Raw genomic sequence first — 57,151 nt, 5'->3', positions numbered from 1 at the left:
CGTGCCAAATCTCTCCGTAGGTCTTGAGATCCTCCTCGGGACCGCGGCACTTGCCGACCACGGTGAAGTAGATCGAGCACCCCTCCGGATAGGCGTGTGAAAAGTGCGCCAATACCAAGACCCGCCGCATGAGGGCCTCGCGCATGCCGTCGTAGAGGGCCTGAAGGTTGTCCCAGGTCGTCGCCGTCTCGATCGTGTCCACGTAGCACCCGTTGGCGAAGAGCCGCGGCATCTTGAACGAAACGCTGTAACGGTGGTCGTGCCAGTGCTGGCCCGGCTCGGGGCCCAGGTCCTTGGCGCGCAGGGTCGCGGCGTGGCGCAGCGCCTGGCGTTCCATCTCGCGCGCCAATTCGGCGTCCCCCTCGAACCCCAGAATGAGAAGGGCCTCGGACGACGCGCGTTCAACGAGTTTTTGGACGAGGGACGGCCGGCTGAGGAGGAGGGGATAGTGCCAGTCGGCGCGCCCGCCGGTCTTTGAACGGGATCGGGACCGGTTCTTTTTTTTATACCCGTGTTTCAGGAGGAGCGAATCAACAGGATCGTAGAGGCGGACGACGGCGGGACGAAGGCCGCTTTGCATGATCTGGCGGACGGCGGTCAGGGCGTCCTCCACGCGCCGGAAACTCAAGCCCCGGTAAAGGGTCGCGGGGGGGAGCGGAAAGACTCGGAATCGCGCTCGCGTAAAGACGCCCAGGCAGCCTTCGCTGCCGATGAAGACGTCTTCGGGTCTGAGGCCCGGAAATTTTTTCAGGCGCCCGCCGAAGGGAACGACCTCGCCGGAGGCCAGCACGACCTCGACGGCGTCCGTCATATCCTCGATCTTGCCGTACTTGGAGGAGAGCTGTCCGGCCGAGCGGCAGGCGAGATACCCTCCGACGGTCGCGCAAAGGATGGAGGACGGAAAGTGTCCGAGCGTGAAGCCGCGGGCGTTCAGGTCGCGCTCCAGGTGCTGGCCCAGGATCCCGCTTTCGGCGGTCACGTAAAACCGGCCGCCCCTCTCCTCGATCGGTCCCAGCCGGGTGAAACTTTTCAAGTCGAGCATGATGCCGCCGCGGACGGGATTCGTCCCCCCCGACACGCCCGACCCGGCGCCGAAGGGAACGACGGGAACGCCGTGGCGGCGGGCGACGGCCAGGATCCCGCGGATGTGGGAGACGGATGCCGGCCGGCAAACGGCTTGTGGGAGGTGTGGCTCATGCCGCGCCTTCTCCTCCAAAAGACCTCCAGACATCATGTCGCGCGCGTAGAGAAGCCGGCTGGCGGGGTCGACCGCCACGCGCTCCTTGCCCAGAGCGGATTCAAGGGCCTTGGCCCAGCGAGGATTCATTTGAGTTTTGAGGGTTTTGTGACATAAAGCGGCCTCGCATGAAAGAATTTTCCTTCCGCACGCGCAAAGAGGCGTTTCGAAGATTTCAGGACGAGGTTTTCGACTTGCTCATTATCGGAGGGGGCATCACGGGGGCCGGAACGGCGCGGGATGCCGCCTCGCGAGGCTTGAAGGTCGCTTTGGTCGAGGCGCGCGACTTCGCGTGGGGGACGTCGTCGCGCAGCTCCAAGCTGATCCACGGGGGGCTCCGGTACCTTCAAAACATGGAGTTCGGTCTCGTCTTCGAGGCCCTGTCCGAGCGCTCGCACCTCCTGAAGACCGTCCCGCACATGGTGCGTCCGCTGCCGTTCTTCATGCCGGTCTACCGGGGCGACAAACCGGGCAAGTTTCTCTTGAACGTCGGCCTGTGGCTTTACGACCTCCTGGCCTTGGGGCGCGCCCCGGGGTTTCACCGGACGTTCTCCAAGAAAAAATTTCTGGAGCAGGTCCCGTTCCTGAAGGAGGAGGGGCTCAAGGGCGGCTTCCGTTACTTCGACGCCAGCATGTGGGACGACGTCCTCGCCGTGGAGACCCTGCGCGCGGCCCAGGAGGCGGGCGCGGCCGTCGCCAACTACGCGGAGGCCGTGGCGGCACTTTGGGAGAATGAGCAGGTCAAGGGCTTCGAGGTCCGCGATCTCGAGTCCGCCTCCGCCGGGACGATCCCGCTCCGCGCCAAGCGCACCGTCGTCTGCGCGGGGCCCTGGACGGACCAGGTCGGCATCAAGATCTCCTCCCATTGGAGGCGGTGGCTCAATCCCAGCAAGGGCGTGCATCTCATCTTTGACCTGAAGAGGATTCCGGTCCCCGGCGCGATCGTCATGAGCCATCCGGAGGACGGCCGGATCTCGTTCGTCATTCCGCGTCCCGACTACGGCGCGGGCGTCGTCATCGTCGGGACGACCGACGGACCGACGCCGCTCGAGCCCGAAAAGGCGGCGATCGAGCCCGCAGACGTGAATTATCTCATGGACCTTCTGAACCGCTATTTTCCAGCCCTCCATCTCAAACCCTCCGACATCCTGAGCGCGTACGTCGGCGTCCGTCCCCTCATGGGGGCCCAGGCGAGCACGGCGGGGAGCGAGGGCACGGCGCCCCGGGCGACCGCCGCGGACCTGCAGAAGGTCAGCCGCGAGCATTACATCGGCCCCGGCCCCGGAGGCGTGATCCTCGTGGCGGGTGGAAAGTACACGACGCACCGCCTGATGGCGCGGGAGATCGTCGACGTCGCGCTCGCCCGCTGGCGCGAGGATGCCGCGCAGGGCAGGGCGGAGGCCCTGCCCGGGACGATCGGCGCCTCCCATACCGAGGGGCCGGTCAATCCCATGGCGGCTCGCGAGGCCGTCTCCGAAAGCCGCCGCACGGCCGCCGAGCGCGGGTGGGACGTGCCCGAGGCGCTCTGGAACCGGTTCGGGGCCGAGGCCCTGGAGATCTTCGCCCTCCACCGGGCCCAGCCGGACGAGGTCCCCGAATTGGAGGGATTTCCCTTCCTGGGGGCCCAGCTCCGGTATGAGATGAGGAACGGGATGGTCGTCCGGCTCGAGGACTTCTATCTGCGCCGGTCCGGTCTCTATCCCACGCGCAAAGACCACGGTTTGCCCGCAGCCTCCGCCCTGGCGCGCATTTGGGCGGAGGAAAGGGGCCTCCCCCCGTCGGCCGCTGCCGGGGAGGTCCTTCGACTCCAAGGCGAAGTGCAAGACCGCAACCGGTGGCAACAGAAATTGTCCTAATTTGACACAACATTTCGCGGATCCCGTCGATCAAACGTCACTTAGAAACAAGGGGTAAGACGTGACGGGATCGATCTTGGCACCAAACATTTTATCCAATATTTTCAGCCAGATAGAGCGTGGGCATCTCATGCCCACGGTTCAGTACGCCACCTTGAGCTGTCTCTCCCAGATCCTGGATTCCGTCCCCGAGGGCCGCGACGTCGCCCAGCGGGTGAACGCCGAGCTGAGGGCCGCGGTCTCCCAGGGGCAAGAGGCCGCCAGGCGAGAACGCGAGCGGCTGGGTCCGCATTTTGACGACCGGGGGATTCCCAGGACCACGCTTGAAAGGATTGACGTCGTCCCGCCCGAGCTTCTTCGGGCCCTCCGGGAGGCCCAGCCGGTCTTGGAGGCGGCGGCCCAGGCCACGGAGGCCGAGCGTCCCGTCCGAGAGGCCTGCGCAAAGCTTCGGAGGATCTCCGCCCTGTCGGGCAGCTCCCAGACCATCCACGCCGTCCTCGACCCCTCGACCTTGGACCGGGCCCGGGACATGGCGCGGCCGCGGGTGGAAAGCCCGGCTCTCCGCTTCCTGGAGCGCATGATCCGCTTGGACGGAGACGACGGGCGGACCACGAGGGTCTTCAGCCTTGACGAGTCCGTCGTCCATCGAGGCGCTTGGCCGGGCGTCCTCCGTGTCCTGAGCGATCATTTCGGATCGGAGGTGACACAGGAATCCTTAAGCGAGCTCTTTCGCATCCCCCACAAGGACTACCGGATCGGCAGTGTGATGATCCGGCGCGATGATCGAGGAAACTTGAGGTTCGCCGGGGAGATCCGCCGCCGGAGGGATCGCGTCGGTTTCTTCGACATGCTGGTTCCCCCCGCGCCGCCGCGCGGCAGGGCCTGGTCGGTCAAGGTCGAAGCGATTTCCCTGATTCACACGCGTTTGGGAATCGGGAGCCAGCTCCTCGCGCGCGTTGCGCGCTTCCTCCACGGCCGCGGCGTGCACGCGATGACCGCGGACGCCATGGAGAACGCGGGCCTTTTTTGCGTTTTCAACGGCTTCCGGCTGGGCAAGGCCCTCTACGAGGAGATCGTCGGCGAGTTCGTGCAGGACGCGTCCCGGCGGGGCGTCGAGATCCCTCAGGAACAGATCCGCCGACTTCTGGACCGGGAGGCCAATCTCGCGGAGTTGGCGGCCTTCGAATGGCGGGGCGAGAGGATCGGCCGTGACTTTCTGCAGGGATTGTTCATGCGAAAATATCTTCCGGTGAAATTCGAGCTCAGCGCCGACAAGCAGTCGTGGCTCAGGCTCTTGAGCAATTTACACAGGAGCCAGCCGGACAAGCTCGTTCTCCCCTTGGAGTGGGAGAGCTTGAGCGATGCGACCCGCCGAATGCTCTTGGACGGGGTCGGTCTCGTCGGCGGCAATGTCCCTCACTTGATGTCGTCGGATCGGGATCACGCGGTGCATCTCATGGAACGCCTGAACAATTGGGCCCAGCCGATTTCCATGGCCATGGGGTTCCCGCCGGACATGTTGAACCGCATGCCGGACGGAATGAGGGCGATCCTTCGGGAAAAGGCGGCCGCTATCGCGGATGTCTTTCGGATGCTCGCGGCCGACCCCACGTCGCCTTTGTTTTCGCAATTTCAGACCCTGATGAGCCCCGATTCCGGAGAGGTGGCCGTGGATTCCTCTGGAAACCGCGGATTTTTCATCGCCCGAACCTTCCTGGCCGCCGAAAAGGCGGACTTCATCAAACTTCCTGAGATCTTCCGCCGTTTTTTCGAGTCCATGTTGTCCCGAATGGACTAGAGAGGGCTAGAATTTCATCCTCTCGAATTATTTTTTTGACAACTTTGAACAGTCTATGGCGAATATTTATCCACTTTGGGCCCTCTTCCGCCAGTCACGGTCCCCTTGGTCCCTCTCACCTCGCTGATCGGACTTTACCCGGCGCTCTGCGCGAGCTCAACGCCCGTGGGGGGCGGTCCGGACCAGTTCCGGCCGGGCGGTGATTCCTCCGGGGGCGGTTTCAGGAGTGCGATCCCCCCGAAGCCGCGTCTGCTCTTGGCCGACGACGACGCCCTGATGCGGAAGGCCGTTTTTAGGGGCTTAAGCCGCTTGCTCAACCTCTCGGAACCGGACTTTGCTGCCGTCGACGGCCTCGAGTCCGCTCGTCGCGTCTTCGATCTCCATGCCGATGACCTTCAGGCCGTCGTGACGGACATGAACATGCCCCACCACGGCGACGGCCTCCGCTTGTACCGCCACGTGAGGGCCGCGAAGCCCTTCCTCCCCGTCGTCATTTTGAGCGGCGGGATGAGGGAGGCGGAAGAGCGGGCCTTGGACGGTATCTTGGCCTCCGACACGCGGAGCCGATTCTTCGATAAGCCCGTTGAGATCCGATTTATCGCGGATTGGATCCACAACCACTGGTCGTCCTCAAGTTCACGAAAAGACTCGTAACGGAAGCTAGCAACCTTCGCCGCGTCCGGCCGAAGAACCGTCCAAATGCTAACCATCGTCCAGGGCTTGGGCGGCCTCCTGCAGTTTCAAAACTTTACGCCGCTCGCGCCCGCCCTCGTCACCGAGAACCTGGGCCGCTTCTGGGACCTGGCCCCCGTGGCCCAGGTGGAGACCCTGGCGTCGGCCTACCAGCACCTGTCCCGGGTCGAGGAGGCGGACGTCCAGCTTTTGGAGAGCGTCGGGCAGTTGCTCCAGCGCATCGAGGCGCGGGCCGAACAGACGCCCTCGGACAGCTTCATCCTTTCGAGGGTCATCGGCAAATTGGCTCTCCTCAAGGCATCCTCTCCGCCCTCTTGCGAGCCGCCTGGACGCAGGACTTCCGATCCCGCGCCGGGAGCTCAACGCGATCCATCCTTGCGTTTCTATTCGGACGGCGAAGGGGGATTCTTTCCGCCGTCGTGGATTCATTTCTCGAAACCGATGAGGGACGCGCTCAAGGTGCTCGCCTACGGCCGGGAGGGGAAGATGAGCGATTTGACCTCCAGCGATGTGGCCCAAGCGGACTTTCTCATCGGCGCGCTCTCCGGCTGGATCAACGACATGAAGACGGCGCTCACCGAGACGGGAATGAAAGGGGCGGGTCAATCGGGGCTCGCCTCCGCGCCGTCCATCCGCGCGCCTTTGGATCTCGTCGCGGAGATGGCGGCCGTTCTGGGGGATGCCTCCCGCGTCGAGGCCTCGCTCGCCGCGAATTTTTGGCGTTCCTTCGGCTCCCACGCCGACCTGAGGATGTCCTTGAGCCGTCTCGTCACCATGCGCATGGCCCAATCCGTCCTGGAAGAGGCCGAGAGGCTCGCCCTGGAGGACACCCTGTGCGCCCTCGATGCGGCTTTTCTGAGGTTCCTGCTGGCGTTCCTCCCCGGGCGGTCTGTGGATTCTTTTGCGGATTCCTCCGAGAGGAATGAAACCTACGGGGATCTGCTCGCAAAAAGGCTGGGCGATGCGTTGTTGGGACTGCCCTTGTCCGACCGCGCCCAGTTCAACGGCGATCAGGCGGTCCAGCTGGCCACGGCCGGATCGGTCTTGAGGACCCTGGCCGGCGAAGTCCGCGCGGATCCTCCCTCCCCGGTCCTCCGGGGCTTTCTGAAAAAGATTCTTCCGAGCGAAATGCTGCGGCTGGGCCAGATCGTCGGGCTCCTTCAAGAGTTGGATTCGTAAATCAACCCGAACCTCAAGCCCCGGTCGCTCACCGTCACTTGAGTGACGTGGACGGCCTCCATCACCGCCTTGAGGATCAATGTGCCCGCCAGGATCGTGTCTTCCCGGCCTTTCACCATGCCGGGGATCTTCGATTTTTCGGCGGTCGTCGTTTTCCGGAAGAGGGCGATCATGTCGTCGATCTGAGGGAGTGTGAGGGTCGACCCTTGGACCTTGGCGCCGTCCCAGACAGTCAGCGCTTGTTGGATGGCGGAGAGGGTGGTCACGGAGCCCGCCAATCCCACGAACGTCGCTTTGGGGGCGACACCAAGAGGTGCTGCTAACGCTGACACAAGGTTCGCCCCTACAATGGCCCGATGAATCTCACGCTCCATCGCCGCGAGTTCATCGTCCGTCGGCGGATCGTGCGTCACGATCGACTCGCTTAAGACGACCGCGCCCAGGTCCATGCTGACGGCGGCGGATTTTGTGATCACTTCCGTGGAACCCCCGCCGATGTCCAGGACGTATAAATTTTCCGAATCCCCGAAATCATGGGCGGCCGAAAGGTAAGAAAGTCGCGCTTCCTCCTCGCCGCTGATGATCCGGATGTCGATGCCGGCCTCTTGCTTCACGCGTTGGACGAACGCATTTGCGTTCCCGGCTTTTCGAAACGCCGCCGTCCCCACCGCGAGGATCTTCGAGGCGCCGAGCGAATCCGCGATCTTCTTGTAATCCTTCAAGACGTCCAAGGCGCGTTCCTGGGCCTCGGGAAGAAAATTGGGATCGCGGTTCAGACCCTGCCCGAGGCGCGTGATGCGGGCCTCGTCCCGCAGGACGCGGGCGATCTTTCCGTCCCATTCGGCCACGGTGAGAAGGACGGTGTTGGTTCCGATGTCGATTGAAGCGATGATCATGCGCATGTAGGGGCAAGGCGTCGCCTTGCCCCTACCGAACCCAAGGTCCCCACGAGGGTTGGTGAGACCCGCCCGGTCCGACGGGCGTCACGTTCGATCCGTCCTCGCGCATGACCACGACCCTGCCCCCGCACGAGGCGGCGATGAACCGTCCGTTCGGCGCCCAGGTCGGGCTCTCGCAATTGCCCGTGGAGGTGAGCCGCTGGATCTGCGAACCGTCGGTGTTCATGAGGAAGATGTCCCAGCCCCCGGCCAGGCTCTGGAAGGCGATCTTGTCTCCCTTCGGGCTCCAGGCCGGATTGTCGTTCTGCGTCCCCACGAACGTGAGCCGCTCCACGCTTCCGCCGCCCGCGTCGGCCTTGAAGAGGTGCAGCTTGCCCGCGCGCTCGGAGGCGAAGACGAAGGCCGATCCATCGGGGGCCCAGGAGGGGTTCACGTCGATCCCGTAGCTCGGCGCGAGCTTCTTCGTCAGATCGCCTCCGGGACTCAGAAGATAAAGGTCCGTGTCCTCGCCGCCGGCGGAGGAGGCGATCGTCAGCGCCCCGCCCGGAGACCAGGCGGGGGAGAGGTTGATGTTTCCGTTCATCGTGAGCCGATTCGGGGGGCCGCCGCCGGCGCCCACGACCGCGACTTCCATGTTCTCGTTGCGGCTGAAGGTCGTGTAGGCGATCCGGCTCCCGTCCGGAGAGAAGGCCGGCGAGAGGTCGATCGTTCGATCCTTCGTGATCGACCGCGCGTTGCCGCCGTCCATGTCCATGACGCCGATCTCCTTCACCTTCTTGCCCGACTGGACATAAGCGATCTGGGTGGAGAAGACGCCTTGTTCTCCCGTGAGCTCGCGCATGACCTCGTCGGCGAAGTGGTGGGCGACGACGCTCATCTCGCCCGCCTTGGCCGTGTAGCTCCTTCCGATGATGTGCTGGCCCAGGAGCGGATCGTAGAGGTGGAGCTCCACCCTCACGCCCTCCTTGCCCTTCGTGTAGGAGCCGTTCACCAGGGCTTGGGCGCCGATGAGCGTCCACGGCGGAAACTGGATGCCGGCGGGATTCGTCTCCAGCGCCCCGCTGCTGGTCGGGAACTGGTCCTGGGGTATGAGGTCGAAGAGCCCCGTCATGCCGAGGTTCTTGCGGATCGTCTCGGCGACCTTGTGGCTCCAGTCGCGGCTTTCGGCGCCATCGCTGGCCACGAGATTGACGACGGCGATGGGGAACTTCTTCTCCGAGGGCTGATCGACCTGGATGTAGATGCGCGCCTCGGCCTGCCCCGCCGCCAGACACGCCGCCGCGATGGCGAGATTACGGAGTCGCCGCTTGAGCGGCCGTCGGCTTGAACTCGATGATGAACCCTTCATTGTATACCTCGTATTTGAGCCGTTCCGGGGGAATGTCGAGCGGGCTCGCCTTTTCCACCGCCCTCATGGCGGAGAGGTCGAACGACGGGTTGCCGGACTTCTGCTCCCACTCGGTCTCGACCACTTCGCCGCGCTCGTTCATATGGACGACGATCCGGCAAATCAACCCCATTCCTCCGTCCGCGTATTTCATCGGGAGGATCCACTGGTCCATGACCCGCTTGCGGATCTTCGCCTGGTACAGGACGTACTCGGGATCGTCCGGGGAAACGTAGGTTCCCGTGGGGCTTCCGAACGTGAATCCGCCCGGCTGGGTCTCGGGCACCTGCGCGGCCTCAGGCTGCGCCTGCTTCATGGCGACCTTTTTTTGCATGCGCGAGAGGGCGTCGTCGATTCGCGACTTGGGCTGGCCCTCGCGTTTGGGCACCGCCGCCGGAGTCTTTTCGGCGGTCTTTTGACTCTGGGGGGGCGTATAGGTCATCGAGGACTTTTTCTGGCCGGACCGCGCCGACTGCATGGCGTCCTTCTGCTCTTGGATCGTCGTCTTCGGAAGCCCCTCGGATTTCTTGAGCGGCGAGCCGATCGTGTCCGACGTTCCGAAAGGCACGTTCACCCAGACGACCTTTTCCTGTTGAAAGCGGTGCGATCTCCCGAAAAACGAGGGGGCGATTAGCAGGACGGCGGAAAGACCGACGTGAAGACCCAGGGACCAATAAAGGTAACGCTGTAACGGGAGAAGGACCACACTAAGAAGGCCTCTTCTTGCTGGGCGCCTTTCCGGGCGTCTTTTCCGGGGCGGGCGGCGGGGCTGCCGGCTTGGCCTCCTCCGTGATCATGCCGACGCGCTCGATGCCGGCCTCCTTGATGAGGGAGATCGCCTTGACGACCGTTCCGTAGGGGACGTCTTCATCCGCGCGGATCAGGATCTGCTTCTTCTCGCGCCGCTCGAAAATCGCCCCGATCTTTTCCTGAAGCTCCTCCAGACGGTAGGGCGTCTTTTCGTCCTGAAGGAAGATCTTTCCCGCCTTGTCGATCGTGAGCATCACGTCCTCCTCGCTCCGCTCGAGCGCGGGCGCCGAGGCCACCGGCAGCTGCACGTCCAGTCCCTGCGAGAGAAGGGGGGCCGTCACCATGAAGATGATGAGAAGCACGAGAATCACGTCCACCAAGGGCGTGATGTTGATCTCGGAGAGCGCCGTGTTGTGAACGCTTTTTTGGGTCGTGAGCGCCATGGTCTAGGCTCGGAGATAGTCCTTTTCGATCCGGTGCGCGAGATCCTCGCTGAAGCTGTTGATCTCGCGCGAGAAGGTCCGGGTCTTGTTGACGAAAAAGTTGTAGAAGACGACGGCCGGAATGGCCGCGGCGAGCCCGAAGGCGGTCGCGATCAGGGCCTCCGCGATGTAGGGGCCGACGACGGCCAAGCTGGATGATCCGGCGCGCCCGATCTGCCAGAAGGCCGCGAGAATGCCCCAGACGGTTCCGAAGAGTCCGATGAACGGGGCCGAGCTGCCGGTCGTGGCGAGAAAGGGCAGATAGCGCTCGATCCGCTCGATTTCCTCCTCCGTCGCCCGTTCGATCCGTCGGCGGAGCCCCTCGACGCTCGTGTCTCCCGCGCGGCGCGATTCGCCCGATCGGCTCGCATGGGTCTTTTGAAAGAGCTCGGAGACGGCCTCCCGGAAGATGTTGGCCAGGGGGCTCTCGGCGATCTGTTTCGTGAGCAACTCCTCAAGGCTCGTGACGCGCCAGAAGCTGTCGAAGAAACGGGCCGAGGCGGCCCGGAGTTTCTTCAGCTCCTTTTGTTTGTAGATGATGATCGCCCAGCACCCGACGGACATCGCGAAGAGGATCAGAAGGGTGAGTTTGACGATGGGGTCGGAACCCCAAAGAATCTGAAAGATGTGGCCTTTTTCCACGACGAAAACCTCCAAAGAATAAAAAATTGAGTCGTACCTTTTGGTGCGATGAAAACCTCCCGTAATCAAAGGCTGAATCGCACCCGAAGGGTGTAGAGCGACCCTAACGACGAAATGCGTCAAAGTCAACGGAACGGATCGGGTTTTACGGAGGTTTTACAGAGATGTCTCTTAGTTTCGTTGCTGTATGGCGAGCGTGGCGGAGCCGCCCACAACCAAAGAGATCGTGACGGTGAACGACTGATCGTTGAGATCGCGGCCGACTTGGAGTTGCGCGCCCCATAATTCCGTCAACGGGGAAACGGGATCCAGGACGTCCAATTCGATCCCTGCCTGAACTTCGTTATGACCATCGCCGAAGTCATGCAAAAAACCAGCTTTTGGCACGAACCAGGCTCCCAAGACTCCGGGGACGAGAGCAATCCCAAGATTGGCGCCCGCCTGGCAGTTCTTTCGGGAACAGTTGCCCTCGGCCTCCACGAAACCCGTGAGGGATCTCGCGGGCACAAGATCGTAACCGTTCCAGACTTCCTCCTCAAAGGAGGCGACGGCGGCGAGGCTGGCCTTGCCAACGGCCGAACCTTCGCCGTTCTCATGCTGATAGCCTCCGCCCACCCGGAATAAGTCAAAGACTTTCTCGACGCCCCAGCCCATAAGTCCTCCTTAGGTTTTCGTTTTCTGCAAACCCGATCGGCGAAAAAAGAAAAATGTTGCTATGTATTATCTACTTTAGAACGTTAATTATTATAAATTTCTCTGAACGCGCTCAAGGGGCGATGGCGGAGGCGAAGGCATCGAAATTTTCCCGACTCACGGCCGAAAAGACGACGCGGGCGGGGCCGACGGCGCCGAGGGGCCCCGGTCTTCTCCAGAAATCAAAAAGGCCGTCGAGGACCACGCGGGCCGTCCGGCGTCCGTCCAGGCGCCCGGAAACGCCGAAGGCGTCCAGATACATCAGGACGGATTCGAGTTGATCCCAGCGTGCGGCACCCAAGACGGCCGCGACCGATGCGGTCAGGTTGATCAGTTCACGATCGTGGGTTCCTTCGTCCAGGATCAGGGCGCGGTAGACAGACCGGGTCCTTCTGTTCCCGGGGCGATCGCTCGATAGATGGCCCCAGGGTGCGTTGTAGAGGGCGCGCGCCTGTTTTCTGATTTCATCGTGGGTTTCGGGGCTGTATGCGCCGTCGGTCCCCCAACCGGCGCGGAGGATCGCCTCGCTGGGTTCCGCCTCGGGTGAGAAAAAGGCCCGCCCGTCGGTTCGAAGCTTCGCGCGACCCCCCTCGAGCACTACGGCGACGGCCTGCCGGTCGGCCAGTGGGCCCGCGCCGACCCGGTAGGCGGCGAAGCCCGCGTTGACGATGGCGGCTTGCAGGAGGTTTGCGGCCAGGTTCATACCGTAAACCGATTATCGAACCGGAGTGTCAATTGTTGTGAACTATCTATAAAGTTAACAAATGTTATCTATTTCGGATCCGGGAATGATTCAGTTGTCTCCGAGGGCGAACGGGTCGGGCGGACCATAGGTTTCGAGGGTTTGACGCTTGTACCCGCCCACCAATGCCTCCGATTCCTCGTCGTCGATCCGATGCCGCTCGGCGATTTCGAGACCCAGGGCCCAGACGGGGTGGAGGGTGTCGGGGAGGTTCTGGCGGGCCCGGTCGTTGGGGAGGACCTCGAGGGTGAGGACTTCGATGTTGTCCCCATAAAGTTGGGAGGCTGCATCCAGCCCGCCGCAAATCAAGACTCGGTCCCCCCGGGCCGTCTGACCCTCGATTTCAATGTCGAGGGTGCCGGGCGATCCCATTTCCTTCATCAAGCCGGTCTGTATCTCCGGGGCAGGGATCAGTGCCGCCCGGTGGTAGAGGGCGAGCCCGGCCTCGACGAAGGTCGCCTCGGGCCCGAGACCGAGAAAGGCCTTCAGGCCGGTCATCCCGCAGGCCTCGAAACGGATCTGATAGGCGTGGGGGAGCCAGCGCATTTCGTGCTTCAAACTCATGGCCGCCGACATTTCGAGGGAGGCGAAGATTCCGCATTGCCGGAGGGCAATCGCGGCGCCGCTTCGATGCCCGGTCAGACGTTCGGTCAAATGGCCGCCCCGGTCGAAGATTAGTGCCCTGCCGAGCCGTGTGTTCTCCACCAGGAGGCGCTTGGGGCCGTTGTGGATGGCGGTCCAATCTCCCGGAAGGGGGGTGACGAGTCGTCCAGGAGAGAAACGCGCCGTGATCTCGGACAAGGCCAGACCCAAGGTGTTGGCAAAACCCGCGACGTTTCGCGGGGTCAGGGTCCTCTCCTCCACGGCGTCGCTTAGGGGATTCATTTGCACCGGCACGGTCATCCGGCCGGTTTCGGGGTAGGCCCGGAACGCGTGAAAGAAAAAGGGTGCGGCCGCAGGATTGATCAACGAGGGGGACATACGGGGTTTATCGGTCTCGGTCCGGCGGTGTTTCCCAAAAAACTTTGGGGGATCTACGCCTTGATCGTCGCGTCGACCATCGACTCGATCAGGATTCTTGCTACTTCCGGTCTGCTGAATTCTTCGGGAGGCAGCTCGCCCTTCGAGAGCATCTCGCGGACCTTGGTGCCGGAGAGCGTGATGCGGTCCTCGGGACCGTGGGGGCAGGTCTTGTTGGAGGCCATCTCCTCGCACTTTTTGCAGAAGAACGTGTGGTCGAAGAAGAGGGGCGTGATGCCGATTTCTTCTTCGGTGAAGTCGTCGAAGATGAAGTGGGCATCGAACGTGCCGTAATAGTTGCCGACGCCGGCGTGGTCGCGTCCGACGATGAAGTGCGTGCACCCGTAGTTCTTGCGGATGAGCGCGTGGAAGATCGCCTCGCGCGGGCCCGCGTAACGCATGGCCGCCGGGTTGACCGCCAAGACGACGCGTTCCTTCGGATAATAATTCTGGATCAACACTTCGTAGCATTTCATGCGGACGTCGGCCGGGATGTCGTCACCCTTCGTGTCGCCGACGATCGGGTGGATCAGGAGGCCGTCGCAGACTTCCAAGGCCGCCTTGGTGAGATACTCGTGCGCCCGGTGGATCGGATTGCGGGTCTGGAAGGCCACCACGCGTTTCCATTTTTTCTCCTCGAAGAGCTTGCGGAGCTGCGCCGGATCCCTTCGAAAATCCAAAAAAGAATCGTGGGAGACGCGATTGATGACATCGATCTTGCCGCCCAGGAGGACGACGCCTTCCTTGTAGATGGCGGCGACGCCCGGGTGCGCCTCTTCCGTCGTCTTGTAGACCTTTTCGGCCTCAAGTTTTCGCTGGGCCATGAATTTTTCGGCGACATGCAGGATGGCGAGCGGCGTCCCGTTCTCGTCGACGAGGGCGGCGGGCTTTCCGATCGCGATCGGGGTGGCCTCTTCCTTCGTAACCGCCAGCGTGACGGGAATGGTCCAGGGAAGACCGTTGGCGAGCCGCATGTCGTTGATCACGGCGAGGTAATCCGTTTCGCCCATGAAGCCTTCGAGGGGCGACAGGGCCCCGCAGGCGATCATGTCCAAATCGCTCTTCTGCCGGGAAGAGAGGGCGATCTTGGGAAGCGACGGGATCAGCCGCTGCAGCTTGTCGCGTTCAGCGCCTTCGACGACCCGGTTGATCAATTTGCCGCCGTGGGCGGGGATGGGGATTTTCATTAAGAGCTCCTGGAAAAACGAGGGCGTTTCTACAGGATTCCGGCGGAATTGCAACTTAAGATCCTAGCGGCCGTGTAATCCGTCGACGGGTAGGAACGGCGGATGGGACGGCGTGATACCTTGTGTCGGGAGCCAAGCCGGGATAACAAGGTGTTTATGCAGAGCCTCAAAGGGAAAAAGATCGTCCTCACGGGAGGGGCGGGCGGCATCGGCCGTTGCGCCGCCGAGAAATTCGCCGAGGCGGGGGCCGTCCTCATCCTCACCGACATCAACAAGCGCGTCCTGGACGAGACGGCCTCCGGGCTGCGGAAAAAGTACAAGGCGGCCGTCCACGTGAAAGCGGTCAACGTCGCCGACCGCCGCGAGGTGGAGGCCTTCGCGCGCTGGGCCGTCCGGAAATTCAAGGGCATCGACATCCTGATCAACAACGCCGGGATCGGGGCCTCGGGAGAGCTGATCGAGACCTCCCTGGAGACCTGGAAGAGGTTGATGGACATCAACTTTTGGGGCCCGTTGTACCACGTCTACGCGTTTCTTCCGGGGATGATCCGGCGGGGCCACGGACACATCGTCAACGTCGCCTCGGGCCAGGCCTTTTTCCGGCTGCCCACCTGGGGCGCCTACGCGACGGTCAAGCTGGCCATTGGCGCCTTTTCCGAGATCCTGCGCTACGAGGTCCGGAAACTGAACATCGACGTCACGACGCTCTATCCGTTCATGGTCAACACGGGGTTCTACAAGCGGATCGAGTCGGAGACGTTCCTGCAGAAGATATCGATGAGGATGCTGCCCTACTACTCGATGTCGCCGGAGAAGGTGGGCGAGATCCTCTTCGAGGCCGTGAGGACGAAGAAGGGGGTTGAGATGGTGAGCCTCTTGAACACGCTCGCGAAGGTCTCGCGCGTGATCCCGAAGATGACGGACGTGATCGGGCTGGCGGCGATCTCCCTGCTCGGAAAAAAGCCGTCCGATCTGCGGGCCGGCGTCCGAGGAAAAGAGAAGGGCGCGGGATCGAAGGCGCGGAGGAGGGCCGCATGACGCTCGCACGGCTGGGATTTCGGATCGTGGAAACGATGACCGGCAGCCACGAATTCGAGGAGGGCCGGGGCCCCAAGGGGTCGCATCCCTTTTCCTTCGAGGGGCGGTGGGGCACGTCCGACCTGAGCGAATGGCTCAAGCCTTCCAGCGGAAAATTCCTCGTCGCCGATCTGGAAGGGACGGTGACGGCCGGCGGCCTCTGCCGGAACGCGCCGATCAAGGGCCGGGTCGAGCTCAGGTACTTCAAGGACCGCAAGATTCGGTACGTCTTCGAGTTCCGCGTCAACGGCAAGGCGTACCGTTTCGTCGGCGAGAAGGTGAACATCCGCCCCTGGAACCTGCCGGTCTCCCACACGACCTGCTACGGGGTCCTGACGGAAAAGACGACGGGCAGACTGGTGTCGCGCTCCGTGACGCACTTCCGCCTGAGGACGATCCCCGCTTTTTTGGGGAGCCTTCGCTTCCACCGGGCGGCGTGATGGCTCCCTTCCTGCCGCGGTTTCACCGGGGCGCCTCCTAGATCCTGATCCCGAGAAGGGGCCACCAGAATTTCGCCGTGAGAAGGAGCGCCCCGTAGGAGACCGCCACCATGATCGCGGCCGGGACGACGACTTCCTTCAAGCGCAAATAACCCGAGGAGTAGGCGAGGGCCACCGACGGTGTGCTCATCGGCAGGGCGTAGGCGAGCCCCGAGGCCGTGCCGACGGCAAAAACGGTGACCTTGGGATCCAACCCGAACGACTTGGCCACCGACATTCCGATGGGGAGCAGGACCGCCACGACCGCCGAGTTGCTCATCGCTTCCGTGAGCAGGATGGTGGCCAACGACAGGACGGCGATCAGGATCCACGGCGAATGAAGGTGGGGGACCACGTAGGTATGGGCCAGCCACAATCCCGCTCCCGTCGAGTTGAGAATCGAGCTGATCCCGATGGCTCCGCCGTACATGAGGATGATGCCCCACTCGACGTTCTCCTGCAGGTCTTCCCACGACACGACGCGGAACATGAAGAGCAGGACCACGGCCAGGATCGAAATGGTCGCCATGCCGATTCGGTGGCCCAGGAACATCCAGCCAAGAACGGCGCCGACGAGCAAAAGCCCCAGAAAATGTTCCTCCAGGAGGGGACGCCCCAGTTTGGCGACTTGCTCCGCCAGCGTCTTGTCCGCCTCCTCCACGGAATCGACGTCGATGGGGTAGTACCGGGTCAGCAGGACGTAGCAAAAGGCGAAGAGGACAAGGACGATCGGAAAGACGGCGCGGCTCCACTCCAGAAACGTGATCGTGCCGAAGCCGGACTCCTGCAGGATGCCGACGGCCAAAGGTACGCGGCCTCCGCCGAGCATGGTGGCGATGCCGCCCACCACGCAACCCCAGGCCATCGCCAAAAAGAGGATGCGTCCGTAGGAACCGCCTTGCGGCTGGAATTGAAGAGCCTGGGTGATGATGACGACCAGCGGGAACATCATCGCGGCCACGGCGTGCTCGCTCATGATGAACGACAGCAGGGCCGAGGCGAACATGACTTGAAGGATGAGGCGCTTGGGCGACTTGGCCGAGCTTCTCAAGAGACGGAGGGCCAGGCGCGTGGAGAGACCCGACTTGAGAAGAGCGGCCGCCAGGATAAAGACGCCCAAAATGAAAAAGACGGGTTCGGAGCCGAAAAAGGTGAAGGCCTGCTTGACCGACATGACGCCCATGAGCGGTGGGGCGACGAGGGCGAAGAGTCCGGTGATCGGCAGGGGCAAGAGGTGAAAGACCCAGAGAATCAGGCAGGTCAGAAACACCATGAGGGCGCGGAATCCCTCGATGGTCAGCCCCGTGGGAGGCGTCAATCCATAGGAACGGTAGAGGAAGTACCCGAGGAGCACGTAGACGGGAAACCGCCACCAGCGCGAAAGAAGGACGATCCAAAGCGGACGGGTATCGATTTTGATTTTCATCCTCGGGGCACCTCCCGGACGCGGAGATGGCGGCGCAGGCCGGCCAAGCCGAAGCGCAGCGCCCGCCCGAAGCCCGTTTCGTAGAAGTGTTTGAGTTTCAAATGGTATCGAGCCGATTGTTCGGAGAAAAACCGGCCCTCCAAAGGCGTCAAGACGACGTCATACTGCTGAACCCATTGAGGATTGATGTGCGTCCTGACCAGCCGCTCATACAAGTGGGCGTAGAGGGGAACGATCGCCTCGGGAGTCGCCGTCCATCGGGCTCGCAGCGAGGATCCGTCATAGGGAGGGAAGTAGGTCAGCACGGGGACGACGCCGCGGTCGATCAGCAGATCGATGCTTTTTTTGGTCTCCTCCAGGGGTTCGAGGCCGACCACCAAGTGCGAAAGAACGGCGCCCGTCGGAAAAATCTTCCCCGCGTATTCCAACGCCTCGAGCTGGCGCGTCTTGTGTTTTTCAAAATCCTTCTTCGGTTCGTCGTTTGGATTGAAGAAATCGGTGTCGTAGTAAACGGCGTCGACCCCCATGGCGTAGGTCTGGTCGATCCAGTCGTTGCTCGCCGGAGGCACGAGGTCGAGGGAGATCAAGACATTCAGGTGCTTCCGGATCTCGGCCACCCACATGGCGAGCTTTTCGACGCCGCCGTCATCCGTATCCACGCGGCCCGACGAGAGGGCGACGAGGTCGCAACGTTTCTCCTTCAGCACGATCTGGACGGCTTCCACCAAGTCGCGCGGCGTGAACGGAGGATGTTGAGAGAGTTCCTTGGACGATCCGCAATAACGGCAGGAAAGACCCGATTGCCCGAAGCGGCAGGCGTGCGAGGGGTGAACGGCGATGAAGTCTCCGTGCACCGTCAGGATGTCGGCGACCGGCAGACCGGAGGACGTCTTTTTCTGATAACACGTGAGAGGCGGAGTCCACTTCACCGGGACGCATTCCCGGTCCGCGATGTCCAAGTGGAAGCGAGCGCCGTCCTTTTTCAGCGTGAAAGGGGACTCCCTGCCGTTGTCGTTGCGGTGAACGCTTACCGGCGTCTTATCGGGCAGCACCAAATGCACCAGCCCGAACGGGTTCGCGAGAGGAGAGGGGAGACCCTCGCCGGCGCGAATGCCGTAGTACAGCAACTGCAGTTTGAGGAGTCCTAGGTTTTCCATTGTTGTAGGGGCGATACCACGGGCACGGCTTCGCCGACCTTGTGTTCGCCCTTACGCGTTTCCACCGGCGATCGCGGGAACGATCGAGACCTCGTCGCCGTCCTTCACCGGGGTCGTCTCGCCGCTCATGAAGCGGATGTCCTCGTTGTTGACGTAGAAGTTCACGAACCGCCGGAGCGCGCCCTTCTCGTCATAGAGGCGCTCGCGGATCCCCGGGAACTGTTTCTCCAGGTCGGCGAGGACGTCCTTGACCGTCGCGCCCGAGGCGGCGACTTCACCCTGATTGCGGGTCAGTTTCTGCAGGGGGGTTGGGATTCTGACTTTGGCCATGATGGTCTCCTTCTCACGTTAATTTGCGTTGCACAAAATCGTTCTTGGCGTTGTCCCACGAAAATTCGTTGATCTCCTTCAACCGGCCGTCCCAGACGGAGACGACGATGTACGACACGCCCGGATAATTCGGTTCGCCCCAGGGAGCGGCGACCAACCGGTCCTCCTGCGAGAAATAGGCGTCGTGGTCGGTGTGAGAGTGGTAGATGGCCTTTACTTCCCGTCCGTCCCTGGCCGCGTCATCGAAGACCCTCCGATGCTCGCGCGGATCGATCAGGTAGGCGGTCTTGGCCGTGCGCGGGTAGGTCTCCGGGTACTTGGCGCGCATCTCATCGTAGACGTTCCGGACGGGGATGAATTCCGTCACGGAGTCCTGGCCCTTCTCGCCGATGAGAAAGCCGCAGGCCTCGTCGGAATAATGCGTCACCGCGTGGGCGGCGATTTGGTCCAAGATTTCTTGGCAGATGGTTAACACGCTAAATCCCCACGTCCTTGTACGGCAGGTCCTGAACGTCCCTTTCCCAGTCCAGCATCGTGAAATACCGGTCCCCGTGATCGCACAGGATCGTGACGATCACGCCTTCCCCGATCTTCTGGGCGATCTGCAGCGCCCCGACCACGGCGGCTCCCGCGGAGTGGCCGACGATCAACCCTTCCTCCCGCGCGAGCCTCTCGCACATGTCGTAGGCGGGCTCGGTGGGCATGGGGATCTTGCCGTCCAATTCCCGCTCCTTGTAGATGCCGGGCACGATCGAGCTCGCCATGTGCTTCAGGCCCTCCAAGCCGTGCAGGGCGTTGTCCGGCTCCACGGCGATGATCCGGACGTCCTTGTTGTAGTCCTTGAGCCTCCGCCCCGTGCCCATGATCGTCCCGCCGGTGCCGATGCCGGCCACGAAGTGGGTGACCCTTCCCTCCGTCTGCCGCCAGATCTCGACGCCCGTCGTGTCGTAATGGGACTTCGGGTTGAACTCGTTGTTGTACTGGTCGGGCATGAAATATCGTTCCGGGTTCTCGGCCTTCAGCTTGTGCGCCAGCCGGATCGCCCCGTCGGAGCCCTCCATCGGGGACGAGTAGGTGATCTTGGCCCCGAACGTGGTGACGATGTTCTTGCGTTGCTGGCTCACGTTCCCGGGCATCACGAGCTCGACTTGGAGGCCGAGGGCCGCCCCGATCATGGCATAGGCCACCCCGGTATTGCCGGACGTCGGGTCCATGATGACCTTGTCCTTGGTCAACCGGCCCGACTTGAGCCCCTCCTTGATCATCCGGAACGCCGGCCGGTCCTTGATCGAACCGCCGGGGTTGAAATACTCGACCTTGCCGTAGATCTTGACCTTTCCCGAGCGGACCTGGGGCAATTCCTTGCCGATCTCGCGGATGCGGACGAGGGGCGTGTTCCCGATTTTGTCTAGGATCGACGAAATCAGCATCAGCCCGCCATCACGTCCAATTCGATCGGCTCCACCTGCACCCCGCGCTTCTTGAAGTATTCGAGGGCCTTGTTCATGTCGTCCTCCGGGCCTTCGAGCTCCAGGGCGATCAAGCCGATCATGTCGTTGACCGAGGCGGAGCGCACGTTGAACCGCACCTTGTACTGGTCGTACATGTCGCAGATGATCGCCTCGCGGGTCTTGGCCGCCGGGAAGGTGAGATAGACCTTCCGGCGCACGATTTTCGATTTTTCCTTCACCATAAAGAGAGCCCCCTATTTTTTCTGCAGTTCGTCGAACTCGTCGATCTTTGCGTGTATGATCTTGGCCTTGCCCACGTGGCCCTGCACGGCCTCCTGGGTCTTGAGTCCGTTCCCGGTGATGCACAAGACGACCGACTCGTCCTTCTTGATCCGGCCCTGTTTCACGAGCTTCTTGGCGACCCCGAGCGTGACGCCGCCGGCCGTCTCCGTGAAGATGCCCTCGGTCTCGGCGAGCAGCTTGATCGCGTCGATGATCTCCTCGTCGGAGACGTCCTCCGCGGTGCCCCCCGTCTCCTTCATGGACGTCATGGCGTAGAAACCGTCCGCGGGATTGCCGATGGCGAGCGACTTGGCGATCGTGTCGGGCTTGACCGGCTTGAACAGGTCCCAGCCGCTCTTGAGGGCGGTTGAGATCGGCGAACAGCCGGTCGCCTGGGCGCCATGAACGCGGCACTTGTCCGAGGCGATGAAGCCGAGCTTGCAGAATTCCTTGATCGCCTTGTGGATCTTCGTGAGGAGGGAGCCGGAGGCCATCGGGACGACGATGTGGTCCGGCAGCTTCCAGCCCAGCTGCTCCATGATCTCGTAGCCCAACGTCTTGGAGCCCTCCGCGTAGTACGGGCGGACGTTGATGTTGACGAAGGCCCACTTGTACTTGGCCGCGACCTCGCTGCAGAGGCGGTTGACGTCGTCGTAGGTGCCGCGGATGCCGATGACGTGCGCGCCGAAGACGAGCGTTCCGAGAACCTTTCCGGCCTCCAGGTCGTGCGGGATGAAGACGTAGGCCTCCATGCCGGCCGCCGCGGCGTTCGCGGCGACGGAGTTGGCGAGGTTTCCGGTGGAGGCGCAGGCCGCCACCTTGAAGTCGAACTCCCGCGCCTTGGAGAGGGCGACGGAGACGACGCGGTCCTTGAACGAGAGGGTCGGGTAGCTGACGGCGTCGTTCTTGACCCACAGCTCCTTCAGCCCCAAGGCCTTCGCCAGATTCTTGGCGTGGATGAGCGGCGTGAAGCCGGCCTCGACGCCGACCGTCGGGTCATGGTCGATGGGAAGGAGCTCGCGGTAGCGCCACATCGTCTGCGGCCGCTTCTGGATCTTCTCCTTGGTCAGGGAGCGGGCGATCTCCTCGTAGTTGTAGTCGACCTCCAAGGGGCCGAAGCAGAATTCGCAGACGTGCGTCGGCATGACCGGAAGGTGGTGGCCGCATTCGCGGCATTTGAGTCCTTTGACGAACGACATATTATTTTTCCCTCTGAAAATATTTCCTCATGCTGAAATAGCGTTCCCCGCCGTCGGGGAAGACCGTCACGACCGTCTTCTCCGTTCCGAGCCTCCGCGCAACCCTGCGGGCCGCCACGAAGACCGCCCCGCACGAGATGCCCGCCAGGATGCCCTCCTTCCGGGCGATTTCCTGGGAGCCCTCGAAGGCCTCCTCGTCCGAGATGGTCACGATCTCGTCGATGACCGACCGGTCGAGGATCGTCGGCACGAAACCGGGCCCGATCCCCTGAATCTTGTGCGGGCCCGCGCGCCCCTCGGAAAGGAGGGGCGAGGAGGCCGGTTCCACGGCCACGATGCGGGCGCCCTGGCCTTTCATCACGCGGCCGACGCCCATGATCGTCCCGCTCGTCCCGACGCCCGCGACGAAGGCGTCGACGGGCAGCGAGAGGGCGTCCAGGATCTCCTTTGCCGTCGTCAACTCGTGCGCCGTCGCGGTTTCCGGGTCCTCGAATTGGGCGAAGAGAAAGGCGCCGGTCTCCTTGGCGATCTCCTTGGCCCGGCGGATGGCGCCCTTCATGCCTTCCTCCGCCGGGGTGAGCCGCACGTCCGCCCCGTAGCATTCCAAAATCCGCCGCCGCTCGAGGCTGAAGTTCTCCGGCATCGTCAGGATGACCTTGAGCTTCTTGACGTTCCCGATGTAGGCGAGCCCGATGCCGGAATTGCCCGTCGTGCCGGCCACGACCGTCCCGCCGGGTCTCAAAGTTCCCGCCTTTTCCGCCTCCGAAAGAATCCGGAGCACGATCCTGTCCTTGAGCGACCCGCCGGGATTGAAGCGCTCGAGCTTGGCGTAGACCTTCGCCGCGCCCGGCGGCACGGAGCGGGTGAGTTGGATCAAGGGCGTATGGCCGATGGATGCGAGGATCGTTTCCACAAATTAAAAAGCCCCTTCTGATAAGAAGGGGCGGTTTTAAGACTCCTTATCTCTCTGGAATTAGCACCTTCCTTTGAGGTTGCTGTGGTTTCGCAGGGCCAGTCCCTCCACCACTCTGGATAAGCCAGTTAAATTGTCAAAGACTTCGCTAACTTAGGGAATGACGGCCCCAGTGTCAAGCCCCAGTTCCCGGGCCATTTGAAGGAGATCGCGGTGGACCTGGATGTCGAGAAAATGACGACGGTAAACGGCGTCCGGGATGTTTTGGGCCTTCGCGATGAGGTCGCGGCAGGTGCGGCCGATCAGCGTCTCGACCTCGTCGTGACGCCCGAGCAGCAGGAGAAGTTCGGCGTGGATGAGGGGGATCTCGAACCCGAACGTCTCGACGCCCTTCAGTTTCTCCAGGATCTCCATGGCTTTCGCGCTTTCAAAGAGCGCCCCGCGCGGATCGCCGCGCTTGAGCTGGATCTGGGCCCGAACGACGCGCGCCGCCGCCTCGTTTTCCTGCAGGTCCTCAGGAGAGCTTTTTTTGGACAAGGCGATCCGCAGCGCCTCGTCGGCCTTCGCCTGGGCCAGGTCGATGTTGCCTTTGGCGAGGTGGGCCTGCGCGAGATAGGCGAGATTGAAGACCAGGAATCGGTGGTCCGGATGCTGGACCAGGTTCATTTCAAAGAAGGCTATGGCTTCGTCCAGGCTTCCCTTCAGGTACAAAACGCGGCCCATCGAGTCGTTGAGCGACTCCATCCCTTGCACCGGGCTGCGGAAGCGGGTCGTCAACCCCAATGCCTGTTGCAAGACGGCCTCGGCCTCGTCGTAGGCGCCGAGCATGGTGAGGTTCCATCCCACGTTCGTGACGGTGAAGACGTAGCGGTTGAAGTCGCCGATCTCGCGGAAGAGTTCCGAAGCCTCGCGCACGGCCGTGAAGGACCCGAAGGCGTTCCCCAGCCGGCTCTCGCGGAAGGAGAGGCTCCAGAGGGCGCGCCCGAGAACGAGCGGATCGTTAGTCGAGCGGCCGATTTCCGCGGCTTCGGTGTACATCGCCTCCGACTCGTCGAGTTTCCCGAGCGAGACGAGATTGATCGCGCGCTCCACCAGGATGTGGCCCTTGAGCCTGACGGTGACCGGGTCTTCAGGGAGCGTGTCCAAGAGGGCCAGGGCCTCGGTGAGCGGCGCCGCAGCCTCCTCGAAGCGCCGTCTGCGGATGAGCGAGCGGCCGACGCGGCAGAGGTGGCCCACCCGGTCGATCTCCGGCAGGCCGCCCAAGAGCGATTCCGAGCGCCGGAAGACCTCGTCCTCCTCGGCATATTTGCCGCTCAAATAGAGAATGTTGTCCCAGCCGCGCAAATACTTGAACTGCCGGTCCGGTTCGCCCGCGGAGAGTTCATGGGCCTTGCGATAAAAGGCGATGGATTCGGGGGTATCTTTGAATCCGATCTTTTCCGCCGCCTCGTAATAGAAGCGGGAGGCCACGAGAGGCCGGCGGGCCTTTTCGTAGTGGTAGGCGATCACGTCGGGTTCGTCTTCCCTCAGGTCCTCCAGTCTTTCGGCCCAGGCCCCGTGCATGGGCTCGCGTTCCTGCTGCGGTATGCGGTCGTACACCGCCTCGCGGAGCAGGGCGTGGGAAAACTGATACAGGCCGTTCTCGCCGCGGCTCAAGAATCCCTTGCCGCTCAAATGGTCCAGAATTTCGCTGATCTCGTCGGGCCGGACTTCGGTTTGAAGGGTCAAAAGCTCCAAGACCGTCATGCCCGTCGCCGCGACGGCAAACTGGCGGAGGACCTCTTTTTGGGCCGGCTTCAGACGGTCGAAACGGGTCTGGAGGAACTGCTGGGCGTTGCGCGGGACGGTCTCACCGTTGTCCGCGACGAACTGTAGCCGCCCCTGGATCTTCTCGACGCGCCAGCCTTCGTTCAAGGCCCGCGCCATTTCCTGGAGCAGGAACGGGTTGCCGTCGGATTGGGTGAGCAGGAACTCGCGGACGTTGTCGGCGATCTCAACCGAGAGGATCTCTCGCAACATCTCGTTTTGAAGGCCCCGCGAGAACGGTTCGAGGTGAACGGCGTCGACGGGGTACGGGCCGTCGACCAGGGCTTGGCTTTCCTCAAAAAAGTCGGGGCGGGCGAGACCGAGCGCGAAAACGGGACGGTCGGCGAGGCGTTCGAGGAGTTCGCGCAGGAATTGGGTGGAGGCGGCATCCATCCAATGGAGATCCTCCAAAACGAGCACGACGGGCTTCTGCCGGCTGAGCCCCTCAAGAACCTTGGTGACCGCCTCCAGCGTGCGCACGCGGAGCTCGGTCGGATTTTGGAGGATGAATTGAACTTCGTCGGACCGGTGCTCGAAAGCGACGCCCAGGAGGTTGCCGATCAATTGGGCGTCCGTTTCGAAGCCGTTCGTCTCGTCGTTTCGGCGGGCGTTCTTGACAAAGTCCCGGAGTTTGCCGGCGGCCGAGGCGTCGTCTTCGTCCGCTCCGATTTGAATGTGCGCCCGGAGGGCCTGGGCGACGGCGCGGAAAGGGAGACGGACCTGGATGTCTTCACCCTGCATTCTCACGCGGAAGGCATCGGTCTCGAGCGCGTCCAACTCGGCCAAGAATTCCCGGCCCAAACGGCTCTTTCCATAGCCCGCTTTTCCGGAGACGATGAGAAGACGGCCCCGGGCTTGAGCCACGGTCTCTTCGAATCCGCGGCGAATGCGCTCAAGTTCTTCTCCGCGTCCGATGAAACGGATGTCGGAGCCGTGCCTCCCCAGCTGAGTCTCATCTTGGAGGCTGGGGCGCATGACTTCGTAGGTGGCAATCCGGTCTTTGATCTCGCCGGCCCGCTTGCCTTTGAGAAAATCGCGTTTCTCGAATTCGAAAAAAGTCCCTCGGTTCAGGACCGCCCGGTAGGTCGTATCGGTGCAAAGCACGGAGCCCGGCTTGCACATCGGCTCGGTGCGTGCGGCGCGGTTGACGTCGGCCCCGAGCAGATCCAACTCACGGGCACGGCCCGGGTCCTGCGCGTAGAGAACGAGCGCCTTGCCCGTGTGGACGCCTACGCGCATGAGGAAGTGCGGCTGGCCCAACTGGCCGAGCTCTTGATTGATGCGTGAGACCTCCTGTTGCAGGGCCCAGGCGGCCTTCACGGCGTTGACGGCGTCGTCTTCCGATGAACGGGTGGCGCCCCAAACCGCCATGACGGCGTCGCCGATCCATTTCACCACCTCGCCCTGGTGGGCCACGATGATGGCGTTCAACGCGGTACGATAGCGGTCGCGCACCTCTCCGATCACTTCGGGTTCCTGGGTTTCGCAGGCTTCCGTGAATCCCTTGAAGTCGGTGAACACCATCGTCACGAGCTTGCGCTCCGGCTTGGGGGTTTTCTGAGTCTCGGGGTTGGGGATGCCGCAGTGCCGGCAGAAATTGTAGTCGTTCGGGTTCAAGGTTTGGCACTGGCCGCAGGCGATCCGATCTTCCTGGCCCGCCGGAAGCATGCGCACCGTGCGTGGCATCGACGGCGGCGGGAGGGTGACGGACGGCCGGTGAAGCGGGCCGGACAGGGGAGGCGTCGCCGGCCCGACGATGGAGCCCAAGGCCTCGGCGGCCCCTTGGGCGATGGAGGCGGCCGGATCGGCGGCAGGGGGCTGGGATCTGAGAAAGCCTTCAACGCCAGCCAGGATCGATCGCGCCTCGTCGTTCGGCAGATCGGCGCCGCCGACGAAACGGCGGAGCCTGTCCACCGGATCCCGGAGATCGTTCATGTCCGTGAGGGACGACAGGACGGGGGCGAGCCGGGTCCGCGCCTGATCGGCGGCGAGGGAGCCGGCGATATATTGGCTCAAGATGGGGGGGACCTGTGAGACGGCGCCGATGACGGAGGCCAGCGCGCCGGTCGCGGCCGATGCTCCAACGGGATTGATCATAATCGAGGCCCGTTGTCGGCGATTTCGGCCAAAGGTTGCGAGTGGATTCCGTCTGTTTTCGTCAGTTATTCCAGGCCATTAGGGCTCGCAATGCCCCAGGGTGAAGTTGCAGGAATATCCCGTGCCCAAGCGCGCGGCGCAGGTGTCCGTCGACAGGAAGGTGCAGGGGACGAACTCGCAGGCCCCCGTGGCCGCGTTGCAGGGTTGGCCGGAGGTGCAGGACGCGTCGCAGACGTAGTCCGGTACGCACTTGGCGCGGTCGAATTGCGGGTCGTAGGCGCAGGTTTCCCCGGCGGCGCAGGCCGGGCTCGAGAGGTCGCAATCAGCCGGCTCCGGGACGCAAACGCCCTGCGCGTTGTCCATGAGGTGGCAGACCTCGCCGGAGGCGCACTCGGAATCGAGCTGACAGCCGGTGAGGGAGCCCACCTCCCGCGCGATCTCGTCCGAGCTCGCGTCCGCCGTCTGCTCGCTGCAGTTCTCGTCGGCCGTGAACGTGTTCACGGCGGTCAAGAGGTTCGCGCATTCGGTCAGGTCGACGCCGGAGGCGCCGAGCAGGTTCACCGGCGCGAAGGTTTGGCCCGATGGCGGGGCGCAGTCCCACGCATCTTCGAAAGCGACGGCGCCGCAATTTCCTTGCCCAGCGCAAGCGCGGCCCGAGACGTCGTCCAAGAGGCTCGACAACGGGGCGTCGTCGATGTCCTCGCCTCCGAGCGCGCTCAAGCTATCCCCCGTCAGGCCACAGCAGTTGACGGCTGAAAAGCTGAAGCCGCAGCTGGCCCCGTTCGCCGCGACGAAGGGACAAACCGGATACAACGGGTCGAAGGCGTCGGGATCGAAGTCCGGATTGGGGCAGACGCTGGCGGCGCCGGCGATGGCCTTGCAGCCGTCGAGGCCGTTCAAAGGCACTTCGGCGGACGGAATCGCCGGGAAGCTGCCTTCCGCTTGTGACTGAAAGCAGCCCTCGCCGCCCTCCGACCAGTCGCCGTGGCTGCAGACGTCGAAGATGCCGAACGTTCCGTCGCCCAGGCCGTTCGCCGCGAAATCCGACTCATACTGAATCCGCGGTTCGGCCCCGCCGGTCACACTCACGTTGATCGTGCCGTTGCCGTAGCAGCCGCAGTAGTTGCCGTTGACCGTCGCCGCGCACACGGCGTTCCCAAAGGCCCCGGGCGTGCAGTTGGACTGAAAGTCGATCTTGTATTTGTCCTCGCATCCGTTGCTCTGAAGAAGACGCTTGACGACCGTGGCGGCGACGCTCTCGTCGGTCGTGTTGTTGGTGAGAAGGGCTTCTTGCTGGAGCTCTCCGTCGCCGCAGGTATGGATGCGGACCTGGTTTCCGTTCCGGCAGAGACGGGCCTGGATCTTCGCCGGCAGGTCGAGACGGACTCCGTCCGGTCCTGCGTCCGTCGAGAAGGCGGGCGGAGTGATTTCAAAGTAACCGCATCCGTCGGCCGAGGGAATTTCGAACGCCGGTTCCTTCTCGTTCGCCTTCCGGCTGAGACACAGGAAGAAATCGAGCTCCTGGTTCTGGCGGACGGCCTCTTCGATGCCCTGCTTCAGATAGCAGAACTCGGAGCAGAAGGAACCGGGCGCGCCCGCCGCCTGCAGCTTGAGGATGGGGACGGGGCCGTGCTGGACGATCACGGTCGGATTCACGAAGCCGCTGAAGGCCGGAAAGGCCTTGATGCTGAAGATGTTCAGGCCCGCCTGTTCCGTGCCGCTGTCCGAAGACCCGCCGCAACCCGCCAGGGCGAGGGCGGTCGAAATCAGAACGATAATTTTTTTCACGATGAAAACCTCCAGAAGATCAAAATTTGAATCGCACCCTTGGTGTGGCCCCTTCTATCGGCGGCCCGCCGATTCCGTCCATCGGAAAAAAGATTTTCTGAATACGCCGGAATACAGTATGATTGCGCCTACATGCCATTCCTGCGGCTTCGGCGGCGTCTGATTCCTGTTCTCGCTGTCTTTCTGGCGTTGTCCTTCCTGCGTCCGTCCGGCGTCTCCGCCGGGCTCACCGACCCCAAACTCCATTGGAAGACGGTCAAGACCGAGCATTTCGCCTTCACCTACTACGAGGGCGAGGAGAAGGTCGTCGAAAGGCTCGTTGCGATGGCCGAAGACGTGTACCGGCGGATCACGGGCAAGTTCGACGCCCACCCATGGGGCAGGACGGAAGTCGTGGTGGTGGACAACCACGACCTCGCCAACGGCTTCACGCTCGTCATCCCCTACAACATCGTCGTCCTCCGGGCCGTGCCTCCCTTCGCGGACAGCACGCTCGCGAATTACGACGACTGGCTCCGCGACCTCTTCATCCACGAGTACACGCACGTGGTCCACATCACGGACACGCGCTACCCGGCCAAGGCCCTCAAGTTCGTTGTGGGCAAGCTCATGGCGCCCAACGGTCTGACGCCCGGCTGGGTGACGGAGGGCATCGCGACCTACTTCGAAACCGAGCAGACCACCAAAGGCCGCGGACGTTCGGCGTTCACCGACATGCTCCTCCGGACGGACATCCTGAACGGACGGTTCCAGAAGATCGACGAGATGGCGGGGACCAAGTACGAGTGGCCGGCCTGGCAGGCCCAATATCTCTACGGGGTCGGCTTTTGGCAGTTCCTCGCGGAGAAGTACGGCGAATCCAAGATGATCGAGTTCAGCCACCACTACGGCTCCTCGCTCCGGTTCTTCATGCTGAATTCCCAGGCCAGGCGTTCCTACCGCAAGGAAAGGACGCCCGAGGAGGAGAAGCTCTGTTCCGAGACCCACTGGACCGATCGCGGAACCTACAAGACCAAACGCACCTATCCCGAGACCTGCGACGACGAGGGCCGCTCCTTCCTGAAGCTCTGGGAGGAGTGGCGGGACGAGCTGACGAAGCGTTACGGTGAGACCAAGGCGGCCGTTCTGGCCGCGGGGCTCAAGGAAGGCGACGCGTATCTCACGCCGGACAAGGGCGGAAGCTACTCGATGCCGACCTTCTCGCCGGACGGAAAGAAGCTCGCCTACGTCGCGACCTCCATCCACCACCGCTCCGAACTCCGGCTCAAGGACCTGGCGACCCAAAAGGAGCGCGTCCTTCTCAAGGGTCGCGATCCCCAGCAGATGAGTTTTTCTCCGGATGGGGAAGAGCTCGTCCTCTCCTATGTGACGACCTACCAGCGCTACAATCAGTTCTCCGACCTCTTCGAGATCGATCTGAAGACGTCCAAGATGAAGCAGCTTACGCACGGCGCCCGCGCCCGCGATCCGGACGTCAACCATGACGGCAAGATTGTCGCGTCCGTCCAAAAGACGGGATACGCCGAATTGGGCGTCTTCGATCCCCAGGCTCAGAAGACCAAGGAGTGGAGGACGATCTTTAGGGCCACCCAGTTCGACCATCCCCGCTGGATGCCGAACGGACGGGACGTCGTCGTCTCGGTTCACAAAAATGGACAGAGGGACTTGTGGGTCATCGATTCGGAGAGCGGGGAGGGGAGCCGGATCACGGACGACGGCGCGATCGAGGACCGTCCCGTCATCGACCGCGAGGAACGCGTCGTTTATTATGTCTCCGACAAGTCGGGTATCGCGAACGTCTACCGCTACGACCCCTACACGAAGTCGAACAAGCCGGTGACGAACGTGCTGACCGGCGCCTTCGCCCCGTCGTTCAGCCCGGACGGACAAATTGTTTATCAATATTATAACGGCAAAGGTTTTGAGATCCGTAAAACGGAGGCCAGGGCCGTCGGTGGAGAGCTGCCGGCGGCGGCCGCGGGACCGGCACCCGTCCCATCCGAGACACGGGCCGGGGACCGTGCGGAGGGCGCTGAGTCCAGCACGCTTCTCTCGGGCGCCAAGAAATACAGTCCCTTTCCAAAGCTCCTGATCCCCCGCTACATTCTTCCCAACGTCTCCCTGATCGACGGAGCCGTTTTCGCCTCCGCGACGCTTTCGAACTTCGACCCGCTCCAGCGCCACTATTGGTTCGGCGACGTCACCTACCGGAGCGACAACCAATTTGTCGGATTCGATTTCGGCTATAGCTACAACCGCTACCGCCCGTCGTTTTCAGTCGGCATCAGCGACTTCACGGTCAACTACGGCGACGTCTTCGGGCTCGGTTCGGACTTCTTCGAGGAGAGGCGCCGCGTCTACGGCGGCGTCTCGGTTCCCTTGGGCTCGCACCGCGCGTCGCTCCAATATTTTTTCGAAGACCGGACCGAGGAGTCGGGCCTTCCCCCCGGCACGACGCTCTCGACCCTGGGACACTACGCCGGATTCTTGGCCTACTACAACTATACGAGACTTCGCGGGACGGCAGCCGCCATCAGTCCCGAGGGCGGGGACCGCGTGACGATCGGCGTGGAGGGGACTAACAGCATTCTCGGGTCGTCCAACAATCTCGAGCAGTTCGTGGTCGGGGGGGATTTTCGGAAATACATTCTGATGCCGTACTCGCAGCACCACGTGATCGCGCTGCGCGCCGCCGGTGGAGCGGCGTTCGGGGATAAGCTCCTCCAAGGCAACTTCGTCCTCGGCGGGTCGCTCGGGGAGAGCTTTATCACAGGATCTTCCACGCGCCTGTTTACCCTCAGGGGGTTGCCGCTCGCGACTTTTTCGCGGGACCGGGCTTGGGTGGCGTCCGCTGAGTACCGCCTGCCTCTCTTCCGCCTCCAAAGGGGGCTGGGCACGATCCCCCTTGCTCTCAACAGCGCGCACCTGGCCTTTTTCACGGATGTCGGCGACGCCTTCAACAACCCTTCGTTTCGCCCCATGCTGGGCATCGGCGCGGAAATCCGGGGCGATTTTGTCATCGCCTACCATCTGCCGCTCATGGGACGGCTGGGTTACGGCATCATCCTCACGAACCGCGACCGGATCGCGGGCGTGCCGGATTCGCTCACGGGGGCGGACGCGCGCAACGGCGTTCTTATTCTCGAGGTTGGGACTTCATTTTGATGTACGGGCGCACGGCCGTGCGCCCCTACGCAGGAATCAACCTTTTAACTTGATGGTGGCCCTTGAGCTCGTGGAAGTATTCGCGGCTCTGGTCGGCGATCTTCCGGGCCATCTGGCCGCAGAGCCTCGCCCGCTGGCTCCGGACGATAAAGGCGGCCTTTTGGGCCAAAGCGGCCGCGACCTGGATGTTTTCCAGGAGACGGACGGCGCCGGGGTAGTCGTCCTGGCAGCGATAGAGGGCGGCGGCCTGGCGCAGGGCTTCGTTGACCCCCTCGATGGCCTTGTCCTCGAAGAGGCGCGAAGACTTTACTTCGTCAGCCCCGTCACTTACAAAAAGTCCCTCGCGTTTGAGAGCGTCCAAGATGGAGGTGAGTGTGGGTGGGAGATATTCCGGAGCGCTCGGGCGCCCGTCCTCGTTGTCAACGGCAACATACTGCGGTGTCTGCGCGTTCGCTTCCATCGTCCTGCTCGCTGGAAGCCTGATTGTAGCTCCCGCTCACGCATCGGACAATCCTCTTCCGCTCCTAAAACGGAATTTTTTGAAGGGGTACAAAGTAACCCAATCCGCGGATCGGACCAAGATCGACAAGGTCATTCCTTCCTTGGAGAAGGTGCGGAACGTCGACGCCGCCATCCGGGATTACGTCCTCTATTCCTTGGGGTGGGCCTACTGGCATCGGAGGCAATGCGGGGAAGCCCGTCAGGCCTTTTCGGAATTGGCGGAAAATTATCCTGACAGCCGCTGGTTTCCCCTCGCCGACGCCCAGGTCCGTTCGCCGGAGGATTGTCCGTCCTTGGAGGCGCAGGAGATCCCCGTCCCGGCGGAGGATTGCGGGGCGGTCGGTGAAGGCCGGGACGGCAAGGAGGCGGCCGATTGCTGGTTCGCCTCCCGCCAGTACCGGAAGGCCAAGGAGATCTATCGAAGGCTCTCACCCACCGTCGAAATCCTGACCCAGCTCTCCAAGGCGGCGGCGCGCAGCCAGGACTTCGAAACGGCGATCCGGGCCAACGAAGACCTTCGAAGGCTCTTTCCCAAGTCACGGGAGGGTCAGGAGGCCTTGAGGAGGATCGCCTTCCTTCATCAGGATTCGGGCGATTACGCCTCCGCTCTGAGGGTCCTCAAGGACCTTGTGGCCCGGACCAAGGCCCGGTCGGAGAAGCGGCTTTATTTGGAACGCATGGGCTGGTGCCACTTCCGGCTCGAGCAGTACGAGGCCGCCGTGGACCGTTTTGACGACGCGCTCGCCTTGGAGGAAACGCCCCGAAGTCTGTACTGGAAGGGGCGAAGCCTGGAGCGTCTCGGCCGGAACGACGAAGCGGAGGAAGTGCTGCATCAGGTGGTCCTCGTGTACGGGGGCCGGTACTACGGCATCCGCGCCGCGGAAAGGCTCGGGAGCCGGCTTCACGGGGGCAAGACGTCCGTGTCCGCGACCCTCGAGAGCTGGTGGACCCGCATCCCCGGGGGGATCGTCTGGGACCGGTGGTCAAGCTCGGCCGAGGCGTCCCGGGACCTCGAACGGGTCCACGAGCTGACGGACCTGGGATTGATCGAGGACGCGGCGGTGGAGACGCGCCGGTCTCGGATCCGGCTGGGGCTCCAGCTTCCTCCCGATCCCACGCAAATTCGAAAGGATGGCGGGGGAGGGTTTACGTTCGTGATCAGGAGTCCGCACGCCGAAGACGGCGAATACCGCATTCCCTACGCCGACCATCTGTTCAGCGAGTTCAAAAAGGCCGGTGTTGCCGGCATCGACCCTCTTCTCCTCTTCGCGATGATGCGCCAGGAGAGCCGGTTCCGGGAAGACATCGTCTCTCCCGCGGGAGCGATCGGCCTCCTCCAGATCATGCCCGCCACGGGGAGGAGGCTCGCGGCGGACGCCGGCTGGGACGAATACCGGTCCGAGTGGCTCTACGACCCGTTCACCAACATCGACCTGTCGGTCCGCTACGTCGAGAAGCTCTCCAAGATGTTCGAGGGGCGGTGGTACGCCGTGGCCGCCTCCTACAACGCGGGCGAACAGGTGGTCTCCGAATGGTTCCGGCAGAGGAAGAACTTCCTGGAGGAGGAGTTCATCGAGGAGATCCCCTATCAGGAGACGCGTGATTACGTGATGAAGATCTACGCGAACTGGAAGGCGTACAAGGTGATCTACGGAGAGACGGAGGGCAGCGCCCGCGCCTCGACCGCCTCCCGGTAAGCGCGGCGGATGGCCCTCAACCCTCCGCGATTCCGTCTCGCGTTGCGGATCAATTCTTTCAGATGATTCGTCGGCTGCACATAATATCGCCAGAACTCGCCAAGCGTCGTCGGGGTTTCGTGGACCGCCAGGACGACCCCTTCGGGCAATCCAGCCTTCGGCCAGGGGACCTCTCCCTCCCCGGGATAAACGCCCAGGGCCCCGAGGACGGCCGGGAGATCCGAGTTTTTCCACTCCATCCGCGCGAGATTCGTGACGACGCCTCGGATCGCGTTTTCGCGCCGGCGCCAGAGGGCGGGGAGGGCGATCTTGTGCCACTCCTGCACGTTCCGGAAGACGTTCGAATGGGGATGACGGACATGGATCCCTTTCAAGCGGCCGGCACCGGACCGACCCGCGGCCTTCATCAGATCGGCTATGACCGTCGTCGAGTCGTCGAAATGAAGCAGGCTCGAGGTCTCCCAACCGCGCATCGCAAGGGCGCCGAGGGGCTTTCGGTAGTGGGCCTTGCCGTCTTCGAGGTAGGCCATGACCTCGTCGCACTGCGCCGCCGTGAGGAGATCGAAACCTCGCGCATTGAACGTGCGGATCAAGCCTTCCGCATAGCCGAGAAAATGATGAAGATGGATGACCGACCGGACGCCGGGATCCGTCATCTTCGCGTACATCCGCGGCGAGCCCGGGAGCAGCCCTTCCATGAGGGGCAAGAGGGGCATGAAGTAGGTGGCGAGGATGCCCAATCGGTCGGGCCAGGTATGCGTGGAGAGAGCGACCTGCGGTTTGTAATTTTCCCATTCGTCCAGGCTCTGGAGCCCCTGGCGGAGCGCGAAACCGGCCATCGTCCCGAACGCCAACTCGTGCATGAAGGGGCGCGCCACCTCGATGGCGACCATCGCCGTCGCCGCGAGCTCCGGCGGCGGTTCTTCCCTGCGCGAACGCACCCGGATCAGCTTCGCGACGTTCTCGAAGATCTGGTAATTGCCGAGCGTGTGGTCCCAATCGAACGTGATCGCGTCGTAGGGACCGTGACGGGCGAGCTCCCGCCCCGTCTCGAAGACGCGGACTCCGAAGGCGGCGGCGGGAGAGTCGGGATGCTGATAGCGCACCCCGGCAAAACGAAGCATGTCCAGGATCGCGGAAGGATTGCGGCTGGCCAGGATGGTTCGGGGACATTCGGCCAGTTCGAGCGGTTGCGCCCGGCTACCGCCCGGGACGAGCGACAATCCCGCCGGCACGGACAGCGAGGACAGGCCCATGCGCGTCATCGCGGAGGCGGAAATCATCGCCGGAGTCATGCCGGATGTTCGGCCCGTGATGAGAAAAGTTGCGCGATCTTCGGCGCTTAGACCTTGACCGCCGGGTCGAAGAGCCGGGCATGTTCCTCCAAGGCAAACCGGTCTGTCATGCCGGCGATGTAATCGCAGATGACGCGTTCCTTGGGGGTCCCGTTCATGAACTCCTGAACCGGTTTAGGCAGGATCTTCGGGTTCTTCAGATAGGCGTGAAAGAGGTCTTCGAGGACCTTTTCCGCCTTCGAGGCCATGCGTTCGACCCGGTAATGCTTGTAGAAGTTCTGGTAGAGAAAGGCCTTGAGCTGTTTGTTCTTCTTGTCCGTCACGGCGGAAAGCCGCACGCATTTTTGCGGGGCCTTGCGGACGTCCTCCGTCGTTTTGATGCCGTAGGTCGCGATATTCTCTTCGGTTGTCTGGACGAGGTCCGTCACGAGCTGGTTCAGGATCGACCGGACCGTCTGGCGCACGACGACCTCGTCGTTTCTTGGCGGGGGGGCCTCCGGCGCCCCTCCTAATGGACCGCACTGCGCTGGCCGAACCCCCGCTCCTCGAACCGGCAAAGCCGGCTTCTCGTCGCCGCCTCGCCGGCAACGCTCGAAATGTTCGGCCCAGAGGTCGACGGCCTTCAGCTGTTCGACGGTGATGAGCCCCGAGCGGAGGCCGTCGTCCAGATCGTGATGGCAGTAGGCGATCTCGTCGGCGAGATCCACGATCTGGGCCTCCAGGGTCGGGTGTCCCTTCTTTTTGAACTTCACCTGCGGCGAGTCGTAGGGCGACACGTGCTTGGCGATCCCCTCGCGGACCTCGTAGGTCAGGTTGAGCCCGGGAAACGCGGGATAACGGTGCTCCAAGAGCGTCACGATCCTGAGGCTTTGCCGGTTGTGCTCAAAACCGCCGTGCTCCTTCATGAGCCGGTTCATCACGTCCTGGCCCGAATGACCGAAGGGCGTGTGCCCGAGGTCATGGGACAGGATCGTCGCCTCGGCGAGCTCCTCGTTCAGGCGCAAGGCGCGGGCGATCGTGCGCGCAATCTGGGCGCCTTCGATCGTGTGCGTGAGCCGCGTCCGATAATGGTCGCCCTCGTGAAAAACGAAGACCTGCGTCTTGTACTCCAGTCGCCGGAAGGCCGTGGAATGGATGACCCGGTCGCGGTCCCTCTGAAAGGCCGTGCGGTAGGGATGCTCCGGCTCCTTGTGCTCGCGGCCCTCGGACGCCGCGCTCATCATCGCGTACGGGGCCAGGACCTGGTTTTCCAGTTTTTCGTAGTCTTCGCGCGTTCTCAAAGGACCCCCAATTGTTTGTGCATTTGCGGAATCACCCGGACGTCCTTCAAGGTCTTCTGCGCGATCGTCTGCCACTCCGCGAGTTGTTCGACGGCGGGCACGGCCCGGAAGCGCGCGAACGCCGACGCGGGCTGAAGGACGAACGGGGTCTCCGGAGCCACCGAGGCGACAAGGTCGACGGCACGCCGAAGATCCTCGATCGAGGTTTCGGAACTGACCACGGCCTTCACGTACAGCTCCTTGCCCAAAGCCGCCTTGAGGAACGCCTCGTGCTCGCGCCACCACGGGTGCATGCCCGTGACCGAGGGAAACTTCACGTCCATCGCCACGATGTCGACCCACTCCGCGATCTCCCGGAATTCCGAAAAGTGAACGCCGGCTGTCTCGAGCAGCACGAGGAACCGGGGACGGACCGTGGGGAGCCATTCGCGCAAGAAGGCCGCCTTCTGGAGTGGCTCGCCCCCCGTGACGGAGAGGACCCTTTCGCCGAATTCGCCGATCTGTTCGTTCAGCAGTTCGACGCTTAGTGGATTCGGTAGGTTCCGGAAACGCCTGGAGAATGGGGGAGACTCGACGCGGCAGAATTTATTGACGACGAAACTCGCCGGCGTGTCGCAGAACTTGCAGGACAATTCGCAGTCCTGGAAACGGACGAAGAGATGCCGCTCTCCCACGCGAGGGCCCTCTCCCTGGAGGGAGGAAAAAATCTCGATGATGGGGGCTTGGACGGCCATGTTAGGCAACCGGCCTGACTTTGGCGCGCGCCTCACCGACGGTCTTGATCTCGTCGCGAAAGCTTTCGAGCAGGGCGCGCGCGAAGTCCGCGGGGTCGATCTTGTAGTCCGCCAAGCCCTTCGTCCGGACCGGCGTGCCTTCGCTCACGATGTTGATTCCAAAGTGGAAGAGAGTGGAGACGGGTGAAGCGGTGGCGATGGAGACCGAGAGCTTCGCCCCCTCGTCGTAGAGGTCGTTGCCGCCGCGGACGATGGCCGGCTTGCCCGTCCGGAAGATGAGCTCTTGCTGGGCGAGGCTGACCAGGAGGCGTTGCCTCAGGATCGTTTGGGTCAGGTCTGGCCCGAAGAATTCACCGATGAAATGAAGCATGCTTTTGCTGAAGATCGGTTTGCTCTCGCGGACGTCGACCAAATCCACCATGCGATCGACCGGAACGTCGCAGCCTCCCGAGAAGGCCACGACGGAATCGCCGAGGAGACCGAAGGTCCTGAAGATCCAGTGGGGCTTCAATTGCGAGCCGTCGTAGTCGCCGGGATCGCCGGAAAAGAGGATGTTCACGCGGCGTTCCCCAAACCCGCCTCCCGGAAGGCGCGTTGGGCCCGCAAGCAAGACTCGCAAGCCCTGCAGGGTGCATCGCCGCCTTCATAGCAAAACCAGACGTCGTCGGGCGAGATGCCGAGTCTCTTCGCTTGCGCGGCGATTTCGCGCTTGCTCCATCCCAGCGTGTAACTGGTCACGCGCACCTTTGAGAGGGTCGAGAACCAGAAAAAGTCGTCGGCGGAACGGACGAAGGCCGCGCTGTTGTCGGGGAAGGTCACGCCTTCCTCCGCGTTGAATCCGGTGACGAGGACCTCGGCTCCGAGCGATTCTGCGAAGCTGGCGGCGATGTTCAGAAACAGTCCGTTCCGGTTCGGTACCCAGACGGCTTCGGCCGATTTGCGGCCCCGGACGGGGTCGTCCAGGTCCTTTTCACGGACGGCCGGCAGCGGCTTCCCGGTGTTGACGAGGGAGGTATGCGTCAGTTCCTTGAGCCACGGCAGGACGAGGGTCTTGTGAGGGACATTGAGACGTTCCGCCGTCCGCCGGGCGGCCATCCTTTCGCGTTCGGCGGCCCTTTGTCCGTAGTCAAATGTGAGGGCGAGGACGGGTTCGGTTTCACGGACGGCGAGTTGCGACGAGACCGTCGAATCGAGACCGCCGGACAGGATGAGGATGGACTTGGGCTTCACGCGCAAGCCCTAACAAGCCGCGAGGGAAAAGATCAAGGGGGGGAAAAACGACACCGTCCCTTATTTCCCCAAGGGAAATAAAGGACGGTGCGAGGGAGGCGGACAAAGTCCTTCTTAAGCAGCTTTCCGCGTCAGCTTGTTCACGCGGCTTTCCAGACTGGTGATCTTACGGGAAAGTTTGATCACCTCGGACTGGTTAGGGATGCTCAAGATGGACAAGACTTGATCCTTGGTGTTGAGGGCCGTGGCCTTGGCTTTTGCCAAGAGCTCACTTGTATTCAGGCGGTCGATCAGATCGTCCAAGTTCTTCTTGGCCTCGCGGATGATCTCGTCGCGGTTGAAATGGCCCGGAAGGATCTGAATCTCCCGTGCGCGTGCGATCACGTCCTCGGCAAGTCGGCGAAGATCCTCGGTCTTGTCGCTGGCGACCGAAGCCAATCCTTCGCTGCGGACTTGGTCGATGATGGCCGCGATCCCTTTCTTGATGTCCCGGGATGACTGTTCCGCCCTTTCGACGAAACGTCGAACAACCTTCTCCGTCTCCACTTCAAGCTTGGAGAGAAGATCGGCGATGCCTTCAAACTTGCGAGGAATCGCTCTTGAAGCCTTTGCAATTGTGGCTCGCTTGCGCCGGGTAGCCATACGCTGCCTCCTTCTTTCGGAATCTTGTTTGTTTTCTTTGAGAGTGCCATAGCGAAGGCTGATCCGAATTCATCGGCTCAAACTTCGCTCTGTCACTCAAACCCTTTATGACTGACGCAGTACAGCTAACACGGTGCATTAAAGTCTGTCAAACTCTTTTTTGATGCACTGCGTTATTGAGAGGAGATTTTCCATAAACACAATGTAATTTCAATCACTTGGCTCAATTAATTTTATTTTTAATTGAATGGTCGACTGACCGTTCCAGTGATTGATTTGAGGGCAAAAGGCGACCTCGTGGCTTGGAATTTTTCGAGCGGTCTCCAGATAGTGGCCCCAGTCAAAACCGATACTCTCGAGACGGATTCCGTTTTGACGGAGAACGGCCTTGAGATGGCCTTTCCGCGCGCCCCCGGAAGCGCCGACGACGCGGCAACCTTCCAGAGCGACGCCTGAAACGAGAAAAACAGGTTCGGGGTTTCCCGGGCCGAATGGTTCCAGACGGGCGAGATCGCGCACGAGGGGGGCGTCGACTTGGTTCAGGGGCAGGTTTGCGTCCGCTTCGATGACGGGACGACGTTCGTCCCACAGCGTTCGCACCTCCCGGTCGAACGCCCTTGAAAATTCATCGAGTCTGCCGGCTTCGAGCGTGAGGCCGGCCGCGGCGGCATGCCCACCGAACTTCAACATCAAGGATTCGATGCGCTTGAGCGGCTCGTAGACGGAAAAGCCGGGAACGCTCCGGGCGGATCCCTTGGCCTCCCGTCCGTCGTCTCCGAGAGAGAGAGCGATGGCCGGGCGTCCAAAACGCTCCGTGAGCTTTGCCGCCACGATGCCCACGACGCCCAAGTGCCAGCCCCGTCCCGCGGCGACCAAACCCTTGCGGTCGGCCTGCGTCTCCTCAATCTGGAGGAACGCCTCCCGCGTCACCTTTTCCTCGATGGATTGCCGCTCGCGGTTCAACTCCTCCAGGCGGTTCGCGAGGACGGCGGCCTCCTCGGCTTTTTCCGAAAGGAGGAGGTCGAGGGCGATTTTCGGATCGGCCAGACGCCCGGCCGCGTTGATACGGGGAGCGAATCGAAAGGCCACGTGGGTGACGGAAACGGGAGACGCGACGGCGGCGGTCTCTCGAAGCGCTTGAAGCCCGGGGCGCAGGGTAGCGCCCAATTCCTCGAGTCCGTGCCGGACGATCAGCCGATTCGTGCCCGTGAGCGGGACGACGTCCGCGATGGTCCCCAGGCAGGCCAGATCCAGATACCTCTTAAGATTCGGCAGGGGGGAAATTCCTTGTTCGCGGCACCTCGCGCGGAAGGCCATCAGGAGGAGAAAGACCAGCCCCGCCGAAGCGACGTCCCGCTCGGCAAACCGTGAATCCGTCCTCTTGGGGTTGACCAGGGCCTCGACGGGGGGCCATGCGTCGGCGGAGGGCGTCTCGTGGTGATCGATGACGATGACGTCGACGCCCAGTCTCCTCAGGTGTGAAATCTCCGCGGCCGACTTGGTGCCGTTGTCGACGGTGATCAGGAGGTCCGGTTTTTCGGCGGCGATCTTGAGCACCGCCCTTTCGGTCAGTCCGTAGCCCTCCTGCATGCGATGAGGCAGGAGAGGACGGACCGGCAGGCCGATCTCGCGAAAATAAGCCGCCAGCTGGGCCGTGCCCGTGATGCCGTCGACGTCGTAGTCGCCGAAGACGGCGATTTTCTCGCGCTTCACGTGAGCCTTCATCAGGCGATCGACGGCGCGGTCCATATCGGGAAGAGCGAAGGGATCCGGAAAATCGGCCAGGGAGCCGTCCAGAAAGAGCCGGACGTCTTCGGGACGGCTGAGGCCGCGCTTCAGAAGCAAACGCGCCACCAGCGGATGGAGATCGAAAAGCCGCTCAAGATCCGGCCCAAGGGCTGTTTCGTCGGGGTGCGGAGGAGAAAGTCTCCAAGACACGAATCACGCGGCGCTTTTCTGGGACGCCTTTTGAAGCGAGGGCCATTGCTCGTGCAAGGCGATATAGACGGGACAGGCGACCGAGAAGGTGGAGTAGACACCGGTAATGACGCCGATCATCATGGCGAATCCGAAATTCTGGAACTCGCCCTCGCCGAAGAAGTACATGAGAACGACGACGATGAAAACGGTGAGCGAGGTGATGATCGTTCGCGAGAGCGTCTCATTGAGGCTCAAGTTCACGATGTCTCGAAACGACATTTTCGTGAGGCCCTTGGCCAAATTTTCCCGGACACGGTCGTAGACGACGATCGTGTCGTTGATGGAGTAACCGACGATGGTCAAAAGGGCGGCGACGACGGTCAGACTGACTTCGCGACCGGTCAGGGCGAAGCCTCCGACGGCGAGGATGACGTCATGAGCGAGAGCGATGATGGCCCCCGGAGCGAAGGCGAAATCGAAGCGGTACCCGATGTAGACGAGCATCAACAGCCAGGAGACGACGAGGGCGAGCTGGGCCTTCTTCCTTAGGTCGGCTCCCGCCTTGGGGCCGACGGTTTCATTCTTTTCCAGGGTCGTGTCCTTGCCCAAACCCGCCTTGAGGTCGTCGGTGATCTTTTGGACGAAGGCCTCGTTTTCGTCGACCTTCTCGATCTTGACCATCAGGCGGTTTTCCTCGGGCTTGCCCACTTTCTGAACGGAGAAGCCCTCCACGTGCGCCGTCTCCAGGATGCGACGCACATCTCCTTCGGAGACCGGCGCGGAGAACTGATATTGAAGCTTCGTGCCGCCCTTGAAGTCGGTGCCGAAATTCAGCCCCTTGGTCGCGATGAAATAAAGACTGAGAAGGACCGTGATCGCCGAAAAGGCCACGAAGTACCAGCGGCGTTTGACGAACGGGATGTGAAAGTTTGCCAGTTGAAACATAGTTTTATACCGACAGTTTCTCGCGCTTCAGTCCGAAGAGGACGCCTTCCTGCAGGACCCTGGTGACGAATATGTTGGTGAACAGAGTCGTGCTGATTCCGATCATGAGCGTCACGGCGAAGCCGCGGATGGGGCCGGTGCCGAACTGATAGAGAACCAGGCCGGCCAAGAACGTGGTGATGTTCGAGTCGAGGATGGCGCTCATGGCGTTGCTGTAGCCCTCCTGAAGGGCCGTACGGGCCGATTTCCCGGCGCGCAGCTCCTCGCGCATGCGCTCGAAAATAAGAACGTTGCCGTCCACCGCCATGCCGATCGTCAGGACGATGCCCGCGATTCCCGGAAGCGTCAGCGTCGCTTGGAAGAGGGCGAGGCAGGCCAGGAGGAACATGATGTTGATCCCGAGCGCGATATCGGCCAGCAGCCCGGATATGCGGTAATAAAGGATCATGAAGAGGACAACGAGCAGGGCGGCGATGAGCGAGACGCGTATGCCTTTTTCGATGGAGTCTCGTCCCAGCGACGGCCCGACCACGGTCTTGGTCAGCTCCTTGAGACGCGCGGGCAGGGCTCCTTCGCGGAGCACCAGGGTCAAGTCCTCCGCCTCTCTCAGGATCGTCTGATAATCGATGCCTCCCAGCGTGATCTGTGCCTGGCCGCTGGGGATTTCGCTCTTGATGACGGGGGCCTTCGACACCCCGCCGTCGAGGACGATCGCCAACCGCTTGCCGACGTTCGCCTTGGTCAGCTCTCCGAAGAGGCGGGTTCCCAGCTGGTTGAACGTGAGGCTGACGTAGGGCTCGTTGTCATGCACTTGGACTTGGGCGTTCTTGAGCATTTCGCCCGTGACTTCGGTTTTCCGCTTGAGCAGGTAAGGAACGCCTCCCGAAACCTTTTTGGTGACGGGATCGTACTGCACTTCGTAGAGGATCTCCGCGTCTTCGGGAATCTTGCCCTGCAGCTGTTGATTGATTTTCGTGACGATTTCTTCCGTGTACCCTTCCGGGAGACTCAGCTCGGCGCGCGCGTCGGACACGAGCTTGCGGACTTGGGCATCGGCGACGCTCTCGTCGACGAGGCGAAATTCAAGACGGCCTGACTTTTTGATCAGATTGAGCGCCCGCTCGGGATCCGTTTGTCCCGGCAGTTCGATCGAAATCCGGTTGTTTCCGAGGCGGACGATCGTGGGCTCGGAGACTCCGTAGCGGTCGATGCGGTGGCGGATGGTTTCGAGAGCCTGTTTCACCGCCTGGTCCTTGGTCCTGTCGTTGAATTTTTCGTTGAAGGCGAACAGGATGGTCTTGTCCGCTCTTTGGTCCCGCTTCTCTTCGAGCACCGTGTTGTAGTTCTCGCGGGCCCACGCCATGAAGGCGTCCCTGTCCTCTTCCTTCTTCAGGGTGACCTTGATGTCCGTGGTATTGGGGACATGGTCGACGGCCTCGGGAACGAAGGGTTCCTTCTCCGTCAGCCTCATGATCTCGCCCGCGGTCAGGTCGGCGCGGTTCTTGAGGGCGTCCGCGAGCTCGACCTCCACCTCGGCGTAGATGCCGCCCTGGAGATCGAGTCCCAGCTTGATGACTTCCTTGGGAAAAAGTTTCACGTACCAGGGCGGTTCCGATTGGTTTTTTTCCGCTTCTTCCCGGACCTGGTCAAAATGGGCGAGTGTCGGCGTGAGCACGTAGGCCGAGACGAGGATGAAAGCCAGGGTGAGGAGGGTCAGGTTTCGCCAGTTGTGGGGCATGGACATGGGTATTCCGGATGGATCAGGCGGCGGCCGACGTTTTCACGAGGGCCACCTGCTGCTTGTCCATCTTGATGCGGACGTTGTCGGCGATCTCGAGGGTCACGACGTTGTCGGCGATACCGTGGACCCGGGCATGGATGCCGGCGCTCGTCACGACCTCGTCGCCTTTCTTGAGGTTGTTGACCATCTCCTGCTGCTTCTTCCGCTGCTTCTGCTGGGGGCGGATCATGAGTAAGTAGAAGATCACGAAGACCAAGATCATCGGCAGGAACATGCCGAGGCTTCCGAGCGGTCCTTGTTGCGGATTCCCGCCGCTAGCCGTCTGCGTCTGTGCCTGCGCGATCCCGTAAAAAAGATTTTCGAAATTCATCATAACGTCCCCCGCGGATCGCCTCTCTCGCGCCTTTGAGAAGAGACAGAAAGTAATGAAGGTTGTGCGTCGTATTGAGCCTCGCGGAGAGGATCTCCTTGGCGAGGTACAAATGACGGAGGTAGGCCCTACTATACCGCCGACAAACCGGGCAAGCACATTCTTCGTCGATGGGCCCCGGATCTTCCTTGTATTTGGCGTGCCGGATCTCGACCGTTCCGAAGCGCGTGAAGAGCTGGCCGTTCCGGGCGTTCCGGGTGGGGACGACGCAGTCGAACATGTCGTAGCCGTATCCCACGAGCTCGACCAAGTCCTCCGGAAGCCCGATGCCCATCGCATACCGGGGGAACTCGTCCGGGATGTGAGGGGCGGATTCCGCGGCCATCTCATAAAGCAGCTCTTTGGGCTCACCGACGGAGAGGCCGCCGACCGCTAGTCCATCGAATCCGCCTGAGACGGACTTCATTTCGAGAAGCCGCTCGGCGCACTCCTTGCGGAGGTGTTTGTAGACACTGCCTTGGACGATCCCGAATAATTGGGATCTCGCGTCCGGGCGAAGACGAGGTTCGCCCCTACGGAAATAATCCACCGACCGTTTGGCCCATTCGAGGGTCAGCTCCATCGACTGGCGGGCGTCGGATTCCTCGACGGGGTAGGGCGTGCACTCGTCCAAGACCATGAGGATGTCGGAGCCGAGCGCCTCTTGCACCTCGATCGCCCTTTCCGGCGTGAGAAAGTGCGTGTCCCCGTCGATGTGCGACTGGAACTCGACGCCGTCCTCCTTGAGTTTGCGCAGCTTCGAAAGGCTGAAGACCTGGAACCCTCCGGAATCGGTCAGGATCGGGCCGTTCCAGCCCATGAACTTGTGGAGGCCGCCAAGCCTGCGGATCGTCTCGTGTCCGGGCCTGAGCATCAGGTGGTAGGTGTTACCGAGGATGATTTCCGCTCCGAGGGCGGTCAGCTCGTCGGGGGTCATGGCCTTGACGGTGGCGTAGGTCCCGACCGGCATGAAGACGGGGGTCTCGAAGGAGCCGTGAGGGGTCACGATCGTCTTGATTCGCGGTTGAGGCACCGTGGCCGTTTAGCCGAGAATGTTTTGGGAAACAAGGTTAGGAATCGGAGAAATCGCGGTACGCCTTGAGGACCCGGCCCTGATAACCGCCCTCGGGGACCGGGCGGCCCTTGTAGTTCCTCTCCACGGACGTCGGTCCCGCGTTGTAGGCCATGAGGGCCTTTTTCACGTCGCCCTGGAACAGGATCAGGAGCTTCGAGAGGTAGTGCACGCCGACCCGGATGTTGAAGGCGTGGCTGGAGAGGAGCCTGTCGCCGTCCTGGGGGTTGATGCCCAATTCCGCCGCCACGTCCTTCACGACGATCTTGCGGACCTGCATGAGGCCGTAGGCATGGGCGTTCGAAATCGCCTTGGGGTCGAACGTGCTCTCCACCTTCATGACGGCCAGGATCAGCATCGGGTCGATCTGGTAGGTCTCGGAGAGGACCGAGACCGTTTGGGCCACTTCGGTGCGCGTCCGTTCGTCCAAACTCTGGGCGGCCGTCTTGAGTACCGAGACCACCCGCACGTCCGCCAGGTTCTTCCGCTTCACGACGAAAGACATCGGCAGGATGGTCCCAACCGCGATCGCCAAAAAGACGAGGTTTTTAAGGCTTTTGTGCATCATGGGGGATCTAAGGAGCAAACGGGGTGCCGGAGGGGGGGATTAGGCTAAGTCTTTGAAATCATTGAATCATGCTTGGCATGCGTGCCAAGGGCATGGGTACAAAAGGCCGCCCTATCGGGGGGACAAATCCCTTTACAAGTTCCCGTCTCCATTCGATAAATGAAGGAATGACTTCCCACTTGAAACCCGATGCCTTTGAACCGGGACAGATCGTGCGTAAAAGTTTCGGACTCCGGAAGGAGATTCAGGACGACCTGGTCCGGGATTATTACAGCGACATCATTCAGAGGATCATCGCGGCCGGAAACACGTATACGGAAAAGGACGTCACCTTCCACTTGGCGAGCTCCTTCGGCTTCTGTTACGGCGTCGACCGCGCCGTCGAGATGGCCTATGAGACGAAGGAGCGTTTTCCGGACCGCCGCATCTTTCTGACCGCTCAGATCATCCACAATCCCCGCGTGAACCAGAACCTCCAGGAGATGGGCGTGAGCTTTCTCAAGGAGGAGGACTATCACACCGTCCGGAAGGACGACGTGGTCATCCTGCCCGCCTTCGGGGCGACGTCCTCGCAGATCCTCACGCTCAAGGGGCGGGGATGCGTCCTGGTGGACACGATCTGCGGTTCGGTCCTGAACGTGTGGAAGCGGGTCGAGAACTACGCGCAGGAAGGTTTCACGGCCGTCATTCATGGCAAGTACTATCACGAGGAGACTCAGGCCACGAGCTCGCGTCTTCTGGGCTATGAAGGCGGCAAGTACTTGGTCGTCCTCAACATGGCGGAAACCAAGACCGTCTGCGACTACATCCGCAACGGCGGGAATCCGAAGGAGTTTTTGGAAAAATTCTCGAAACAGGTCGCGCCGGGGTTCGATCCGGACAAGGACCTCCAGAGGATCGGACTGGCCAACCAGACGACGATGCTCATGAGCGAGTCGCTCGCGATCGCCGAGAAGCTCAAGCAGGCGATGCTCGACCGCCACGGGGCCGACTACGTCGCGCGGCACTTCAAGAACTTCGACACGATCTGCAGCGCGACGGAGGACCGCCAGAACGCCATCGTGGAGTTCAAGGACAAGGCGTTGGACCTGATCATGGTGGTGGGGGGCTACAACTCGAGCAACACGAACCATCTGGCCAAAATGGCGGCGTCGTTCACGCGGGCTTACCACATCGAGGACGCCGACGGCATCGTCTCCGAGAGCGAAATCCGCCACAAGCCGTTCGGGCAGTTCGACACCGTCGTCACCAAGGACTGGCTCCCCGCCGGCCCTCTCAGGGTCGGTCTGACTTCGGGCGCTTCGACTCCGAATCAGGTTTTGGGGGAAGTGGTCGAGAAGATCCTGTCGTTCCGCTAGGGGGAGACGCGATGATCTCCCGTCGCGTCTTCATAGCGTTGTCCGCCGGGATTCTTTTTTTGTCGTGCGCCGCGCTCGTCCGCTTTCTGACCGCCCCGCGCAATCTTTTTCAAAACCCATCTTTTGAACAGGGACGGTCCGCATGGACCTGGCGGGTGGACAGCCCTTCTTGGAGCGATTTCGAGATCACGGACGAGAGGGCCCATCAGGGCCGGCATTCCGCGCATCTTCGATTGAAGACGATGCCCCCTTCTCCCGTGGCGCAGATCTGGGGGGGTCATCCAGGTCCCGGCGGTTCACCGGATGCCCGGGGAGTTGAGCTTCTGGTATCAGGTGGAAAACTGGCGCCCGGCGGCCGGCAAGCAGTACGCGCAGGCGGTGGTGATGGTTCATGACAAGGGTCTGCTCGCGACCATCGGGGAAGAAACGCTTCAAATCCGATATATTCTGGCCGGTCTGGACGGTCCGCCCTACGAGAAGGTGCGCAACGCGAGGTATCTGATGGCCGGGTCCCGGGAGCCGCCCCAGGAGGGATGGCTGCGTTTCCGGACAAACGTGAAAGAGGACTTTCTCAAGGTCTGGGATTTCTCCCCGAAATCATTTGATAAGATCGAATTCTTCTTCGAGGTCCGTTATGACGACCCGATCCCTCCCGGTCAGTCCGCGGATGCCGACGTCTATTGGGACGATTTCTTTCTGAGCCGCGAGTGATCGCTCCGTCGTGAAAAAAACCGGACGGGGCCATGGGGAAGCGGTCGAGAAGGTCCTGTCGTTCTGTTAGGGCGTTCCGGAAGGCTCGTGGATTGTCACCACTTTGGCCTCAACGGTGCCCGCGGTCGTCACGGGGCCTTTCACATGCGCCACCTTTTCTGCACAAAGGCCCATGACGAGATTTCGGCATTGCTGTACGAGGTAAAAATTATACATCGCTTTTTCGGGAACGCTCTTGTCGTAGAGACCGTTGATCCTCGAGCTTCCAAAGTTGACGCGGACACGGAAACGGGCCGCCCCGTTATCTGCGGAAAGGTCGGCCACGCAAAAATCGGCCATCTCCTTCAATGTTGACGGGGGCCAGACGCGGGCCTCGATGCGAATCGGGGGTCCTTCCGCGATGCACGCCTCCGGTTCGCTGCAGCCGACAGTGCCCATCGGCAGAAGATTGAGTGCGGCCTCGTCAATGCGGGATAATGTAACGATTTGAAGTAGGGCAACCCTTTGGTCTGCCGTCGGACCCCAACTCTTGATAGTCGCCGCGATCTTGGCCGGAATCTCCGCTTCGACGGCATGTTCCAAGGCATGACAGACGACCTGTAGGGGCATCGTATAATCCTCATCTTCCGGGAAACGTTGGGAAAATGGGACAACGATTTCTACGGTCTCCGTTGACCCGTCGTACAAGGGAGCAGACGCCTGGAAGACCGCCTTGCAGGCCACCTCCGCTATCTTGTTGTACCTGAATTGGTCGACGATGTTGTCTCCGGAGACGAAGGATTTGAACGTACCGGTTAGGTTCAGTGGGGGATAGGTTGGAGGCGAAATAGGTTCGGCAATGCGAAGATCGGTGAAGACTCGGATTTGATCGAACCACGTCCTTATGGGCGGCGCTCGAAGCTCGGATGGGATCCATGATAGAAGGCAGCCCAAGGCGAACACAGTGAAAAGTCGATTGTTTTTCTGATACATTTAAAAACTCTATCACTATTTTGTAGGGACATCAAACAATCAGCATGCAATCCCCATACGAGAACAGCCGGTAGCGCTCCCGAATGGCCTCTTCGTAGGCCGAGAGGATGAATTCCCGGCCGGCGAAGGTGGCGACCATGACGAGCACCGTCGAACGGGGGCGGTGGAAATTGGTGAGGAGGGCATCGACGATGCGGAAGTCGTAGCCGGGGGTGATGAACAAATGGGTGATGCCGTGCTTGGGGGCGAACACAAGGTTCGCCCCTACGGCGGCCCACGATTCCAGCGCCCTCACCGCCGTCGTCCCCACGGCGATCACGCGGCGGCCTTCCTGTTTGGCCCGGGCGACCGCCTCGGCCGTCTCCGGCGGGATGTCGAAGGCCTCCCCGTGCATCGGATGGCCCAGCACGTTTTCGGATCGGATCGGCTTGTAGGTGTCGAATCCGACCTGCAGCGTCACGAAGCGGGTTTCGACGCCCAGCGCGCGGATTTTTTCCAGCATCTCTTCGCTGAAGTGGAATCCAGCCGTCGGGGCGGCCTTGGAGCCGGGGACCGCGCCGTAGACCGTCCGGTAACGTTGAAAATCCACTTCGGTGAAGTCCTCCGCCTTCTTTCTCTTGATGTAGGGGGGCAGGGCGGGGACGCGCCTTCCGTCCAACTCCACCAGGTCGGCCAAGGCGTTGTTCATCACGAGCACGTCCCCGGCGCGCAAAAAGGAGGGGAGGTCCGAGAAGGTCCTGTGCTCCCAGCGCCTTTCCGTCCGGTCCAAGACCATCATCCGCGAGTCCTCGCGCCGGGGGAGTGGATGCTGCGCGACGAGTTCCTTGGGGAATTGAAAATCGAAAAGGGAAACGTCCATCACTCGCTTTTCTCGAGATCCTGGAGAATTCTTTCCTCGGTGGAGGGGTGGGCGGCGATGTTCCGCGACATGGGGACAATCTCGGCGCCGGGATAATAGAATTCGAGGATCTCCCGGTAGGACTTGCCCTGCCCGGCCATCGCCTTGGCGCCCCACTGGCAGAGGCCCACGCCGTGGCCGGAGCCGCGGCCCTCGAAGACGACGTCCCCTCCTTCGGAGGAGACCTCGAAGAGCGTGCTCTTGATGTTGACATAGCCGATCGCCGCCCGGAAATCAGCCCCCGTCATGGTGAAAGCACGCGCCTTAGGGCCCGGAGCCCCGACGGCTATCGAGACGACCCGTCCGGATTCGTCGCGGTCCGGTACCGAGATCGTCCACTCCTCGGGCATCTCGTGTCCGGCCTCCCGGAGGCGGGACTCAAGCTCGCTTCTCGGAATGCGGTAGGTCCAATGGGCGGGAGGGCACGAGGCGCAGTAAGGATCGTCGTGGATTTGCAGGACGGGTTCGGGATGGGCGCCCGGCCAGACGCGCGAGGCGCGCTCGCTCTTTCCGCCGCAGCAGCTGTGAAAGAAGGCTTGAATCAGCTTCCCGCCGTATTCCAGGGTTTCCCCCTCGGTTTCCAGGACGGCGCGGACGATCGATTTGGCGTGGCCTTCGTCGCTCTCGAACACCTGGTCGCTTGTGTCGGCCAGGACGTCGAACTGCGCGTCCCGGGGCTTCTGTTTCCGGTAGAGGACATACGTCCGGGCCGCGACGGCCTGCGCCTTCAAGGCCTCCTTGGGCCAGCTCGCGTGGACCTCCTTTTCCAGGACGCCGGCGACGTAGCGTTCGAGCGGAATTTCGCGCAAGTGGAGCTCGTCGTTCCTCATCTGACCCACGCGGACGGGTTCTCCGAGGGAAGGCGCCTGGGGAGCCGCGCATCCGCCTGAGACGGAAAGAACCGCCAAAAAGGCCGCGACGAGGAGGAAGGGCCGGGAAGACATGACGCAGGTATTCAGCAATTCCCCCTGGAATTCTAGCGGATTTTAGGGCCATGATGCATGAAATGTCTTCCCTCCCGCTCCTAGTCCTTGCGGCGATCCTCCTCACTTCGGCGGCGTTTCTCTTGTTGTGGCGCTTTTTCGTGAGCCGTCCCCTGCAGAAATTGATCGACCTCATGGCCGAGGCCCCGTCGAAGAATTTTCTCATACGGGCTCCCAAGAAGGGCGACGGGGTGATCGGGCGCCTGTACCAGGGCTTCAACCGCCTGCTCGAACGCATCACCACGCTGGACGCCTTCAAGCTGGAGTCGGAGCGGCAGCTCATCATGGTGCAGGAGGAGCTCAAGTACAAGCAGGCCCTCGAGGAAAAGAGCCGGATCATCGAGGAGACCAACCGGACACTCGAGGCCCGCCTGAAGGAACTTCGTCTCCTGGACGGATTCTCACAACAGGTGAGCGCGACGCTCGAGGTCGACGAGTTGTACAACGTCGTCGAGCGGTTCATCGGGGACCATCTCGGCTTCCACGAGTTCGTCCTGCTCGTCCTGGAGGACGAGCAGGGAGGGGCGTCCAAGCTGGTGGTCAAGGTGGCGCGCGGCTTCCGGGACGAGAAACGCGTGCTTGGCATGAGCTTCCGGGAGGGAGAGGGCATTACGGGTCGCGTCCTGCAAAAGGGCGAGATGACTTACATCCCGGACACGCGCCACAGCGAGGGGTACCTGTATTACAAGGGCGAAAAACAGGAGGATGGTTCGTTCCTCTCGATGCCGCTCCTCTTCAAGAAAAAGGTGGTCGGAGTCCTCAACATGTTCCGGAAGGAGGCGGACGCCTTCTCGCCGGAGGAAATCCGATTCCTCAACACGCTGACCGTCGAGCTGGCCATCGCGGTGGTGAACGCCAAGCTGTACTCGAAGACCCGCGAGCTCTCCGTCCGCGACGAGCTGACCCAGCTCTACAACCGGAGGCACTTCCAGCAAATCCTTCCCCTCGAGATCAAGCGTTGCCAGCGCTTCAAGAGGTCCCTCTCGCTTCTCATGATCGACATCGATTATTTCAAGAAATTCAATGACCGTTACGGGCACCTGGCGGGGGACGAATGCCTCAAGGAGTTTGTCCGGGTCGTGAACGCGAGGATCCGCGAGGTGGATTTCTTCGCCCGTTTCGGGGGCGAGGAGTTCGTGCTGATCCTGCCCAACGCGGCCAAGGCGGACGGCGTCGTCGTTGCGGAGAAGATCGCGGGGCTCGTCCGGGAGCACGCGTTTAAGGAAGGGGAACGCTTGACCGTCAGCATCGGCGTCGCGGCCTATCCGGACGACGCGAAAACGGTCGAGGAACTGATCGACGCGGCGGATATCGCCCTCTACGAAGCGAAAAACGGCGGCAGGGACAGGGTTTTCGTCTACGGAGACCTCACGACGACATCTTCAGCAGCTCAATGACCTTCTTCAGGTCCTCCCAGCACGGTTTCTTCATGTTGGGATTCCGAAGCAAGAAGGCCGGATGGTAGGTCGGCATGACCTGAAGGCCCTTCCAATCCTGAAAACGACCGTGAAGGGACATGATGCCGGTCTTGGTCTTCAAGAGCGTCTGCGTGGCCAGGTTGCCCAGGGTGATGACGACCTTGGGCGCGACTGCCTCGATCTGCTTTAGAAGAAAGGGCATGCAGGTCTCCACCTCGTCCGGCTCGGGGTAGCGGTTGTCGGGCGGGCGGCACTTGACGATGTTGGCGATATAGACCTCCGAGCGCTTCAGCCCCATCGCCTCGATCATCTTGGTGAGAAGCTGCCCCGCGCGTCCCACGAAGGGTTCGCCCTGCAGGTCCTCGTCGCGGCCCGGGCCTTCACCGACGAACATGAGTTTCGCGTTGGGGTCGCCGACGCCGAAGACGATGTGGGTGCGTCCGGAGCAGAGTTTGCAGCGCTTGCAATCGCCGATTTCGTCCCGGATCGCCTTGAGAGGGGCGGCATGATCGGCGGCGGGTGAAGGGGTTCTCTCGACGGGTCTTGCAACGGCGGCCTTCTTGGGTCGGCGGCGAAGCTCATCGACGCCCATATCGACGAGATTTTCCAGCCGCGTCTTAAGGGCCCGGATTTCGGTTTGCTTCGAGGACATCGATTGTCTACCCTTATCTTGTGAAACTTGCGGTCGGACTTCTGTTTTCTATCTTCTGTTTTTTCGTTTCGAGCGACGCCGTCGCTTGGGGGCCGATCACCCACGTCGATTACGCCCACGCGGCGCTGCAAGACGTATCGGCGTATGCCCCCCTGGTCAAGGAGCTTCTCTTCCGTTTTCCCTACGATTTTCTCTACGGCACGCTCGCGGCGGATATCACGCTGGGCAAGGACTACGTCGACTACGTCTATAATTGCCATAACTGGCGCGTCGGGTTCCTCATCTTCAACGAGGCGAGGGAGAAGGGGACGGAGCGCCAGCAGGCGGCGGCTTTGGGCTATCTCTCGCACCTGGCGGTCGACATCATTTCCCACAATTATTTCGTCCCTTATAAGACGATCTTCAGCTATCCCACGCGCACCCTGGGGCACGTCTATTGGGAGATGCGATTCGACGCCAAGCGTCCCAAAAAGATCTGGGACCTGGCACGGGAAATCGGAAAGATGAAGTTCCCGCACAACGACGAGCTTTTCGAGCGGATGATCCGGAGGACCCTGTTTTCGTTCAAGACCAACCGGCGGATCTTCCGGAGCGTGCTGACGCTTCACCGCCTCCGGAATTGGCATACGCTGATGGAGAAGATGCACGAGCAATCGCGCTGGAAGCTCACGGATAAGGACATCGACGATTACCGGGGGCTCGCCGTCGAGTCGGTGACGGAATTCCTGAAGGATCCCGAGAAGGCGCCCTGTACCAAGGTCGATCCGACCGGCGAGGCCAAGATTCTCTACGCCTCCGAGATGCGCGAGGATCTCAAGCGGCTCACCCGAAGAAAGCTCCTCACCGAAGAGAAGGCCTCCGATTTCCTCCGTAAAAGCAAAGAGGCCCTGAGGGGGTCGATCTACCGCCCAGGGCCTCTTCCGAGCGTCTCGGATTTTATCTGATCAGGCCGCTTCCCGCGGCACGGTGCTCGCTACGGCTCGTAAAGGTAACCAGACTGCAGCCGCCCCCGCCCTCGTTGAGGCAGGAGCTGTCGCAACCGTCGCCGTCGACGGTGTTGCCGTCGTCGCACTCCTCTCCGTCATCCACCGTCCCGTCCCCGCAGGCCGGTCCCGGAGGCGGAGGAGGGGGAGGGGCTTCTTCGATCGTGCAGTCGGAGGCGCAGCCGTCGCCGTCGGTGGTGTTGCCGTCGTCGCATTCCTCAGAACCCTCGACGGTCCCGTTGCCGCACTCGAGGCGGCAGAAGGCGTCGCAGCCGTCGGCGTTGATCTCGTTGCCGTCGTCGCACTCCTCGGGGGCCTGAACGGTCCCGTCGCCGCAGAGGTCGGCTTCCACCGCACCGATGTCGCAGCGAGCGTCTCCGTCCAGGTCGCCGTCGATGGGGCGGGGGAAGCCGCGCTGATCGAGGGTCAGAAGGACACCCGTCTCATCGACGCACCCGGCGGGATTGCCGGCGTCGATGGCGGGGCTGCCGGTGTTGGGTTCGTGGGTGAGCGTGGGCCCGCCGTTGTCGGCCAAGGTACCAAGGTCGGGGTTGACGCCGGGCTGATCGCCTGTGCCAGTCAGGCCGCAGGTGTCGTCGGAGTCGAGGTTGTAACCAAAAGAGGTGAGGGGGGCATTGCAGTCACCGCCGGCCGTGCTGTTTGCGATGATGCTGTTTTTGACGGTCAATGTTCCGCCGGCGAGAAAAACACCGCCGCCCGTGGTCGCGGCTGAGTTGTCGAGGATGGTCACGTTATGGAAATTGCCTCCACCCGTCGTGAAGATGCCTCCTCCCAGACCTCCGTTCGCCGTGTTGCCGCTCAATGTGCAATTGGTCAAATTAACGGGGGAACTCGTGGCGTTGAAAATTCCTCCTCCATCCGTGTCGGCGGTGTTGTTGCTGATCGTGCTCTCGGACAAGGAGATCATGACGGAGCTGGGGCTTGAAATGAAGGCCGCACCGCCGGGGCCCATTCCCGGATTGACGGTATTTCCGTCGAGGTTTCCTCCTGCCAGGGCGAGTGTGCCACCGCCGCCCGTGGAGTAAAAAAGGGCGCCGCCCGGCCCGTCGGCGGTGTTTCCGCTCATACTGGGACCGGTGTAGGAGAGGTCAACGGTGCCTGGGCTTGAAATGTAGGCCGCACCTCCAGGGCCTCCCGAGTTAGCCGTGTTGCCGTCGATGGTCCCCGCCAGGGCGAGCGCGCCGCCGGCGTTCGGCGCGTAAAAAAGGGCGCCGCCCGGCCCGTCGGCTGTGTTTCCGCTCATGCTGAGACCGGTGTAGGAGAGATCGAGGGAGCTTCCGGGGCCTGAGGCGGCGAAGACCGCTCCTCCGGGTCCCCCCGAGTTGGCGGTATTGCCGTCGAAGGTCCCAGCGAAGGTGACAGCGCTATCGCCGACTGTATTACTGAAGTAGATTGCGCCGCCTGGCCCGTCGGCGGTGTTTCCGCTCATGCTGGGACCGGTGTAGGAGAGGTTGACCGGCCCTCCGGGACCTCCCAAGACGGAGGCCGCGCCTCCGCCCCCCCCCGTGTTGGCGGTATTGCCGTCGAAGGCCCCGGCGAGGACGACCGTTCCTCCGGAGAATGACGCGTAAAAGAGAGCCCCTCCCTGACTATCGGCGGTGTTTCCGCTCATGCTGGGACCGGTGTAGGAGAGATCGAGGGAGCTTCCGGGGCCGGAGACGGCGAAGACCGCTCCGCCGGGTCCCCCCGAGTTGGCGGTATTGCCGTCGAAGGTCCCAGCGAGGGTGACAGCGCTATCGCCGACTGTATTACTGAAGTAGATTGCGCCGCCTGGCCCGTCGGCGGTGTTTCCGCTCATGCTGGGACCGGTGTAGGAGAGGTTGACCGGCCCTCCGGGGCCTCCCAAGACGGAGGCCGCGCCTCCGCCCCCCCCCGAATTGGCGGTATTGCCGTCGAAGGCCCCGGCGAGGGTGACCGTTCCTCCGGCGAATGACGCATAAAAAAGCGCCCCTCCTTGGCCATCGGCGGTGTTTCCGCTCATGCTGGGACCCGAGAAGGAGAAATCAATGGTACCGCCGATGGCGTTGGTGAGGAAGACCGCCCCTCCGGACCCCCCTGAGTTTGCCGTGTTGCCGTCGATGGTTGCCGACAGCGTGACCGTTCCTCCGGGGAGCGATGTATAAAACAAGGCCCCCCCCGATCCGTCGGCGGTATTGCCGCTCATGCTTCCCCCTAAGATCGAGACATTCACGATCCCGGTGTTAGCGACAAAGACGGCCCCTCCGGATCCGCCTCCGGCGGTCTCATTGCCATCGAGGGTGCAGTCGGTGATGCTCAACGTGCCCGACGAGAAATGGGAGATGGCACCTCCACCGCCTCCGGCCGTCGTATCGTTGTCCGAAACGGAGCAGTTGGAGAGAGTGAGGGATCCTGTGCCCAAGGTCTGAATGGCTCCACCGTTGCCGCCGCCCGGGGGCAGGCCGTTCTGAAGGGTGACGCCCGAGAGGCGGAAGGCCGGACTGCTCCCGTCCGCACCAATGTCGAAGATTCGGTCGAGGCCCCCGCCATCGATGACGGAGGTGCCGGCTCCGAGACCCGTGATCTCAAGATCGTCGACAACAACGTCGAAATCGCCGTCGGTGGCGTCGGGAACGCCCGTGTCCGGAATCGCGATGGTGATCGTGCCGGAGGGGAGGACGATGACATCGGTCCCGAAACCCGCGGCGCACGCGTCCTCGCCGGCGTTCGAGTCGGTATTGGCCGAGATGATCGCCTCGCGGAGCGTGCAATCGGCGTCGTCCGAGGGCGCGCCGTCGGCCGTGGTCGTGACCGTGATCGTGGCCGCCATCGCGTTGCCCGTGAAGCCGATGAAGGCCATGGCCATGGCCGACACAAACGGTTTTCGGAATCTCATCGCATCCCCCTTGGTTTTACTTTGGAGTTTATGAGTGTCGCATCAAACTGCAGCCCCCCCCGCCCTCGTTTAGGCAGGAGCTGTCGCAACCGTCGCCGTCTTCGAGATTGCCGTCGTCGCACTCCTCTCCGTCATCCACCGTGCCGTCCCCGCAGGCCGGGCCCGGAGGCGGCGGGGGAGGAGGGGCGACCTCCGTGGTGCAATCGGAGGCGCAGCCGTCGCCGTCGGTGGTGTTGCCGTCGTCGCATTCCTCAGAACCCTCGACGGTTCCGTTGCCGCACTCGAGGCGGCAGAAGGCGTCGCAGCCGTCGGCGTTGATCTCGTTGCCGTCATCGCACTCCTCGGGGGCCTGAACGGTCCCGTCGCCGCAGAGGTCGGCCTCCACCGCCCCGATGTCGCAGCGAGCGTCTCCGTCCAGGTCGCCGTCGATGGGGCGTGGAAACCCGCGCTGATCGAGGGTCAGGAGGACACCCGTCTCATCGACGCACCCGGCGGGATTGCCGGCGTCGATGGCGGGGCTTCCGGTGTTGGG

General features: G+C 62.3%; 51 protein-coding genes and 1 riboswitch (1 of these 52 cut by a window edge). Of the genes, 12 read left to right on the top strand and 39 right to left on the bottom strand.

Annotated features, from left to right (window positions below):
• A protein-coding gene (locus VLJ37_04485) for an FAD-binding oxidoreductase (protein HSA58922.1) crosses the window boundary here: on the bottom strand, positions 1-1,327 show its 5' portion. The gene continues 182 nt to the left of window position 1, outside the view; only the first 1,327 of its 1,509 coding nucleotides appear in the window; it begins with the start codon at positions 1,325-1,327; the stop codon falls past the left edge of the window.
• A gap of 38 nt (positions 1,328-1,365) precedes the next feature.
• Between VLJ37_04485 and VLJ37_04480 the strand changes: the two genes are divergently transcribed.
• The 4 genes from VLJ37_04480 (at position 1,366) to VLJ37_04465 (ending at position 6,763) form a co-directional block, all read left to right on the top strand.
• Positions 1,366-3,093, top strand: coding sequence for a glycerol-3-phosphate dehydrogenase/oxidase (locus VLJ37_04480; GenBank protein HSA58921.1), 1,728 nt, complete (start codon positions 1,366-1,368; stop codon positions 3,091-3,093).
• Positions 3,094-3,223: 130 nt separating this feature from the next.
• Entirely contained in the window at positions 3,224-4,891 is a 1,668-nt protein-coding gene (locus VLJ37_04475; GenBank protein ID HSA58920.1) for a hypothetical protein, read from the top strand.
• 105 nt (positions 4,892-4,996) lie between these two features.
• On the top strand, positions 4,997-5,545 hold the full coding sequence (locus VLJ37_04470; GenBank protein HSA58919.1) for a response regulator: 549 nt from the start codon (positions 4,997-4,999) through the stop codon (positions 5,543-5,545).
• A 45-nt stretch (positions 5,546-5,590) separates the two neighbouring features.
• Positions 5,591-6,763, top strand: a complete 1,173-nt coding sequence (locus VLJ37_04465) for a hypothetical protein (protein ID HSA58918.1) — start codon at positions 5,591-5,593, stop codon at positions 6,761-6,763.
• Here VLJ37_04465 and VLJ37_04460 read toward each other — a convergent pair.
• The 9 genes from VLJ37_04460 to sat all read right to left on the bottom strand — a co-directional run bounded on the left by VLJ37_04460 (position 6,745) and on the right by sat (position 14,565).
• A complete protein-coding gene (locus VLJ37_04460) occupies positions 6,745-7,659 on the bottom strand; it encodes a Ppx/GppA phosphatase family protein (protein ID HSA58917.1) in 915 nt (304 codons plus the stop codon). The genes VLJ37_04465 and VLJ37_04460 overlap by 19 nt on opposite strands.
• Before the next feature lie 31 nt (positions 7,660-7,690).
• The gene (locus VLJ37_04455) at positions 7,691-9,010 is read right to left on the bottom strand and encodes a hypothetical protein (GenBank protein HSA58916.1); all 1,320 of its coding nucleotides are present in this window, start codon (positions 9,008-9,010) and stop codon (positions 7,691-7,693) included.
• Positions 8,955-9,755, bottom strand: coding sequence for a TonB C-terminal domain-containing protein (locus tag VLJ37_04450; protein HSA58915.1), 801 nt, complete (start codon positions 9,753-9,755; stop codon positions 8,955-8,957). Before VLJ37_04450 ends, VLJ37_04455 begins: the two co-directional genes overlap by 56 nt.
• A 1-nt stretch (position 9,756) precedes the next feature.
• A complete protein-coding gene (tolR, locus tag VLJ37_04445) occupies positions 9,757-10,242 on the bottom strand; it encodes a protein TolR (protein HSA58914.1) in 486 nt (161 codons plus the stop codon).
• Positions 10,243-10,245: 3 nt separating this feature from the next.
• Positions 10,246-10,923: a MotA/TolQ/ExbB proton channel family protein gene (locus tag VLJ37_04440; protein HSA58913.1), complete on the bottom strand. Its 678-nt coding sequence runs from the start codon at positions 10,921-10,923 to the stop codon at positions 10,246-10,248.
• Positions 10,924-11,094: 171 nt separating this feature from the next.
• On the bottom strand, positions 11,095-11,577 hold the full coding sequence (locus VLJ37_04435) for a hypothetical protein (GenBank protein HSA58912.1): 483 nt from the start codon (positions 11,575-11,577) through the stop codon (positions 11,095-11,097).
• Between the two features lie 112 nt (positions 11,578-11,689).
• On the bottom strand, positions 11,690-12,319 hold the full coding sequence (locus VLJ37_04430) for a hypothetical protein (GenBank protein HSA58911.1): 630 nt from the start codon (positions 12,317-12,319) through the stop codon (positions 11,690-11,692).
• Positions 12,320-12,409: 90 nt separating this feature from the next.
• A complete protein-coding gene (locus tag VLJ37_04425; GenBank protein ID HSA58910.1) occupies positions 12,410-13,339 on the bottom strand; it encodes a hypothetical protein in 930 nt (309 codons plus the stop codon).
• A 53-nt stretch (positions 13,340-13,392) separates the two neighbouring features.
• Positions 13,393-14,565 (bottom strand): sulfate adenylyltransferase, encoded by a 1,173-nt coding sequence (gene sat / locus VLJ37_04420; protein ID HSA58909.1) that lies wholly within the window; start codon positions 14,563-14,565, stop codon positions 13,393-13,395.
• A 156-nt stretch (positions 14,566-14,721) separates the two neighbouring features.
• Between sat and VLJ37_04415 the strand changes: the two genes are divergently transcribed.
• Together VLJ37_04415 and VLJ37_04410 are read left to right on the top strand one after the other, a co-directional pair.
• Positions 14,722-15,603 carry an SDR family NAD(P)-dependent oxidoreductase gene (locus VLJ37_04415; GenBank protein ID HSA58908.1) on the top strand — a complete coding sequence of 294 codons (882 nt, stop codon included), beginning with the start codon at positions 14,722-14,724 and terminating at the stop codon, positions 15,601-15,603.
• Positions 15,600-16,082 carry a hypothetical protein gene (locus VLJ37_04410; GenBank protein ID HSA58907.1) on the top strand — a complete coding sequence of 161 codons (483 nt, stop codon included), beginning with the start codon at positions 15,600-15,602 and terminating at the stop codon, positions 16,080-16,082. Before VLJ37_04415 ends, VLJ37_04410 begins: the two co-directional genes overlap by 4 nt.
• A 37-nt stretch (positions 16,083-16,119) precedes the next feature.
• Here VLJ37_04410 and VLJ37_04405 read toward each other — a convergent pair whose 3' ends face one another.
• The 10 genes from VLJ37_04405 to VLJ37_04360 form a co-directional block, all read right to left on the bottom strand.
• Positions 16,120-17,547 (bottom strand): DASS family sodium-coupled anion symporter, encoded by a 1,428-nt coding sequence (locus VLJ37_04405; protein HSA58906.1) that lies wholly within the window; start codon positions 17,545-17,547, stop codon positions 16,120-16,122.
• Positions 17,544-18,704, bottom strand: a complete 1,161-nt coding sequence (locus VLJ37_04400; GenBank protein HSA58905.1) for a radical SAM protein — start codon at positions 18,702-18,704, stop codon at positions 17,544-17,546. The genes VLJ37_04405 and VLJ37_04400 overlap by 4 nt, the downstream gene beginning before the upstream one ends.
• Before the next feature lie 51 nt (positions 18,705-18,755).
• Positions 18,756-19,037: a ubiquitin-like small modifier protein 1 gene (locus VLJ37_04395; protein ID HSA58904.1), complete on the bottom strand. Its 282-nt coding sequence runs from the start codon at positions 19,035-19,037 to the stop codon at positions 18,756-18,758.
• A gap of 10 nt (positions 19,038-19,047) precedes the next feature.
• Positions 19,048-19,509 carry a M67 family metallopeptidase gene (locus tag VLJ37_04390; GenBank protein ID HSA58903.1) on the bottom strand — a complete coding sequence of 154 codons (462 nt, stop codon included), beginning with the start codon at positions 19,507-19,509 and terminating at the stop codon, positions 19,048-19,050.
• A gap of 1 nt (position 19,510) precedes the next feature.
• On the bottom strand, positions 19,511-20,464 hold the full coding sequence (locus VLJ37_04385) for a pyridoxal-phosphate dependent enzyme (GenBank protein HSA58902.1): 954 nt from the start codon (positions 20,462-20,464) through the stop codon (positions 19,511-19,513).
• Complete coding sequence (locus tag VLJ37_04380; protein ID HSA58901.1) at positions 20,464-20,727, bottom strand: NIL domain-containing protein; 264 nt, start codon at positions 20,725-20,727, stop codon at positions 20,464-20,466. The genes VLJ37_04385 and VLJ37_04380 overlap by 1 nt, the downstream gene beginning before the upstream one ends.
• Positions 20,728-20,739: 12 nt before the next feature.
• On the bottom strand, positions 20,740-21,966 hold the full coding sequence (locus tag VLJ37_04375) for a threonine synthase (GenBank protein ID HSA58900.1): 1,227 nt from the start codon (positions 21,964-21,966) through the stop codon (positions 20,740-20,742).
• A gap of 1 nt (position 21,967) precedes the next feature.
• Positions 21,968-22,879 carry a cysteine synthase A gene (gene cysK / locus VLJ37_04370; GenBank protein ID HSA58899.1) on the bottom strand — a complete coding sequence of 304 codons (912 nt, stop codon included), beginning with the start codon at positions 22,877-22,879 and terminating at the stop codon, positions 21,968-21,970.
• A gap of 43 nt (positions 22,880-22,922) precedes the next feature.
• Positions 22,923-23,005, bottom strand: a riboswitch (SAM riboswitch).
• Positions 23,006-23,032: 27 nt separating this feature from the next.
• Positions 23,033-26,782: an adenylate/guanylate cyclase domain-containing protein gene (locus VLJ37_04365; protein HSA58898.1), complete on the bottom strand. Its 3,750-nt coding sequence runs from the start codon at positions 26,780-26,782 to the stop codon at positions 23,033-23,035.
• Positions 26,783-26,860: 78 nt separating this feature from the next.
• A complete protein-coding gene (locus tag VLJ37_04360; GenBank protein HSA58897.1) occupies positions 26,861-28,570 on the bottom strand; it encodes a hypothetical protein in 1,710 nt (569 codons plus the stop codon).
• Positions 28,571-28,702: 132 nt separating this feature from the next.
• On the opposite strand from VLJ37_04360, the gene VLJ37_04355 reads away from it, so the two are divergent.
• Positions 28,703-31,735, top strand: a complete 3,033-nt coding sequence (locus VLJ37_04355; protein ID HSA58896.1) for a hypothetical protein — start codon at positions 28,703-28,705, stop codon at positions 31,733-31,735.
• Between the two features lie 25 nt (positions 31,736-31,760).
• Here the strand turns inward: VLJ37_04355 and VLJ37_04350 are convergent, their stop codons facing one another.
• Positions 31,761-32,195 carry a hypothetical protein gene (locus VLJ37_04350; GenBank protein ID HSA58895.1) on the bottom strand — a complete coding sequence of 145 codons (435 nt, stop codon included), beginning with the start codon at positions 32,193-32,195 and terminating at the stop codon, positions 31,761-31,763.
• 79 nt (positions 32,196-32,274) lie between these two features.
• Between VLJ37_04350 and VLJ37_04345 the strand changes: the two genes are divergently transcribed.
• Entirely contained in the window at positions 32,275-33,933 is a 1,659-nt protein-coding gene (locus VLJ37_04345) for a transglycosylase SLT domain-containing protein (GenBank protein HSA58894.1), read from the top strand.
• Here VLJ37_04345 and VLJ37_04340 read toward each other — a convergent pair.
• The 12 genes from VLJ37_04340 to VLJ37_04285 all read right to left on the bottom strand — a co-directional run bounded on the left by VLJ37_04340 (position 33,885) and on the right by VLJ37_04285 (position 45,769).
• On the bottom strand, positions 33,885-35,216 hold the full coding sequence (locus VLJ37_04340; GenBank protein ID HSA58893.1) for a hypothetical protein: 1,332 nt from the start codon (positions 35,214-35,216) through the stop codon (positions 33,885-33,887). The genes VLJ37_04345 and VLJ37_04340 overlap by 49 nt on opposite strands.
• A 59-nt stretch (positions 35,217-35,275) precedes the next feature.
• Entirely contained in the window at positions 35,276-36,451 is a 1,176-nt protein-coding gene (locus VLJ37_04335; GenBank protein HSA58892.1) for a deoxyguanosinetriphosphate triphosphohydrolase family protein, read from the bottom strand.
• Positions 36,452-36,504: 53 nt separating this feature from the next.
• A complete protein-coding gene (locus VLJ37_04330; GenBank protein ID HSA58891.1) occupies positions 36,505-37,242 on the bottom strand; it encodes a 7-carboxy-7-deazaguanine synthase QueE in 738 nt (245 codons plus the stop codon).
• A 1-nt stretch (position 37,243) separates the two neighbouring features.
• Entirely contained in the window at positions 37,244-37,801 is a 558-nt protein-coding gene (locus VLJ37_04325; GenBank protein HSA58890.1) for a DUF366 family protein, read from the bottom strand.
• The gene (queC, locus tag VLJ37_04320) at positions 37,798-38,472 is read right to left on the bottom strand and encodes a 7-cyano-7-deazaguanine synthase QueC (protein ID HSA58889.1); all 675 of its coding nucleotides are present in this window, start codon (positions 38,470-38,472) and stop codon (positions 37,798-37,800) included. The genes VLJ37_04325 and queC overlap by 4 nt, the downstream gene beginning before the upstream one ends.
• A 114-nt stretch (positions 38,473-38,586) precedes the next feature.
• The gene (locus tag VLJ37_04315; GenBank protein ID HSA58888.1) at positions 38,587-39,114 is read right to left on the bottom strand and encodes a hypothetical protein; all 528 of its coding nucleotides are present in this window, start codon (positions 39,112-39,114) and stop codon (positions 38,587-38,589) included.
• 210 nt (positions 39,115-39,324) lie between these two features.
• Positions 39,325-41,052, bottom strand: a complete 1,728-nt coding sequence (recJ, locus tag VLJ37_04310; GenBank protein ID HSA58887.1) for a single-stranded-DNA-specific exonuclease RecJ — start codon at positions 41,050-41,052, stop codon at positions 39,325-39,327.
• Positions 41,053-41,055: 3 nt separating this feature from the next.
• Positions 41,056-41,979, bottom strand: coding sequence for a protein translocase subunit SecF (secF, locus tag VLJ37_04305; protein HSA58886.1), 924 nt, complete (start codon positions 41,977-41,979; stop codon positions 41,056-41,058).
• 4 nt (positions 41,980-41,983) lie between these two features.
• Positions 41,984-43,717: a protein translocase subunit SecD gene (gene secD, locus VLJ37_04300; GenBank protein ID HSA58885.1), complete on the bottom strand. Its 1,734-nt coding sequence runs from the start codon at positions 43,715-43,717 to the stop codon at positions 41,984-41,986.
• A gap of 22 nt (positions 43,718-43,739) precedes the next feature.
• Positions 43,740-44,090, bottom strand: a complete 351-nt coding sequence (gene yajC / locus VLJ37_04295; protein ID HSA58884.1) for a preprotein translocase subunit YajC — start codon at positions 44,088-44,090, stop codon at positions 43,740-43,742.
• The gene (gene tgt / locus VLJ37_04290) at positions 44,035-45,162 is read right to left on the bottom strand and encodes a tRNA guanosine(34) transglycosylase Tgt (GenBank protein ID HSA58883.1); all 1,128 of its coding nucleotides are present in this window, start codon (positions 45,160-45,162) and stop codon (positions 44,035-44,037) included. The genes yajC and tgt overlap by 56 nt, the downstream gene beginning before the upstream one ends.
• Before the next feature lie 37 nt (positions 45,163-45,199).
• On the bottom strand, positions 45,200-45,769 hold the full coding sequence (locus VLJ37_04285; protein HSA58882.1) for a lytic transglycosylase domain-containing protein: 570 nt from the start codon (positions 45,767-45,769) through the stop codon (positions 45,200-45,202).
• A gap of 167 nt (positions 45,770-45,936) precedes the next feature.
• Between VLJ37_04285 and VLJ37_04280 the strand changes: the two genes are divergently transcribed.
• A complete protein-coding gene (locus VLJ37_04280) occupies positions 45,937-47,127 on the top strand; it encodes a 4-hydroxy-3-methylbut-2-enyl diphosphate reductase (protein ID HSA58881.1) in 1,191 nt (396 codons plus the stop codon).
• 303 nt (positions 47,128-47,430) lie between these two features.
• On the top strand, positions 47,431-47,838 hold the full coding sequence (locus VLJ37_04275; GenBank protein ID HSA58880.1) for a hypothetical protein: 408 nt from the start codon (positions 47,431-47,433) through the stop codon (positions 47,836-47,838).
• Positions 47,839-47,904: 66 nt separating this feature from the next.
• On the opposite strand, the gene VLJ37_04270 is transcribed toward VLJ37_04275, so the two are convergent.
• Genes VLJ37_04270 through VLJ37_04260 form a run of 3 tightly spaced genes read right to left on the bottom strand, consistent with a single transcriptional unit; the run spans position 47,905 to position 50,652 of the window.
• Complete coding sequence (locus VLJ37_04270; GenBank protein HSA58879.1) at positions 47,905-48,810, bottom strand: hypothetical protein; 906 nt, start codon at positions 48,808-48,810, stop codon at positions 47,905-47,907.
• A gap of 31 nt (positions 48,811-48,841) precedes the next feature.
• A complete protein-coding gene (locus VLJ37_04265) occupies positions 48,842-49,669 on the bottom strand; it encodes an S-adenosylmethionine:tRNA ribosyltransferase-isomerase (GenBank protein HSA58878.1) in 828 nt (275 codons plus the stop codon).
• Positions 49,669-50,652 (bottom strand): SpoIID/LytB domain-containing protein, encoded by a 984-nt coding sequence (locus VLJ37_04260; protein HSA58877.1) that lies wholly within the window; start codon positions 50,650-50,652, stop codon positions 49,669-49,671. The genes VLJ37_04265 and VLJ37_04260 overlap by 1 nt, the downstream gene beginning before the upstream one ends.
• A 62-nt stretch (positions 50,653-50,714) precedes the next feature.
• Here VLJ37_04260 and VLJ37_04255 point away from each other — a divergent pair, with 62 nt between their 5' ends.
• Positions 50,715-52,088 carry a diguanylate cyclase gene (locus VLJ37_04255; protein HSA58876.1) on the top strand — a complete coding sequence of 458 codons (1,374 nt, stop codon included), beginning with the start codon at positions 50,715-50,717 and terminating at the stop codon, positions 52,086-52,088.
• Here VLJ37_04255 and VLJ37_04250 read toward each other — a convergent pair.
• The gene (locus tag VLJ37_04250; protein ID HSA58875.1) at positions 52,060-52,761 is read right to left on the bottom strand and encodes a uracil-DNA glycosylase; all 702 of its coding nucleotides are present in this window, start codon (positions 52,759-52,761) and stop codon (positions 52,060-52,062) included. The two genes, VLJ37_04255 and VLJ37_04250, sit on opposite strands and share 29 nt — an antisense overlap.
• 20 nt (positions 52,762-52,781) lie before the next feature.
• On the opposite strand from VLJ37_04250, the gene VLJ37_04245 reads away from it, so the two are divergent.
• A complete protein-coding gene (locus VLJ37_04245) occupies positions 52,782-53,705 on the top strand; it encodes a zinc dependent phospholipase C family protein (protein HSA58874.1) in 924 nt (307 codons plus the stop codon).
• On the opposite strand, the gene VLJ37_04240 is transcribed toward VLJ37_04245, so the two are convergent.
• Positions 53,698-56,619, bottom strand: coding sequence for a choice-of-anchor Q domain-containing protein (locus VLJ37_04240; GenBank protein HSA58873.1), 2,922 nt, complete (start codon positions 56,617-56,619; stop codon positions 53,698-53,700). The two genes, VLJ37_04245 and VLJ37_04240, sit on opposite strands and share 8 nt — an antisense overlap.
• 28 nt (positions 56,620-56,647) lie before the next feature.
• Positions 56,648-57,151: DUF4215 domain-containing protein (locus VLJ37_04235; GenBank protein HSA58872.1), on the bottom strand; the 504-nt coding region annotated here is incomplete at its 5' end.

The organism is bacterium (assembly GCA_035454885.1).
In the GTDB taxonomy this organism is placed as follows: domain Bacteria; phylum UBA10199; class UBA10199; order JACPAL01.
Note: the sequence above shows the minus strand (reverse complement) of the source record. Positions and strands in the feature narration are given on the sequence as shown.

Excerpts from the sequence above, each read along its gene's own strand:
- VLJ37_04460 (HSA58917.1), bottom strand. The coding sequence starts at position 7,659 with ATGATCATCGCTTCAATCGACATCGGAACCAACACCGTCCTTCTCACC.
- VLJ37_04435 (HSA58912.1), bottom strand. The coding sequence starts at position 11,577 with ATGGGCTGGGGCGTCGAGAAAGTCTTTGACTTATTCCGGGTGGGCGGA.
- VLJ37_04425 (HSA58910.1), bottom strand. The coding sequence starts at position 13,339 with ATGTCCCCCTCGTTGATCAATCCTGCGGCCGCACCCTTTTTCTTTCAC.
- VLJ37_04275 (HSA58880.1), top strand. The coding sequence starts at position 47,431 with ATGCCCGGGGAGTTGAGCTTCTGGTATCAGGTGGAAAACTGGCGCCCG.
- yajC (HSA58884.1), bottom strand. The coding sequence starts at position 44,090 with ATGAATTTCGAAAATCTTTTTTACGGGATCGCGCAGGCACAGACGCAG.
- VLJ37_04480 (HSA58921.1), top strand. The coding sequence starts at position 1,366 with ATGAAAGAATTTTCCTTCCGCACGCGCAAAGAGGCGTTTCGAAGATTT.
- VLJ37_04330 (HSA58891.1), bottom strand. The coding sequence starts at position 37,242 with ATGGCCGTCCAAGCCCCCATCATCGAGATTTTTTCCTCCCTCCAGGGA.
- VLJ37_04340 (HSA58893.1), bottom strand. The coding sequence starts at position 35,216 with ATGATTTCCGCCTCCGCGATGACGCGCATGGGCCTGTCCTCGCTGTCC.
- VLJ37_04240 (HSA58873.1), bottom strand. The coding sequence starts at position 56,619 with ATGAGATTCCGAAAACCGTTTGTGTCGGCCATGGCCATGGCCTTCATC.
- VLJ37_04375 (HSA58900.1), bottom strand. The coding sequence starts at position 21,966 with ATGTCGTTCGTCAAAGGACTCAAATGCCGCGAATGCGGCCACCACCTT.
- VLJ37_04380 (HSA58901.1), bottom strand. The coding sequence starts at position 20,727 with ATGGTGAAGGAAAAATCGAAAATCGTGCGCCGGAAGGTCTATCTCACC.
- secD (HSA58885.1), bottom strand. The coding sequence starts at position 43,717 with ATGCCCCACAACTGGCGAAACCTGACCCTCCTCACCCTGGCTTTCATC.
- VLJ37_04265 (HSA58878.1), bottom strand. The coding sequence starts at position 49,669 with ATGGACGTTTCCCTTTTCGATTTTCAATTCCCCAAGGAACTCGTCGCG.
- VLJ37_04260 (HSA58877.1), bottom strand. The coding sequence starts at position 50,652 with ATGTCTTCCCGGCCCTTCCTCCTCGTCGCGGCCTTTTTGGCGGTTCTT.
- VLJ37_04350 (HSA58895.1), bottom strand. The coding sequence starts at position 32,195 with ATGGAAGCGAACGCGCAGACACCGCAGTATGTTGCCGTTGACAACGAG.
- VLJ37_04410 (HSA58907.1), top strand. The coding sequence starts at position 15,600 with ATGACGCTCGCACGGCTGGGATTTCGGATCGTGGAAACGATGACCGGC.
- VLJ37_04385 (HSA58902.1), bottom strand. The coding sequence starts at position 20,464 with ATGCTGATTTCGTCGATCCTAGACAAAATCGGGAACACGCCCCTCGTC.
- VLJ37_04280 (HSA58881.1), top strand. The coding sequence starts at position 45,937 with ATGACTTCCCACTTGAAACCCGATGCCTTTGAACCGGGACAGATCGTG.
- VLJ37_04270 (HSA58879.1), bottom strand. The coding sequence starts at position 48,810 with ATGTATCAGAAAAACAATCGACTTTTCACTGTGTTCGCCTTGGGCTGC.
- VLJ37_04455 (HSA58916.1), bottom strand. The coding sequence starts at position 9,010 with ATGAAGGGTTCATCATCGAGTTCAAGCCGACGGCCGCTCAAGCGGCGA.
- VLJ37_04250 (HSA58875.1), bottom strand. The coding sequence starts at position 52,761 with ATGTCCTCGAAGCAAACCGAAATCCGGGCCCTTAAGACGCGGCTGGAA.
- VLJ37_04335 (HSA58892.1), bottom strand. The coding sequence starts at position 36,451 with ATGATGAGCGCGGCGTCCGAGGGCCGCGAGCACAAGGAGCCGGAGCAT.
- VLJ37_04430 (HSA58911.1), bottom strand. The coding sequence starts at position 12,319 with ATGAACCTGGCCGCAAACCTCCTGCAAGCCGCCATCGTCAACGCGGGC.
- VLJ37_04405 (HSA58906.1), bottom strand. The coding sequence starts at position 17,547 with ATGAAAATCAAAATCGATACCCGTCCGCTTTGGATCGTCCTTCTTTCG.
- VLJ37_04285 (HSA58882.1), bottom strand. The coding sequence starts at position 45,769 with ATGATGCACAAAAGCCTTAAAAACCTCGTCTTTTTGGCGATCGCGGTT.
- VLJ37_04475 (HSA58920.1), top strand. The coding sequence starts at position 3,224 with ATGCCCACGGTTCAGTACGCCACCTTGAGCTGTCTCTCCCAGATCCTG.
- VLJ37_04315 (HSA58888.1), bottom strand. The coding sequence starts at position 39,114 with ATGGCTACCCGGCGCAAGCGAGCCACAATTGCAAAGGCTTCAAGAGCG.
- VLJ37_04255 (HSA58876.1), top strand. The coding sequence starts at position 50,715 with ATGTCTTCCCTCCCGCTCCTAGTCCTTGCGGCGATCCTCCTCACTTCG.
- VLJ37_04355 (HSA58896.1), top strand. The coding sequence starts at position 28,703 with ATGCCATTCCTGCGGCTTCGGCGGCGTCTGATTCCTGTTCTCGCTGTC.
- sat (HSA58909.1), bottom strand. The coding sequence starts at position 14,565 with ATGAAAATCCCCATCCCCGCCCACGGCGGCAAATTGATCAACCGGGTC.
- VLJ37_04465 (HSA58918.1), top strand. The coding sequence starts at position 5,591 with ATGCTAACCATCGTCCAGGGCTTGGGCGGCCTCCTGCAGTTTCAAAAC.
- VLJ37_04400 (HSA58905.1), bottom strand. The coding sequence starts at position 18,704 with ATGGAAAACCTAGGACTCCTCAAACTGCAGTTGCTGTACTACGGCATT.
- VLJ37_04415 (HSA58908.1), top strand. The coding sequence starts at position 14,722 with ATGCAGAGCCTCAAAGGGAAAAAGATCGTCCTCACGGGAGGGGCGGGC.
- VLJ37_04365 (HSA58898.1), bottom strand. The coding sequence starts at position 26,782 with ATGATCAATCCCGTTGGAGCATCGGCCGCGACCGGCGCGCTGGCCTCC.
- secF (HSA58886.1), bottom strand. The coding sequence starts at position 41,979 with ATGTTTCAACTGGCAAACTTTCACATCCCGTTCGTCAAACGCCGCTGG.
- tolR (HSA58914.1), bottom strand. The coding sequence starts at position 10,242 with ATGGCGCTCACGACCCAAAAAAGCGTTCACAACACGGCGCTCTCCGAG.